General features: G+C 40.2%; 51 protein-coding genes and 1 other RNA gene (1 of these 52 running past the window's edge). 42 read left to right on the forward strand and 10 right to left on the reverse strand.

Translation table 11 applies throughout. From position 1 onward, the window contains the following. Positions 1 to 38 precede the first annotated feature (38 nt). Entirely contained in the window at positions 39 to 638 is a 600-nt protein-coding gene (locus JOC31_RS01265; protein WP_205016414.1) for a hypothetical protein, read from the reverse strand. A gap of 127 nt (positions 639 to 765) precedes the next feature. Continuing rightward, on the reverse strand, positions 766 to 3,024 hold the full coding sequence (gshAB, locus tag JOC31_RS01270) for a bifunctional glutamate--cysteine ligase GshA/glutathione synthetase GshB (protein WP_205016415.1): 2,259 nt from the start codon (positions 3,022 to 3,024) through the stop codon (positions 766 to 768). Between the two features lie 386 nt (positions 3,025 to 3,410). On the opposite strand from gshAB, the gene JOC31_RS01275 reads away from it, so the two are divergent. From JOC31_RS01275 to JOC31_RS01375, 21 genes are all read left to right on the forward strand, one after another. After that, positions 3,411 to 4,703, forward strand: a complete 1,293-nt coding sequence (locus JOC31_RS01275; RefSeq protein ID WP_205016416.1) for an adenylosuccinate synthase — start codon at positions 3,411 to 3,413, stop codon at positions 4,701 to 4,703. Positions 4,704 to 4,921: 218 nt separating this feature from the next. Next, the gene (locus JOC31_RS01280; protein WP_205016417.1) at positions 4,922 to 5,299 is read left to right on the forward strand and encodes an HIT family protein; all 378 of its coding nucleotides are present in this window, start codon (positions 4,922 to 4,924) and stop codon (positions 5,297 to 5,299) included. Positions 5,300 to 5,350: 51 nt separating this feature from the next. After that, complete coding sequence (locus JOC31_RS01285) at positions 5,351 to 6,289, forward strand: AEC family transporter (protein ID WP_205016418.1); 939 nt, start codon at positions 5,351 to 5,353, stop codon at positions 6,287 to 6,289. Between the two features lie 182 nt (positions 6,290 to 6,471). Beyond that, a complete protein-coding gene (locus JOC31_RS01290; protein WP_205016419.1) occupies positions 6,472 to 7,923 on the forward strand; it encodes a PTS ascorbate transporter subunit IIC in 1,452 nt (483 codons plus the stop codon). Positions 7,924 to 7,985: 62 nt separating this feature from the next. Further along, on the forward strand, positions 7,986 to 8,264 hold the full coding sequence (locus JOC31_RS01295; protein WP_205016420.1) for a PTS sugar transporter subunit IIB: 279 nt from the start codon (positions 7,986 to 7,988) through the stop codon (positions 8,262 to 8,264). A 102-nt stretch (positions 8,265 to 8,366) separates the two neighbouring features. Then, a complete protein-coding gene (locus JOC31_RS01300; RefSeq protein ID WP_205016421.1) occupies positions 8,367 to 8,852 on the forward strand; it encodes a PTS sugar transporter subunit IIA in 486 nt (161 codons plus the stop codon). Positions 8,853 to 8,906: 54 nt separating this feature from the next. Then, a complete protein-coding gene (locus JOC31_RS01305; RefSeq protein ID WP_205016422.1) occupies positions 8,907 to 9,572 on the forward strand; it encodes a 3-keto-L-gulonate-6-phosphate decarboxylase UlaD in 666 nt (221 codons plus the stop codon). A gap of 5 nt (positions 9,573 to 9,577) precedes the next feature. Beyond that, entirely contained in the window at positions 9,578 to 10,441 is an 864-nt protein-coding gene (locus JOC31_RS01310; protein ID WP_205016423.1) for an L-ribulose-5-phosphate 3-epimerase, read from the forward strand. A 1-nt stretch (position 10,442) separates the two neighbouring features. Further along, a complete protein-coding gene (locus JOC31_RS01315; RefSeq protein ID WP_205010149.1) occupies positions 10,443 to 11,159 on the forward strand; it encodes an L-ribulose-5-phosphate 4-epimerase in 717 nt (238 codons plus the stop codon). 274 nt (positions 11,160 to 11,433) lie between these two features. Beyond that, a complete protein-coding gene (locus JOC31_RS01320) occupies positions 11,434 to 12,417 on the forward strand; it encodes a LacI family DNA-binding transcriptional regulator (RefSeq protein WP_205016424.1) in 984 nt (327 codons plus the stop codon). Positions 12,418 to 12,597: 180 nt separating this feature from the next. Next, positions 12,598 to 13,620, forward strand: a complete 1,023-nt coding sequence (locus JOC31_RS01325) for a hypothetical protein (RefSeq protein WP_205016425.1) — start codon at positions 12,598 to 12,600, stop codon at positions 13,618 to 13,620. Between the two features lie 19 nt (positions 13,621 to 13,639). After that, a complete protein-coding gene (locus JOC31_RS01330) occupies positions 13,640 to 14,596 on the forward strand; it encodes an NAD(P)-dependent oxidoreductase (protein WP_205016426.1) in 957 nt (318 codons plus the stop codon). Positions 14,597 to 14,704: 108 nt separating this feature from the next. Continuing rightward, on the forward strand, positions 14,705 to 16,156 hold the full coding sequence (locus tag JOC31_RS01335) for a PTS transporter subunit IIC (protein ID WP_205016427.1): 1,452 nt from the start codon (positions 14,705 to 14,707) through the stop codon (positions 16,154 to 16,156). Positions 16,157 to 16,187: 31 nt separating this feature from the next. Next, a complete protein-coding gene (locus tag JOC31_RS01340) occupies positions 16,188 to 17,174 on the forward strand; it encodes an amidohydrolase family protein (RefSeq protein WP_205016428.1) in 987 nt (328 codons plus the stop codon). Between the two features lie 57 nt (positions 17,175 to 17,231). After that, complete coding sequence (locus JOC31_RS01345) at positions 17,232 to 18,749, forward strand: FGGY-family carbohydrate kinase (RefSeq protein WP_205016429.1); 1,518 nt, start codon at positions 17,232 to 17,234, stop codon at positions 18,747 to 18,749. A 9-nt stretch (positions 18,750 to 18,758) separates the two neighbouring features. After that, positions 18,759 to 19,496: a sugar phosphate isomerase/epimerase family protein gene (locus JOC31_RS01350; protein WP_205016430.1), complete on the forward strand. Its 738-nt coding sequence runs from the start codon at positions 18,759 to 18,761 to the stop codon at positions 19,494 to 19,496. Between the two features lie 157 nt (positions 19,497 to 19,653). Next, positions 19,654 to 21,339 carry a PRD domain-containing protein gene (locus tag JOC31_RS01355; protein ID WP_205016431.1) on the forward strand — a complete coding sequence of 562 codons (1,686 nt, stop codon included), beginning with the start codon at positions 19,654 to 19,656 and terminating at the stop codon, positions 21,337 to 21,339. 476 nt (positions 21,340 to 21,815) lie between these two features. Next, entirely contained in the window at positions 21,816 to 22,907 is a 1,092-nt protein-coding gene (ulaG, locus tag JOC31_RS01360; protein ID WP_205010140.1) for an L-ascorbate 6-phosphate lactonase, read from the forward strand. Between the two features lie 196 nt (positions 22,908 to 23,103). Further along, positions 23,104 to 25,077, forward strand: coding sequence for a transketolase (gene tkt, locus JOC31_RS01365; RefSeq protein WP_205016432.1), 1,974 nt, complete (start codon positions 23,104 to 23,106; stop codon positions 25,075 to 25,077). Between the two features lie 140 nt (positions 25,078 to 25,217). Beyond that, positions 25,218 to 27,596, forward strand: coding sequence for a phosphoketolase family protein (locus JOC31_RS01370; RefSeq protein WP_205016433.1), 2,379 nt, complete (start codon positions 25,218 to 25,220; stop codon positions 27,594 to 27,596). A gap of 333 nt (positions 27,597 to 27,929) precedes the next feature. Next, complete coding sequence (locus tag JOC31_RS01375; protein ID WP_205016434.1) at positions 27,930 to 28,667, forward strand: cyclase family protein; 738 nt, start codon at positions 27,930 to 27,932, stop codon at positions 28,665 to 28,667. 42 nt (positions 28,668 to 28,709) lie between these two features. Here JOC31_RS01375 and JOC31_RS01380 read toward each other — a convergent pair whose 3' ends face one another. From JOC31_RS01380 to JOC31_RS01395, 4 genes are all read right to left on the reverse strand, one after another. Then, positions 28,710 to 30,089 (reverse strand): MATE family efflux transporter, encoded by a 1,380-nt coding sequence (locus JOC31_RS01380; RefSeq protein WP_205016435.1) that lies wholly within the window; start codon positions 30,087 to 30,089, stop codon positions 28,710 to 28,712. Positions 30,090 to 30,096: 7 nt separating this feature from the next. Then, positions 30,097 to 30,384 carry a DUF2316 family protein gene (locus JOC31_RS01385; RefSeq protein ID WP_205016436.1) on the reverse strand — a complete coding sequence of 96 codons (288 nt, stop codon included), beginning with the start codon at positions 30,382 to 30,384 and terminating at the stop codon, positions 30,097 to 30,099. Then, the gene (locus JOC31_RS01390) at positions 30,378 to 30,803 is read right to left on the reverse strand and encodes a MarR family winged helix-turn-helix transcriptional regulator (protein WP_205016437.1); all 426 of its coding nucleotides are present in this window, start codon (positions 30,801 to 30,803) and stop codon (positions 30,378 to 30,380) included. Before JOC31_RS01390 ends, JOC31_RS01385 begins: the two co-directional genes overlap by 7 nt. A 109-nt stretch (positions 30,804 to 30,912) precedes the next feature. After that, complete coding sequence (locus JOC31_RS01395) at positions 30,913 to 31,173, reverse strand: YiaA/YiaB family inner membrane protein (RefSeq protein WP_338058824.1); 261 nt, start codon at positions 31,171 to 31,173, stop codon at positions 30,913 to 30,915. Positions 31,174 to 31,260: 87 nt separating this feature from the next. Between JOC31_RS01395 and polA the strand changes: the two genes are divergently transcribed. Both polA and JOC31_RS01405 read left to right on the forward strand, forming a co-directional pair. Then, on the forward strand, positions 31,261 to 33,900 hold the full coding sequence (gene polA / locus JOC31_RS01400; protein WP_205016439.1) for a DNA polymerase I: 2,640 nt from the start codon (positions 31,261 to 31,263) through the stop codon (positions 33,898 to 33,900). 240 nt (positions 33,901 to 34,140) lie between these two features. Continuing rightward, on the forward strand, positions 34,141 to 34,572 hold the full coding sequence (locus JOC31_RS01405; RefSeq protein WP_205009716.1) for a CoA-binding protein: 432 nt from the start codon (positions 34,141 to 34,143) through the stop codon (positions 34,570 to 34,572). A 145-nt stretch (positions 34,573 to 34,717) separates the two neighbouring features. Here JOC31_RS01405 and JOC31_RS01410 read toward each other — a convergent pair whose 3' ends face one another. Continuing rightward, positions 34,718 to 35,470 carry a DUF975 family protein gene (locus JOC31_RS01410; protein WP_205009715.1) on the reverse strand — a complete coding sequence of 251 codons (753 nt, stop codon included), beginning with the start codon at positions 35,468 to 35,470 and terminating at the stop codon, positions 34,718 to 34,720. A gap of 146 nt (positions 35,471 to 35,616) precedes the next feature. On the opposite strand from JOC31_RS01410, the gene tgt reads away from it, so the two are divergent. The 17 genes from tgt to JOC31_RS01495 all read left to right on the forward strand — a co-directional run bounded on the left by tgt (position 35,617) and on the right by JOC31_RS01495 (position 51,703). After that, the gene (gene tgt / locus JOC31_RS01415; protein WP_205016440.1) at positions 35,617 to 36,759 is read left to right on the forward strand and encodes a tRNA guanosine(34) transglycosylase Tgt; all 1,143 of its coding nucleotides are present in this window, start codon (positions 35,617 to 35,619) and stop codon (positions 36,757 to 36,759) included. 255 nt (positions 36,760 to 37,014) lie between these two features. Further along, a complete protein-coding gene (locus JOC31_RS01420) occupies positions 37,015 to 37,818 on the forward strand; it encodes a Cof-type HAD-IIB family hydrolase (protein ID WP_205016441.1) in 804 nt (267 codons plus the stop codon). 36 nt (positions 37,819 to 37,854) lie between these two features. Continuing rightward, positions 37,855 to 38,787, forward strand: coding sequence for a LacI family DNA-binding transcriptional regulator (locus JOC31_RS01425; protein ID WP_205016442.1), 933 nt, complete (start codon positions 37,855 to 37,857; stop codon positions 38,785 to 38,787). Between the two features lie 331 nt (positions 38,788 to 39,118). Continuing rightward, positions 39,119 to 39,937, forward strand: coding sequence for an oxidoreductase (locus JOC31_RS01430; RefSeq protein WP_205009711.1), 819 nt, complete (start codon positions 39,119 to 39,121; stop codon positions 39,935 to 39,937). Between the two features lie 28 nt (positions 39,938 to 39,965). After that, positions 39,966 to 40,943 (forward strand): AraC family transcriptional regulator, encoded by a 978-nt coding sequence (locus tag JOC31_RS01435; protein ID WP_205016443.1) that lies wholly within the window; start codon positions 39,966 to 39,968, stop codon positions 40,941 to 40,943. Positions 40,944 to 41,360: 417 nt separating this feature from the next. After that, positions 41,361 to 43,532, forward strand: coding sequence for a Cna B-type domain-containing protein (locus tag JOC31_RS01440; protein ID WP_205016444.1), 2,172 nt, complete (start codon positions 41,361 to 41,363; stop codon positions 43,530 to 43,532). A 75-nt stretch (positions 43,533 to 43,607) separates the two neighbouring features. Beyond that, a complete protein-coding gene (locus tag JOC31_RS01445; RefSeq protein WP_205016445.1) occupies positions 43,608 to 44,384 on the forward strand; it encodes an MBL fold metallo-hydrolase in 777 nt (258 codons plus the stop codon). Beyond that, positions 44,384 to 44,902 carry a tRNA adenosine(34) deaminase TadA gene (gene tadA, locus JOC31_RS01450; RefSeq protein ID WP_205016446.1) on the forward strand — a complete coding sequence of 173 codons (519 nt, stop codon included), beginning with the start codon at positions 44,384 to 44,386 and terminating at the stop codon, positions 44,900 to 44,902. The genes JOC31_RS01445 and tadA overlap by 1 nt, the downstream gene beginning before the upstream one ends. A gap of 14 nt (positions 44,903 to 44,916) precedes the next feature. After that, positions 44,917 to 45,013, forward strand: an RNA gene (gene ffs / locus JOC31_RS01455) — signal recognition particle sRNA small type. A 95-nt stretch (positions 45,014 to 45,108) separates the two neighbouring features. Then, the gene (locus tag JOC31_RS01460; RefSeq protein WP_205016447.1) at positions 45,109 to 45,621 is read left to right on the forward strand and encodes a hypothetical protein; all 513 of its coding nucleotides are present in this window, start codon (positions 45,109 to 45,111) and stop codon (positions 45,619 to 45,621) included. A gap of 73 nt (positions 45,622 to 45,694) precedes the next feature. Further along, on the forward strand, positions 45,695 to 46,312 hold the full coding sequence (locus JOC31_RS01465) for a hypothetical protein (RefSeq protein WP_205016448.1): 618 nt from the start codon (positions 45,695 to 45,697) through the stop codon (positions 46,310 to 46,312). Positions 46,313 to 46,464: 152 nt separating this feature from the next. After that, entirely contained in the window at positions 46,465 to 47,814 is a 1,350-nt protein-coding gene (locus tag JOC31_RS01470; protein WP_205016449.1) for a glucose-6-phosphate isomerase, read from the forward strand. Between the two features lie 138 nt (positions 47,815 to 47,952). Continuing rightward, positions 47,953 to 48,450, forward strand: a complete 498-nt coding sequence (locus JOC31_RS01475) for a hypothetical protein (RefSeq protein WP_205016450.1) — start codon at positions 47,953 to 47,955, stop codon at positions 48,448 to 48,450. A 108-nt stretch (positions 48,451 to 48,558) separates the two neighbouring features. Further along, positions 48,559 to 49,257, forward strand: a complete 699-nt coding sequence (dapD, locus tag JOC31_RS01480; RefSeq protein ID WP_205016451.1) for a 2,3,4,5-tetrahydropyridine-2,6-dicarboxylate N-acetyltransferase — start codon at positions 48,559 to 48,561, stop codon at positions 49,255 to 49,257. Between the two features lie 51 nt (positions 49,258 to 49,308). Then, on the forward strand, positions 49,309 to 50,439 hold the full coding sequence (locus JOC31_RS01485; protein ID WP_205016452.1) for an N-acetyldiaminopimelate deacetylase: 1,131 nt from the start codon (positions 49,309 to 49,311) through the stop codon (positions 50,437 to 50,439). Positions 50,440 to 50,508: 69 nt separating this feature from the next. Next, positions 50,509 to 51,048, forward strand: coding sequence for a 5-formyltetrahydrofolate cyclo-ligase (locus JOC31_RS01490; protein ID WP_205016453.1), 540 nt, complete (start codon positions 50,509 to 50,511; stop codon positions 51,046 to 51,048). Continuing rightward, positions 51,032 to 51,703, forward strand: coding sequence for a rhomboid family intramembrane serine protease (locus JOC31_RS01495; RefSeq protein ID WP_205016454.1), 672 nt, complete (start codon positions 51,032 to 51,034; stop codon positions 51,701 to 51,703). The genes JOC31_RS01490 and JOC31_RS01495 overlap by 17 nt, the downstream gene beginning before the upstream one ends. Before the next feature lie 100 nt (positions 51,704 to 51,803). On the opposite strand, the gene galU is transcribed toward JOC31_RS01495, so the two are convergent. Then, positions 51,804 to 52,706: a UTP--glucose-1-phosphate uridylyltransferase GalU gene (galU, locus tag JOC31_RS01500; RefSeq protein WP_205016455.1), complete on the reverse strand. Its 903-nt coding sequence runs from the start codon at positions 52,704 to 52,706 to the stop codon at positions 51,804 to 51,806. A gap of 50 nt (positions 52,707 to 52,756) precedes the next feature. Beyond that, positions 52,757 to 53,773, reverse strand: a complete 1,017-nt coding sequence (locus tag JOC31_RS01505) for an NAD(P)H-dependent glycerol-3-phosphate dehydrogenase (protein WP_205016456.1) — start codon at positions 53,771 to 53,773, stop codon at positions 52,757 to 52,759. A 250-nt stretch (positions 53,774 to 54,023) separates the two neighbouring features. Here JOC31_RS01505 and JOC31_RS01510 point away from each other — a divergent pair, with 250 nt between their 5' ends. After that, complete coding sequence (locus JOC31_RS01510; RefSeq protein WP_205016457.1) at positions 54,024 to 55,733, forward strand: ABC transporter ATP-binding protein; 1,710 nt, start codon at positions 54,024 to 54,026, stop codon at positions 55,731 to 55,733. 3 nt (positions 55,734 to 55,736) lie between these two features. Next, positions 55,737 to 57,500, forward strand: coding sequence for an ABC transporter ATP-binding protein (locus tag JOC31_RS01515; RefSeq protein WP_205016458.1), 1,764 nt, complete (start codon positions 55,737 to 55,739; stop codon positions 57,498 to 57,500). 24 nt (positions 57,501 to 57,524) lie between these two features. Here JOC31_RS01515 and JOC31_RS01520 read toward each other — a convergent pair whose 3' ends face one another. After that, on the reverse strand, positions 57,525 to 57,671 hold the final stretch of the coding sequence (locus JOC31_RS01520; RefSeq protein ID WP_205016459.1) for a formate/nitrite transporter family protein. It continues 642 nt past the right edge of the window; 147 of the gene's 789 nt are visible here — the last part of the coding sequence; the start codon falls outside the window, past its right edge — the gene reads right to left on this strand; its stop codon occupies positions 57,525 to 57,527.

A 57,671-nucleotide genomic window follows, 5' to 3' on the forward strand; every position in this document is an offset into this window, starting at 1 on the left:
TTTATCCTTTGACAAATATCTAAGCCGACTACTTTAGGTCAAAAAAGGTTCTGTCGTTCAGAAAATGAAATGGAGTATCTCATGCGTTTGTCGTGCAAGACAGCAGGTAAGGTTGATTTTTTGATAGAAATAGCAGCAATTAGAGTAATAAGGATGAGGTGAATAGCTATATTTGATAGAAGCTGCAGAAAGACAGCTTGACCAGTACCAGCTACCGCTAAGAAATGAGCATCCCCACCAAATTTAGGCAGAATGACAAGGTAGTAAGCTAGGATACTAACGATACAACTCAAACCTAAGTAGATGCCATAGACAGCAAAGAGACTGAGTAGTTTGGCATTAAAGATGGTTGAGCGTTTGATATCCTTGTAGAGGAACATGATACCTGATCTAATCTCATCGTGAAAGACAGATGAAACGATAAAGCCCAATATCAAACTTGGCAGAACAAGTTGAAACTGTGTCTCGATACCAGAATTAAAATAAGCCACTGCACTAGAGGTAAAGCTACCTGCTTGTTTACCTTCTTGAACATCTGATAAGGGACCAACTAAAAGTGGTAGGAGGCTGAAAGCTAAGAGGATATAGACATCTCGTCTTTTAAAGACGGATTTGAAAACTAAGCTAAGTAGATTCATTATTGGTTTTCCTTTTCTGTATTTACTTGTTATTGACAAGGTTTATTCTACAAGAAAAAAGACAAAAACCACCCATAATGTCATGAATGGTTTTGTATTTGTCATGAGTGGAATTATGGACAGGTTATTAGTCTCTTATTTCTGGAAATAACTTGGCTAAAATTTTTGGTGTGATGGCTTGTCCAGGGCCTTCGTGGCAGTAGGTGTGCATGTACATTGAAGGGTTGAAATTGAGTTCGATGCAGGTGCCATTTGGCTTGTCCTTGCTAGAAGGTTGGCTAGCATCTGGAATGATTAGGTCAACTCCACAAGCCCAAGCTCCCATAGCAGTTGCCATGTCTGCTGCAAGTTCCTTGTAAGATGGGTGCATTTTTTCAGTCACGTCGATGGAGTCACCACCAGTTGAAATGTTAGAATTGCCACGCAAATCTGCCTTTTGACCTTGATCAAGGACAGTTTCTGGTGTAAAGCCTTGTTGGTCTAGCATGAGCAATTCGATATCACCCAGATTAATGATTTCAAGTGGAGAACGGTGGTCACGTCCACGCAGAGGGTTTTGGTTTTTGAGGTCAACCAATTCAGCAATGGTGTGTTTGCCGTCTCCAACAACATTGGCTGCGACACGCAGGAGAACGGCTTCACATTTGCCGTCAAGAACAAAGAAGCGATACTCTGTTCCAGCGACAAATTCCTCAACCAAAAGGCTGCTATCTTCCTTGAAAGCAATATCGAGAGCTTTCTCATAGTCTTCCAGACTGGCTGCCTCTTGGAAGATAGAGATGCCTAGTCCAAAATTAGTGGATTTAGGTTTGACGACGATAGGTTTGTTCTGGATGAGAGGATAGTAAGCAAGTGCGGCTTCCTTATCATCAAATTCATCACCTGCTGGCACAGGGAATCCCGCTTGAGCCAGGATTTTCTTGGTAACCACCTTATTTGCCATGGCGAGAGGAATGATGTAGTTGTCTTTAGAGGTCATGTTGCCATTCTTGATATACTCGATATGCTCACCGTGCCATAGCTTGAGGAATTGGTCACTCTCATCTAAAATCTGGAAGTTAACCCCCTTTTGAATCACATCAAAGAGGAGCATTTGGGTTGATAGCTCCATAGTCTCATACCCCTTGAGGGCATAGTGGGCTGTCCAAGCATAATCTTTATAGGCTTGACCCTGCTTACGACCAAAACTTTCAAGAGACCTTTCATGAATTTCTTGGAAGAGTTGTCCACCGATGGTCAGGCTAGGATCAGCGACAGCAGCTTTCACCTTGTCAATTAAATTTAGGTAGTAGTCATTGAGCTGGAAATGCTGAGCCAGTTGATGCAGAGCCGTTAGGACATCATTGATTGGAGCTTCTTGTGGGAGTTTTTCCAAAGGATGAGACCTAGCAACAGCTTCGTTGATGTCTTTACCAAATTGTATCGCCTTATCAACGTCCTCAACCTTGTCAATCCAAAGGAGACTGAGAGCAAAGAGGTGGATGATATCCAAGGTTTCTTGTGTAATGCCACGGTTGTCAAAAGGATTGATGTCAAAGCAACGGAACTCTAGGTAGCTAACGCCTTTTTCAAGGTAGTCGCGGTTACGTTTGCTACCACGCAGACGAACAGCGGAGTAGAACTCTTTTTCTGCAATCAATTGACCAGAAGCGACATAGCCTTCGATGTCTGAGATGTATTGTTCCAGCGTTTGATAGGAAACCTTGATGTCTTCGTGATTGACATAGCCGTGGCTACTATTTCTTAGTGAGCGGACAGGTTCTGTCACCTCTTCGTCAAAAAATCCTTGCTCTGCAATTGGGCTTGCCCCAAAAAGATAGGTCAAGAAGAACTTATAACGCAAAAAGTTTTGAGCTAGCTTGAGGTGAAGGTCATTTTTAAAGTCCACGAGACTCCTGTAATGGCTGGTTTCAAAAAGGCTAGCAACCACGTCCTTTCCCAGCTCCATATTAAAGTGAATACCACTCATGGACTGGAGTTTTTTGCCGTAAACATCTGCTAAATGTTGGCGGTAATCACATTCAAACTGGCTTTCAAGTTGGGCGATAGTAATGTCATCTTCCTCGATTCGAGGAGGCATAGACAGGGGCCAGAGGTAGTCATCATCGTCTAGTGATCGCTCAGCAACATCAGTAATAGCACCTAAAAATCGTAAGGCTTCCTTGGTAGATTGGGCAATAGGTGTGATAAGCTCAATCTGCGGCTCACTGTAATCCGTCTGAATGTAGGGGTGGAAGCTACGTGATCCCAAAGTTTTAGGGTGTGGATGCTGAGAGACACGTCCAGTGGTTTGGGAGATACGTAGGCTCTCACGTTCCAAACCAAATGTGGCTTGAAGGATAGGTAGGGTCTGTGGAGACTCTTGAAGAATACGATTTAAGTGCATAGGATTCCTTTCTAACTGGATAAGGCTAAGTTCATTAAAATAAATGAACAGGTTTATTAGATTTCTTCTTATATGTTATTCTAGATAAATCGTTTTCAAAAATCAATTTTCTGCTACGAAGATTCGGAATTTTTAGAAAACAAGCAAATAACCGAACGATAACTGAATAATGTTCGTATTTTAGTTATAATAATATAATTTGCAATCTGCTGATAGACCTATTTGCTTAATATTGTCTTTTTATTGAAAAAACGTCTGTTATTTTGATATAATAGAGTGTAAGATAAACCAGCAGGTGAGATTCCTGCCCAGTGATATTCTGAAAGGATTTGAATGCTTGACAGACTCATGAGTAGGTGAGTGGGAGCATTCTTGGTATCTTAATTATGACATCAGTAGTAGTTGTTGGAACCCAATGGGGTGACGAAGGAAAAGGTAAGATTACAGACTTCCTCAGTCAGGATGCAGAAGTCATTGCTCGCTACCAAGGTGGGGATAATGCAGGACACACAATCGTAATTGATGGTAAAAAATTTAAACTTCACCTTATTCCATCAGGTATTTTCTTCCCAGAAAAAATTTCAGTGATTGGTAACGGTGTAGTTGTTAACCCTAAATCTTTGGTTAAAGAGTTAGCTTACCTTCATGAAGAAGGTGTCTCAACAGACAGTCTTCGTATCTCAGATCGTGCCCATGTGATTTTGCCATATCACATCAAACTTGACCAACTGCAAGAGGCTTCCAAGGGTGATAATAAGATTGGAACGACAAATAAAGGGATCGGTCCAGCTTACATGGACAAGGCTGCACGTGTTGGTATCCGTATCGCCGATCTTTTAGATAAAGACATCTTTGCAGAACGTCTTCGTATCAACCTAGAAGAAAAGAACCGTCAATTCACTAAACTCTACGATGACACTGCTATTGAATTTGATGAGATTTTTGAAGAATACTACGAGTATGGTCAACAAATCAAGAAATATGTAACAGATACGTCTGTTATCTTGAACGATGCCTTAGATGCTGGAAAACGTGTTCTCTTTGAAGGTGCTCAAGGTGTCATGCTCGATATTGACCAAGGAACTTATCCATTTGTAACGTCATCAAACCCAGTCGCAGGTGGTGTGACCATTGGTTCAGGTGTTGGACCATCTAAAATCAACAAGGTTGTTGGTGTATGTAAGGCTTATACCAGTCGCGTTGGTGATGGTCCATTCCCAACAGAGCTTTTTGACGAAGTGGGAGAGCGTATCCGTGAAATTGGTCACGAATATGGAACAACAACTGGACGTCCACGTCGTGTTGGTTGGTTTGATTCAGTGGTTATGCGTCATAGCCGTCGCGCATCTGGAATCACAAACCTTTCCCTTAACTCGATTGATGTTCTTTCAGGACTTGATACGGTTAAGATTTGTGTGGCTTATGACCTTGATGGTGAGCGTATTGATCACTACCCAGCAAGTTTGGAGCAGCTCAAACGTTGTAAACCAATTTACGAAGAACTACCAGGTTGGGAAGAGGATATTACAGGTGTGCGTAGCCTAGAAGATCTTCCAGAAAATGCTCGCAACTATGTTCGCCGTGTCGGTGAATTGGTTGGCGTTCGTATTTCAACCTTCTCAGTCGGCCCAGATCGTGACCAAACTAATATTTTAGAGTCTGTTTGGGCAAATATTTAATAGGAAATGGTGGAAGAGAGTGGGGCAGTAAAACCATTTGAGAGATGTTTTTAGAAAGTTAATGAAGGGATTCGATTTTGTCGGCAAGTCTTAATTTTTAGTTGCCGACCTGAAACAGTCCATTCCCATACTGTCTCACTCCCAACCAATGTTTAACTGAAAAAATTAAGGGGTTAGGACTTTTGTTCTAGCCTTTCTTTTTGTACTAAGGAGTCGATATGTCCTGTATTTTTTGTGACTTGTCCCACGAGGATAACCTTTATGAGTCAGATTATTTTTATGCGATTTGGGATATTGATCCCATTCAAGAAGGGCATCTCTTATTAATTTCAAAAGCACACCGTATGGCTTTTCAGGAATTAAGCATAGAAGAAAGATATGATTTGTTATGTTGTCAAGAAAAGCTACTGGATCATCTCGAAAAAGAGCCGCTCAAGGGCGTAACGATGGCTATCAATAACGGTAACCTAATGGATGAAGGAACGCATTTTCACCAGCATTTTATTCCTAGATATGAAGGGGATGGTTTTTGGGAAGCTATTAGTCTGGAAAAGAGAGCATTTGATCAGTCGCTATTTAAGAAAGGCATTAAGTAATTCTTTTTTGTGCTATACTGTTATTATTATATGTAGAAAGTTGGGATTGGAGTGCAGGTTTTCTTTAATAGCTTATCAGGAATAGTAATTATCTTAATCATGGTGTTACTTGGCTACGCTTTAGCGGAGAAAGGGTGGTTTGATGATAAGTCTTCTCATTTGATAGCTCGTCTGGTGACTCAGGTTGCTTTGCCTTGCTATATGGTACATACCATCACCGAGCGTTTTACAGCGCAGGAACTCCTTCGCATGATTCCTAATCTTCGTTTTCCTGCAGTATCAATGTTACTCTTGTTAGCCTTAGCCATGGTAATAGCGCAGCTATTTGCTGTGGATAAAAGTCATCGTGGACTCTTTGTTTCGATGTTCTTTAACTCCAATACTGTTTTTGTTGGTCTCCCTATCAATCAAGCGATTTTTGGAGATGAGAGTATCCCTTATGTCCTCATATACTACATGTGTAATACGACATTCTTCTGGACAATTGGTACTTATCTTATTCAGAGAGATGGAAATCAGACGGTTCAGTTTAGTATAAAAGATAGTATTACTAAGATTTTTTCGCCACCGCTTTTAGGATTTCTCTTAGGTTTGTTACTCGTTCTATTAAACATCAAATTACCAGGCTTTTTAGTTAGTGATTTGACCTACTTGGGTAACCTAACGATTCCACTGTCGATGCTTTTTATTGGTTTATCGGTGTCTAAAGCAGGATTTAGCCAGATGAGATTTCAAAAGGATAATTTGTTGATCTTATTAGGGCGATTTGTGATATCTCCTCTTTTTATGGTTTTGATTTTATCTGTGACAGATTTACCAGATTTAATGAAAAAAGTTTTTATCCTCCAGTCTGCTATGCCAGTAATGACTAATGCACCAGTAGTTGCCAAGTTGTATGGGGCAGATAGTGACTATGCAGCTGTTATGGTTACTGAGACGACACTTTTTACAGTAGTTGTCATTCCCCTTTTGATGACGATAGTTTCTTAATCTTGAGAGGTTAAAAAGCTGTAATCATAAATAACCAATTAAAGTCGAGCCTATCTCGGCTTTTTTTATATTGAGAGTTTCAGTACAGTTTTGAACACAAAAGTGTGTAAAGGTTGGTCTTTTATAAAAACGCTTTCAAAACTATAATAAGAGTGTAAAGAAAACAAAGGAGGAGAAAAAAGATGGGAATCTTACAGTTTTTCTCACAGAACATTCTACAAAAACCAGCATTCTTTGTAGGTTTGATTGTATTAATTGGTTACATCCTGCTTAAGAAAAAACCACAAGACATATTTGCAGGATTCATCAAAGCAACCGTAGGGTATATGATTTTGGATGTCGGTGCAGGTGGTTTGGTTACCACTTTCCGTCCAATCTTGGCAGCCTTGAACACTAAGTTCAATATCGGTGCCGCAGTTATCGACCCTTACTTTGGTTTGACAGCAGCCAACACTAAAATTGAAGCGGAGTGGCCATCATTTGCGGCAGCAGCTGCAACAGCACTCTTGGTCGGATTCTTCTTCAATATCCTACTTGTAGCGTTTCGTAAAGTAACTAAGATTCGTACCTTATTTATTACAGGACACATCATGGTTCAACAAGCTGCAACAGTTGCCCTTATTCTTTTAGTAACTATTCCAGCTTTCAAAAATCTTGGTGGTCTAGGAACAATTATTATCGGTCTCCTATGCGGTACTTACTGGGCAGTTAGCTCAAATATGACTGTTGAGGCGACGCAACGTTTGACAGGTGGTGGTGGATTTGCCATTGGTCACCAACAACAGTTTGCTATTTGGTTTGTTGATAAAGTTGCTCCTAAATTTGGTAAAAAAGAAGAAAACCTTGATAACTTAAAACTACCAGGTTTCCTTAACATCTTCCACGATACAGTTGTTGCTTCAGCAACATTGATGCTCTTCTTCTTCGGAGCGATTCTATTTGTCCTTGGTCCAGACATCATGTCAGATCCAAAAGTCATCACAACGGGAACACTTTATGCTCCAGAAAAACAAGCGTTCTTCATGTATGTTCTTCAAACAGCATTTACCTTCTCAGTTTATATCTTCATCTTGATGCAAGGTGTACGCATGTTCGTTGCAGAATTAACGAATGCCTTCCAAGGTATCTCAGCTAAATTGCTTCCAGGTTCATTCCCAGCGGTTGACGTTGCAGCATCATTTGGTTTTGGGTCTGCAGCTGCTCCACTATTTGGATTTGCGACTGGTTTGATTGGTCAGTTGATCACAATCGTTCTCTTGATTGTCTTCGGTAGCCCAGTTCTTATCATCACTGGTTTCGTTCCAGTATTCTTCGATAACGCGGCAATCGCCGTTTACGCTGATAAACGTGGTGGTTGGAAAGCAGCAGTTATTCTTTCATTCCTATCAGGTGTCCTACAAGTAGCTCTTGGAGCAGTAGCTGTATCACTTCTTGGTTTGGCACAGTTTGGTGGTTACCACGGAAATATCGACTTCGACATTCCTTGGGTTCCATTTGCCTATATCTTCCAATACGGTGGTTATATTGGTCTTGCTCTTGTCTTCATCTTCTTGCTTGCTATCCCACAAATTCAATTTGCTAAAGCAAAAGATAAAGAAGCTTACTATGCAGGTCAATTACAACCTGAAGAATAATAGCATTTGAAAAAGAAAAGTTAGATTATAGTTAAACAAAACATAAAACGGAGGAAATAATTATGGTTAAAGTTCTTACAGCATGTGGTAACGGTATGGGTTCATCAATGGTTATCAAAATGAAAGTTGAAAACGCACTTCGTCAACTCGGTGTATCAGATATTGAATCTGCATCATGTTCAGTAGGTGAAGCAAAAGGTTTGGCATCAGGATATGATATTGTAGTTGCTTCAAATCATTTGATTCATGAGCTTGATGGTCGTACAAATGGTCATCTAGTAGGTCTTGATAACCTTATGGATGACAACGAAATCAAAACAAAATTGGAAGCAATTTTGTAATTAGTAAGTAAATGACTAGGGTGCTTTCAAGAAAATTGAAAGCATTCAGTCTTTAGGGAAAATTGTTTAACGATACTCAAGTATAGAGAAAGGAATTTTACTATGAACTTAACACAAGCTTTTACAGAAAATAAATCAATTCGTTTAGGACTATCTGCTAAAGATTGGAAAGAGGCAGTATATCTTTCAGTAGAACCTTTGATTGAGTCAGGAGCGGTCACTGAAGAGTACTATCATGCCATCATTGAATCTACAGAACAACATGGTCCTTATTATATCTTGATGCCTGGTATGGCAATGCCTCACGCACGTCCTGAAGCAGGTGTTCAACGTGATGCTTTCTCATTAATTACTCTAAAAGAACCAGTTCAATTTTCAGATGGTAAAGATGTTCAAGTGCTCTTGGCTCTTGCAGCGACTAGCTCAAAAATTCATACATCTGTTGCAATTCCGCAAATTATTGCGCTATTCGAACTAGAAAATTCAATCGAACGCCTATCAAATGCTAAAACTCCAGAAGAAGTTTTAGCAATGGTTGAAGAATCTAAAAATAGCCCATATCTTGAAGGACTTGATTTAGAATCATAATAGAGATAGTTGTTATACAGTTAAAGATAATAATGAAAGTATGAGGTATTAGAAATGACAAAACGTATTCCAAATTTACAAGTTGCTCTTGATCACTCAGATTTAAAAGGAGCTATCACAGCTGCGGTTTCAGTTGGTGCTGAAGTTGATGTTATCGAAGCTGGTACTGTTTGCTTGCTTCAAGTAGGTAGCGAATTGGTTGAAGTATTGCGTAGCCTTTTCCCAGATAAAATTATCGTTGCTGATACAAAATGTGCGGATGCTGGTGGTACAATCGCTAAAAACAATGCTGTTCGTGGAGCAGACTGGATGACATGTATCTGTTCAGCTACTATTCCAACAATGAAAGCAGCCCTTAAAGCTATCCAAGAAGTTAATGGCGACAAAGGTGAAATCCAAGTAGAACTTTATGGTGATTGGACTTATGAGCAAGCACAACAATGGCTTGATGCTGGTATTTCTCAAGCTATCTATCACCAATCACGTGATGCTCTTCTTGCAGGCGAAACTTGGGGTGAAAAAGACCTTAATAAGGTTAAAAAATTAGTTGAAATGGGATTCCGTGTTTCTGTAACAGGAGGTCTAGATGTTGATACATTGAAACTTTTTGAAGGTGTTGATGTCTTCACATTTATCGCAGGTCGTGGTATCACAGAGGCAGAAAATCCAGCAGCAGCAGCTCGTGAATTTAAAGACGAAATCCGTCGTATTTGGGGGTAAGACCTATGGCACGTCCAATTGGTATTTATGAAAAAGCAACGCCAAAACACTTTACATGGTTGGAACGTTTGAACTTTGCTAAAGAGCTTGGATTTGACTTTGTTGAACTGTCAATTGATGAAAGTGATGAGCGATTAGCACGTTTGGAATGGACTAAGGAAGAGCGCCTTGAAGTTGTTAAGGCTATCTTTGAAACAGGTGTTCGTATTCCGACTATTACTTTCAGCGGTCACCGCCGTTTCCCTCTTGGATCAAATGATCCTGAAAAAGAAGCTCGTGCTCTTGATATGATGGAAAAATGTATTGAGTTTGCTCAAGACATCGGTGTTCGTAACATTCAATTGGCTGGTTATGACGTGTACTATGAAGAAAAATCTCCAGAAACACGTGCTCGTTTCATTAAAAATCTTCGCCAAGCATGTACTTGGGCAGAAGAAGCACAAGTTATTTTGTCAATTGAAATCATGGATGACCCATTTATCAACTCAATCGAAAAATATCTCGCTATTGAAAAAGAAATTGATTCTCCATATCTCTTCGTTTATCCAGATACAGGGAATCTTTCAGCATGGCATAATGATATTTACAGTGAATTCGTAGTTGGTCACCGTTCAATTGCAGCCCTTCACTTGAAAGATACTTATCCGGTAACACATGAATCAAAAGGTCAGTTCCGTGATGTACCATTTGGTCAAGGATGTGTTGATTGGGAAAATATGTTTGATGTTATCAAACGTACAAACTATAATGGTCCATTCTTAATTGAAATGTGGTCAGAAAATTGTGAGACAGTCGAAGAAACAAAAGCAGCTATTAAAGAAGCTCAAGACTTCCTCTATCCACTTATTGAGAAAGCAGGTCTAAGATAATATGGCAAAATCATTGCAAGAAATGCGTGAACGCGTTTGTGAAGCTAACAAATCACTCCCAGTTCACGGTTTGGTAAAATTTACATGGGGTAACGTGTCAGAAGTTGACCGTGAAGCAGGTTTAATCGTCATTAAACCTTCGGGAGTTGACTATGACTTGTTGACACCTGAAAATATGGTTGTGACAGACCTTGATGGAAATGTAGTAGAGGGAGATCTCAATCCATCATCAGACCTTCCTACTCACGTGCAACTTTATAAAGCATGGCCAGAAGTTGGTGGTATCGTTCACACACACTCAACAGAAGCTGTTGGTTGGGCGCAAGCTGGACGCGATATTCCTTTCTATGGTACGACACATGCTGACTACTTCTATGGTCCAGTACCATGTGCACGTTCATTGACAGCAGATGAAGTGAATACAGCTTACGAAAAAGAAACTGGTTCAGTTATTATTGAAGAGTTTGAACGTCGTGGCTTGGATCCAATCGCTGTTCCAGGTATCGTTGTTCGTAACCATGGTCCATTTACATGGGGTAAAGATCCAGCACAAGCGGTTTACCATTCAGTTGTTCTTGAAGAAGTGGCTAAAATGAACCGTTTCACTGAACAAATCAATCCACGTGTTGAGCCAGCACCAAAATACATCATGGATAAGCATTACTTGCGTAAACACGGTCCTAATGCTTACTATGGTCAAAAAGGTGACGCTCATTAAGAGATTGCTCAAAGGTGACATGACATTATTAGACTCTCCGACAATTTAACAGCACCTTAGAGACTTCCTTCCTAAAATTTAATTCAGTATTGATAAGCAGTCTATCAAGTACTTGATACAATAATAATTAATAAAAGAACGGCTAACCACCGTTCTTTTTGATATTATCAATCTTTTTAGAAAATTCTGTGGAAATAACTATAAAATGCTATACTAGAAATAGAGTTTTTTGAGCGAATGGCGCTTTTTAAAAATAGGCAAGAAAGGAGTTTATATGGCTAAAAAAGTGACGATAAATGATATTGCTGAGCTAGTTGGCGTTTCAAAGGCGACAGTATCCTATTACCTGAATGGTAATTACAAAAAAATGTCTCTTGAGACCAAGGAAAAAATTCAGCGGGTTATTGAATCAACTGGCTATCGCCCCAGTAAGATTGCACAGAGTCTAGTGACTAACGATACTCACACCATAGGAGTGGTTATTGCGGATATCACTAATCCCTTTATTTCCTCAGTGATCAAAGGTGTCCATGATACTTGCAAACAGAGTGGTTATTCGGTTAACTTTGCTAATTCGGACAATGATGTAGTAACCGAACTTGATAATATCAATCGGCTTCATCAACAGAATATTTCAGGTATCATCTTAGACTCTGTTGATGCTAATAACCCTTTTATCAAAACCTTAGACAATCAAACGATGGTTATGGTCGATAGGCAAGCAGAGGAATTGACAATAGACACAGTGGTCTCTGACAATAAGGCGTCAACAGAAAGATTTTTACAAAGAATGCGTGCATCTGGTTATACAGATTTTTACTTTGTGACTTATCCAATAAAGAATATTTCAACACGTCAAAAACGTTACGAGGGTTTTCAAGCTGTTTGTGGTAGTGATCCTGACAAGCTTATCTCCGTTTTGGACCCGAAAGGACCAGATAAGGTCCTGGATATTATCAAAAATAATGAGCAAAAATCAGCCTTTTTCACGATGAATGGTCCTACTCTGTTAGCTTTCATGAAGTGGCTTCAGGAAACTAATTATTCGTATCCAAAGGATTTTGGGTTGGGATCTTATGAGGATTTGGAATGGATGGATATCCTGAACCCCAAGGTGTCTTGTATTCGTCAAGATTCTTATCAGATTGGTTGTGTGGCTGCTGAGAGGTTGATTAAAAAACTTCAGAATCAGGGGACTCAGTTTGAACCTGAAATTATTGAAGTGGTCAATGAAATAGTGGAACGGGAATCATATTAAAAAACTTAATTTTAAATATGAAAACGCTTGCTTTTTATATTCCGAGATGCTATAATAATTAGTGTAGAAAAGGTTAAACGATTAACCAATGGAAAATCAGATGATCTAAGAACAAAATTATGGTTTAGGTCATCCTATTTTTTGGAAAGTTAGTTAACCGTTTAACACGAAGGAGTCCGTATGAAGTTTGAAAAAATCTTATCTGATTCTCTAGAGTCTTGCTATTCGGTAGCCCGTTTACAACATGAAGCTGAGGATTTCCTCCTTGTTGCATCGGAAGTTGAACAGTCTTGTTTTGCTTATAATTTGAATAAAGATCTTGAACGAACAACTGTCTGGGATCAAGTTGGTGGAACGATGAGTATCATCCAGATTCCTGGAAGTCTTGATTTCTTGGCTACTCAGAAGTTTTATCCTGGTTTTGATGCTAAGGAATGTCAGATTGTTCAAGGTACTTATAAAGGTGACGGTAGTTGGGAAATCTCAAAGGTAACTGATTTTCCTTACTTGCACCGCTTTGATTTGATTCAAGAAAAATCAGGTCGCATCCTTTTTGTTGGTTGTACGATTGCCAACTCTAAGACCTTTGTTGAAGACTGGTCTGATAAAGGGAAGATTGTGGTTGGTGAGTTTAATCATCAAGAATCAAATCTTTTCAACTTGAGAGAGCTTGCTCTTCGTCTATTAAAGAACCATGGTTACTACGACGTCAAAGAAGAGGGATATTCTCTCATCACTGGTGTCGAGGGTATTCTAAAATTGACTTATCCAGAGTATTCTGATAGTGGAGATTGGCGATTGGATCTGATTTTTAACGAGGAAACAAGTGATATTGTTCAGGTTGATTTGGATGGAGATGGGCAAAAAGAAAATATCATCATTCAAGGTTTCCACGGTGATAGGCTTCGCGTCTTTAATCAAGACTTTAGTCAGGAAATCTTCCACCATCCAGAAGCGACTCCATTTGGTCACGCTATTTGGTCAGGAAGTCTTTTAGGTGATGATGTCTTTGTCTTTGGTTGGCGATCAGGTAAAGCTGATTTGATGCTCTATCGTTATCAAGGTCAATCTATTGAACCGATTATGGTAGAAGCTGATTCAGCGTCAAGTAACTGCTTGGCATTTGAAAAAGATGGTAGAGCTTATATCTTCTCAGCTAATAACGGACGCCACCACGTCGCATTGTATGAGTTAACGAAGTAATTAATAAAGGAGGCTTTAAATGGCTAAAAAGAAAATTTTGGTAACAGGTATTGTACCTAAAGAAGGTTTGACAAAGTTGATGGCTGAATATGACGTCACTTATTCAGATGGTGAACCTTTTTCACGTGAGTATGTCCTTGAACATTTGTCAGAATATGATGGCTGGCTCTTGATGGGACAAAAAGGTGACAAAGAGATGATTGATGCTGGTAAAAACCTAGAAATCATTTCTTTAAATGCCGTTGGTTTTGACCATGTGGACATCGATTATGCTAAAGAAAAAGGTATCGTTGTTTCTAATTCTCCACAAGCTGTTCGTGTTCCTACAGCTGAGATGACGTTTGCTCTTCTCCTTGCTGCAACAAAACGCCTTGCTTTCTATGATAAAATTGTTCGTAATGGTGATTGGATTGATCCTAGTGAACGTCGCTACCAAGGTTTAGCGTTAGAGGGTGCCACACTTGGAATCTACGGATTTGGTCGTATCGGATCTACCGTGGCAGGTTTTGCGCAAGCATTTGGCATGAAAGTGCTCTACCATGATGCCTTCCGTCTACCAGAAGACAAGGAAAAAGAGCTTGGTGTTACTTATGTTGAGTTCGATGAATTAGTAGAGACAGCTGATGTTATCACAATTCACGCACCATCTCTACCATCAACACGTCATAAATTCAATAAAGAAGTCTTTAAGAAAATGAAAAACCGTAGCTACCTCATTAACGCCGCTCGTGGTCCAATCGTTTCTGAAGAAGATCTTGTTGAAGCTCTTAAAACAGGTGAAATTGCAGGTGCAGGTCTTGATGTCTTTGAGTTTGAACCAGAGGTATCTGAAGCCCTTCGTGCTCTTGATAATGTGATTATGGCACCACATGCGGGTACTGGTACTATTGAAGCCCGTCGTATTCTAGCAGAAGAAGCAGCTGAAAATATCATCTCATTCTACGCTGGAAACCCAGTCAATGTGGTGAATAAATAAGATGTTTGGGTTGAGATTTCCTATCAATCGGGAATCTCTTCTCTTTAAGATTAAAATGTAAACGCTTAACTTTTAATGTAAGGTCCTTTTTAGGAAATAGGTATTCGTATGCTAGAAGCTTTGAAAAACTTTTTTGATGTTTTTGGTGCGGCGACAGTTGTGCCATTCATGATTTTTATCGTTAGTGTTTTCTTGAAAGTAAGCCCCAAAAAAGCTTTCTTTAGTGCCCTTCGTGCAGGTGTTGGTTTGACAGGGTTTGGCTGGATTATCAATGCTTTCTCACCAATGGTAACCACTTATATTCAACAAATGGTTGATACAACTGGTCTTAACCTTCCAATCGTTGATATCGGTTGGCAGACAGGTTCATTGACAGCTTTCTCATCAACTATCGGTTTGTCATTCTTTGTTATTGGTCTTGTTATTGAATTGATCCTTTTCTTGATTGGTGTGACTCGCGTCTTTACACCTGCTAACCTTTGGAATAACTTTGGTTACATGATTTGGGGTACCTTGGCTTACCAAGTGACGAATAATTTTGCTTTGTCATTTGCCTTTATGGTGTTTGTTCTTCTTTACTCACTTATCTTATCAGAAGTGGTTGCAGACCGTTGGTCAGAATACTTCGGTGTTAAAAATGCCACAGTTAACTCAATCCACAATATCGAAACCCTTGTTCCAGCTTTGATTTTGGACCCTGTTTGGAATCTCTTTGGCTTGAACAAAGTAAAATTGAATCCAGATTCACTTAAAGCAAAACTTGGTATCTTTGGTGAACCAATGACATTAGGTTTCATTCTAGGTCTTTTAATTGGTATCTTGGGAAGTCTTTCAAAACTTGGAAGTATCGAGGCTTGGGGTGGTATCCTTGGATTTGCAGTAGCCCTTGCAGCAGTTATGACAATCTTCCCATTGATCACTGGTGTCTTTGCACAAGCCTTCGCACCACTTGCTGCGGCTGTTGAAAGTAACCGTAAATCAGAATCAGAAAGTGAATCTGATGCAGCAGATAAAAAACGTTGGTTTATCGCCGTTGATGATGGGGTTGGTTATGGTGAACCTGCAACAATCATCGCAGGTTTGATTCTTGTGCCAATCATGGTTGTTATCTCACTTGTCTTGCCAGGGAACCGAGCTCTTCCAGTGGTTGACTTGATTGCGATTCCATTCATGGTAGAAGCGATGGTTGCTATTACGAAAGGAAATATCCTTAAGACTATTTTAAATGGTGTGATTTGGTTCTCACTAGGTCTTTACGCAGCTAGCTACCTTGGTCCTATCTATACTCATGCTGTCATGCAGTATGGATCTGTTCTTCCAGCAGGCGTTGCTGTTATCATGAGTTTTAACCTTTTGGCTCACCCATTGACAGCACTTATCTTTATTGCTTGGGTGTCAGGTAACCCACTCTGGATTGGTGTTACAGTTGTTGTTTACCTTGTTGCACTCTTTATTCTTCGTACACGTCGTGAAGACATCTATGCTTACCTTAGAAAAATGTCAGATAAAAATAGTGGTTTTGAAGGAAGTTCTGAAAAAATCATTATCAGTGAAGATTAATCTCATTTAATCATTATCGGAGGAAATTATCATGAAAAAAATTGATGGACACGCTCATATTTTACAAGAAGTTGCAGGTTTTAACGGAAAAGGACGTCATACAGCCCTAGGTAATGGCTACAGTATTTGGGATGATGGTGATCTCTTGAAATTGATTCCAGATGGATATGGTGACAAAGACTTTACAGCAGAATCATTTATGAAACTCATGGATGAAAATGGTGTTGAAAAAGCTGTTATCCTTCAAGGTCATTTGAATGGTTACCAAAATTACTATACTTACTTATCGATTAAACGTTATCCAGAACGCTTCATCGGAGCTTTCTCAGTGGACCCCTATGCTGATAATGCAATGAAGATTGTCGAACGTTATGTCGATGTCCTTGGTTTCCGTGCTATCAAGTTTGAAATCAGCCAAGGTGGTGGTATCCATGGTTACCGTAGTAATGCACCGTTCCGTTTGGATACAGATCCTTACGTATCTCGAATCCTAAATTACCTATCTGATTATCCAGGTTTTGTTGTGACAGTGGACTATGGTAATTATGACCAAATTAGCCACCAACCACAAGCCTTCCCTAACCTTGCAAAAGCTTATCCAGAGTTGGATTTTGTTGTTTGTCACTTGTCATTCCCACATGCTGCGACACCAAATCGTTTGCGTAATGACCTTAGAATGTGGCAAGATTATGATAATATCTACACAGACATTTCAGCAATTCAAGATATCGATTCTCCAGAGTCATTCCCATTCCCTAACTCACAAAAGAATATCCAAATAGCAAAAGAAGTTCTAGGAGCAAAACGTCTTATTTGGGGAACTGATTCACCATGGTCATCGACCTTCAATACCTATGAAGAATTGGCAACTTGGTTGGAAGCAGTTGATATCTTTAGCCAAGAAGAGCTAGAAGATATCTTCTACAATAATGCGCAGCGTGTTTACTTCAAACCAGAAAATGTTGAAGCTATTAGAAATGCAGAAGATCCTGTCACAAAAGACTTGAATCTATACTAAGATGATTAAGGTGCAGGTTTCGTTGAAACTTGCATCTTTTTGTATAAGGAGATTGAGATGACGTATTTTTTGAGTATTGATTATGGGGGAACAAACACTAAGGCCATCATATTTGATGATAAAGGAAATCAAATCGCCGTTTCTGCCTTTGCAACTCTAAAAATTGAAGAAGTTAGCGGTCAGCGTGAGGTTGACCTTGCAGAGACTTGGAGAGCGATTAGCCAGGCCATTCGTTCTGTAATTGGTAAGGCAGCAATTGCTCCTGAAGAGATTGCTGGGGTAGCTTGTATTGGGCATGGTAAGGGGCTTTACCTATTGGATAAGAATGGACGAGAATTTACTAGAGGTATTTTGTCGACAGATGGTAGGGCACAGGAGTTAGCTAAGCATTTTGAAGAAAATATAGCTCAAATTTGGCCTCTAACACAGCAACATGTGGTTGGTGTCCAAAATCCAGTTCTCCTAGCTTGGCTAAAAGAAAATAAACCTGAAATTTACCAAGAGATTGGTGCGGTACTATCTGCTAAAGACTACGTTCGATTTAAATTAACCGGACGTATTAACCAAGAATTTGGGGATGCTTCGGGTAATCACTGGATCAATTTTCGAACGGGAACTTATGACGATAGGATATTTGATTTCTTTGGTATCCCAGAAATGCGTGCGGCCCTTCCTGACTTAGTTGACTACGCTGAAATTGTAGGAGGAGTCTCTGAGGAAGCAGCCCATCAGACTGGTTTAGCGGTAGGAACTCCAGTTGTAGGTGGTCTGTTTGATATTGATGCCTGTGCTATTGGTTCAGGGGTTTTAGACGACCAGACCTTTAGTGTGATTGCGGGGACTTGGAATATCAATACCTATCCTAGTAAGACTGCAGCTGGAAAAGCTAGTGGTCAAATGAACTCATACTTTCCCAATCGAGATTTCCTTGTAGAGGCAAGTAGTCCAACATCTGCAGGCAATTTAGATGCCATGCTTAGGATGTTAATGTCCGAAGAGATGAGAAATGCGAAAGAAGCAGGTCAGTCTATTTATGATAGTTTGGAAATTTTTCTAGAAGAGACAGACGCATCCTATCAACCTTTGATTTTCTTTCCATTCTTATATGGTTCAACAACAGGTCAGGATGCTAGCGCGTGCTTCTTTGGTTTGAAGACAAGTTCAAGCAAGTCTCAAATGATTAGAGCTGTCTATGAAGGAATTGCCTTTGCACACAGACAACACATTGAGGATTTGATTGAGACACGTGGTCAAAAACCAAGTACGATTCGTTTAACAGGTGGAGCAACTAATTCTAGGGCTTGGATGCAGATTTTTGCAGATATTCTTCAGACCCCAATCGAGGTAGTTGAGGGGACAGAGCTAGGTGGATTAGGAGGAGCGATTGCTAGTCTTCAAGCGCAGTCAGGATTGGGCCTAGAGGATGCTGTTGATAAGATGGTCAGAGTCAAAGAGCGTTTTGAACCTAACAATTCAGAAATGACCGTGTATAATAAGAAGTACCAGGTTTATAAAGAATTGCTTGCTGCGATGAGTCCTGTTTGGCAGTCGTTGCAAGAGCTTGAACATGTATAAGGAGAAGATATGGTAAACAGAAGTGATTTAATCATTAATAGTATTGCCTTTTTGGATGACGTAAATAAAGGTCATCGTCAGATTGAGTTTTTAGATAAGGTTTCAGAACTCGGTCTTCATGCATTTGAGGTGAGACGTGAGTTTCTAAAAAATGGTGAAACGGAACTTACAGAAATTCGTCAAGAAGCTGACCAAAAGCAGATTAAGCTCTATTTTAGTGTCAATGAGGATCTTATTGTGAACAATAAGATCAATCCAAATCTTGCGACTCTTTTTGAAGAGGCAGAGATTCTAGGTGCCCCTTTTATTAAGTTAAATATCGGTGATGCTAGTCAAGTCAGTTTGGTGGAGCTAGAAAGCCTCAAAGATATTCTTGATGGTCCGATTGGTCTTCGTCTTGAAAATAATCAGACGCCTGGTCATGCCAGTCTTGCCAACTGTAAGCATATCATGAAATTGGTTGAACAAGCAGGCTTACCTATCCGCTTTGTGTTTGATACGGCAAATTGGATTTGGGTGAGTGAATCTATTGAGGAAGCAAGAGAGCAGCTTGAGCCTGTCACAAGCTACTTACATTGTAAAAACTATCAGTTGGAAGACGGTCAGCCTAAGATTGCTAGCTACTATGACGGCTTGATTGATATTGAAGCCCTAGAAGAGCAATTCTCACATCTAGATGCGGTAGCTTTTGAATACCCAGCATCATTTGAACAATTAAAAGCAGACGTAGCCCGTTATCTTGGTTAGATTAAGAACATCGAAAGTCGAGACTATTTCATCAGCTAGATTATCCTAGTGGGATTAGCCTCGGCTTTTTGATTTCCTAACCTTAGGAGTATTTGAATTCATTTAAAAAAATGATATACTGATTAAATGGAAACCTTTTCAGATTAGGAGAGATAATGTGATTTTACTTGATAATAAAAGCTATGATCTACTGGCTTATTTGATAAAATTAGAAGAACCAGAGACCATAATGGCTATCTCTAAGCACTTGAATCAATCTCGACGTAAAATCTATTATCATCTGGATAAAATTAATGAAGCTTTACCGTCTGATATAGACCCGATTATTTCCTTTCCAAGGATTGGTATCGTACTGACGGAAGTGCAAAAACAGGCTTGTCAAGCGATACTAGATGATCTGCATGATGATAGTTATGTGATGAGTATTGAAGAAAGGCTACAACTGATAGAAATCTTTATTGCCATTTCAATGGAGCGCGTGACTATTGAGCGTCTGATGCAGCTGACTTTTTTATCACGTAATACGGTTCTGAATGACTTGAATACTATTCGTAATAAATTAAGTTTAGAAGAGTACAGTATTCGACTTCAAGTAACAAAGGCTAGAGGATACTTTCTGGATTGTCACCCTTTATCTAAGATTCAGTATATTTATCGTTTACTTTTTGAGATTTACACCAAAGGGAGTCGTAATTTTATTGATATCGTTGAGGAACGATTAAGTGATTCTGTCGGCTATGAGCAGTATTTTTCAGAACAGTTGCTCCAGTACCTAAAAGAGAGTCTAGCTTCTGCTAACCAAAAATTAGGTAAAAAGTTGAATCCGCAAGACAAACGCTTTATGTTACAGATTTTACCCTATCTGCTTGCCTCTTATCATAATACCGTCATGACCGATCAAGAAAGAGAGGAAGTGGAGAGAGACTTTGCCTTGACGCGTCAAAAGAAAGAGTATCAGTTAGCTGAAGAAATTGCGAAAGGGGTCCATGACCAATTTGGTCTTAAAATGGATGATATTGAAATCAGTTTAATTGCAATGCTGTTATTATCCTATCGAAAAGATAGTGATGACCATTTGGATAGTCAAGAATATGATCGTATGCGTGAGGTTCTCACCCAATTTTTAGAAACGCTGAAGAGTCGCTATCAATTACATTTCAAGCACCAAGATGAGCTATTGAAGCAATTGATGACACATAGTAAAGCGCTCTTGTATCGCAAGACATACGGTATTCTCTCTGGGAATCCACTGACAGATCATATTAAAGAAAAATATGAAAACCTTTTTCTAATGGTGTCGTCCTGTGTTGATATTTTGGAGAATGCCTGGTTCATCAGCTTATCAGATGATGATGTTGCTTATTTTGTTATCCATATTGGCGGTGAGATTAAACAGTCTCAAAATCAAACTCAGGATAAGGCTCACGTTGTCATCGTTTGTGATGAAGGGATTGCTATTAAGAAGCTCTTACTTAGTCAATGTCATCGTTATCTTCCCAATTGTAATATTGATGCTGTTTTTACAACAGAACAGTATCAAAGTGTTCTGGATTTGATGGAGGTGGATTTTATTATCTCTACAGGAGATTTGATTCAAGCTGATTTTCCCGTGATTACGGTATCACCTATTTTGACAGATGATGATGTGGTTCGCCTGATTCGATTCGCCAAGAAGCAAGGCCAAGAAGCAGGTCAAGATTTTGAGCAATCTTTGGAGAAATTACTGACACAGTATGTTGATGATGACAGAGATAGATATGCCTTGAAATCGCAAATTGAAAAGCTTATTAACCGTGAGTTGTTAGAAGATATCCTAAGTACTAGATTGTATAAATTGGATTAAGCATTTTTGATAATGTATTAGTTTTAGTCGAACTACTGACTATATGAACACTGAATAAGAGAGTCTGGAAGAGTTTCCAGGCTTTTCTTTTTGGAGGCCTAGGTTAGTCATCAGTTTGTGCCGTTGAAGCCAGTGATAGAGGCTGTTAAAGTGGTCAAAAAGTCATAGATAAAGGATTGAGTCTCTAAGCGATTTATGCCGTAAAAGTTAGTTGACAAAAAGCTAGGTCAAGTTAGACTGGAAGAAGGCGGTTAGTCAGAATGAAGTTCAGCCAAGCACTTCTGATATTATATCGAATGCTGAAGCAAAACCTTTTGCAAGTACTTTTGTTTTAGTGTTCAGTAACAACTTGGTAGTCTAACTCAGTACAATTTTGAACACAAAAGTGTGTATTTCTTGGTCTTTTGTGAAAGCGTTTTTAGAGTTATACTAATAGTGTAGAAAAAATAAAGAAACAAAATTTGGAGGAAAAACAAATGGGCAAAGTACAAGAAATAACACGCGAATCATGGATCTTAAGCACATTCCCAGAATGGGGAACTTGGCTTAATGAAGAAATCGAAGAAGAAGTTGTCCCAGAAGGAAACTTCGCCATGTGGTGGCTAGGTAACTGTGGTGTTTGGATTAAAACACCTGGTGGAGCAAATGTTGTTATGGACCTTTGGGCTAACCGTGGTAAAGCAACTAAGAAAGTTAAGGATATGATTTGGGGTCACCAAATGGCTAACATGGCTGGTGTTCGCAAATTGCAACCAAACCTTCGTGTACAACCAATGGTTATCGATCCATTTGCTATCAACGAACTTGACTACTACCTTGTATCACACGTTCACTCAGACCACATGGATATCTCAACTTCAGCAGCTATCCTTAACAATCCAAAACTTGACCATGTTAAGTTTGTAGGTCCAAGTGGCTGTGCTGATATTTGGAAAGGTTGGGGTGTTCCAGAAGAACGTATCCAAGTTGTTAAACCAGGTGATACTTTCGAATTCAAAGATATCAAAGTAACAGCAGTTGAGTCATTTGACCGTACATGTCTTGTAACACTTCCAATTGATGGTTACGAAGAAAATGGCAACAGCCTTAAAGGACTTCCAGTAAGCGATGACCTTATGGCAAGTAAAGCCGTTAACTACATTTTTGAAACACCAGGTGGAACAATTTACCACGGTGCAGACTCACACTTCTCAAACTACTTTGCAAAACACGGTCGCGACTTCAAGATTGATGTTGCTATCAATAACTACGGTGATAACCCAATCGGTATCCAAGATAAAATGACTTCAATTGACCTTCTTCGTATGGCTGAAAATCTTGGTGCAGAAGTTATCATCCCAGTTCACTACGATATCTGGTCAAACTTTATGGCTTCAACAGATGAAATCATCGAACTTTGGAAAATGCGTAAAGAACGCTTGCAATACAAATTCCATCCATTTATCTGGGAAGTTGGCGGCAAATACACTTATCCACAAGATAAAGATAGAATTGAATACCACCACCCACGTGGATTTGATGACTACTTCTTGGAAGATTCAGATATCCAATTCAAAGCTCTTCTATAATAAAACTAGTCATATTAAATACTCCCTTAATTTTAAATTCAAGTCCGCATGTCGCACGAGATGTGCGGATATTTTAGCAAAATGAGTATCTGATACTTATTACGATAGCAGTAGTCACATTTTTATTACGCTTTCATTATTGATTACTGGTATTGTAGTATTATTGGAAACTTATTGTTACTGGAAAGGAAAAATTATGTCAGATCTATCAGTTAATGCTATTCGATTCCTTGGTGTAGATGCCATTGAAAAATCAAAATCTGGTCACCCAGGTGTTGTTATGGGCGCTGCACCTATGGCATATAGCCTTTATACTAACCATGTGCGTGTAACGCCACAAGTTCCAAACTGGATTAACCGTGACCGCTTTGTTTTATCAGCAGGTCACGGATCAATGTTACTTTACGCTCTTCTTCATCTTATCGGTTATGAAGATGTTTCTATTGAGGAAATTAAAAACTTCCGTCAATGGGGTTCAAAAACACCAGGTCACCCAGAGTTCGGACATACTCAAGGTGTTGATGCGACATCTGGTCCTCTTGGACAAGGAATTTCAACAGCAGTTGGTTTTGCTCAAGCTGAACGTTTCCTTGCTGCAAAATACAATAAAGATGGTTTCCCCATCTTTGATCACTACACTTATGTAATTGCCGGTGACGGTGACTTTATGGAAGGTGTATCTGGTGAAGCATCATCATACGCTGCTAAACAGAACCTGGATAAATTGATTGTTCTTTATGATTCAAACGATATCTGTTTGGATGGTGAAACAAATGATGCCTTTACAGAAAATATCCGCGCTCGCTACGAAGCTTATGGTTGGTACACAGCCCTTGTTGAAGATGGTACAGATGTTGCTGCAATTAGCAAAGCTATTGAAAAAGCAAAAGCAGCTGCTAAACCAAGCTTGATTGAAGTGAAAACAGTTATCGGTCATGGTGCCCCAACTAAAGGTGGTACTAATGCTGTTCACGGTGCTCCTCTAGGTGCTGAAGAAACAGCAGCAACTCGTGAAAATCTTGGATGGAACTATGCTCCGTTTGAAGTACCAGAAGAAGTTTATGCTGACTTCAAAGAAAATGTGGCTGATCGTGGTCAAGCGGCATATGAAGCTTGGAGCGCTTTGGTAGATGAGTACCGTCAAGCGTATCCAGAAGAAGCTGCACAGGTTGATGCCATCATTGCAGGAAAAGACCCAGTGACAATCACTGAAGCAGATTTCCCAGTTTACGAAAATGGCTTCTCACAAGCCACTCGTAACTCTTCACAAGATGCTATTAATGCAGCAGCTGCTGTTCTTCCAACCTTCCTCGGTGGTTCAGCTGACCTTGCTCACTCAAACATGACTTACATCAAAGAAGATGGACTTCAAGATGCAGAGAACCCACTTAACCGTAATATTCAATTTGGTGTGCGTGAATTTGCTATGGGTACTGTTTTGAATGGTATGGCATTGCATGGTGGACTTCGTGTTTACGGTGGTACATTCTTCGTATTCTCTGACTATGTTAAAGCTGCTATCCGTCTATCAGCTCTTCAAGGTCTTCCAGTGACTTATGTCTTTACTCACGATTCTATTGCTGTCGGTGAGGATGGTCCAACCCACGAACCAATCGAACACCTTTCAGGTCTTCGTGCGATTCCTAACTTGACAGTCCTTCGTCCAGCAGATGCTCGTGAAACACAGGCTTCATGGCATTATGCGCTTACAAATGCGTCAACTCCAACAGCTCTTGTCTTGACACGTCAAAACTTAGAAGTTGAAGAAGGCTCAAGTTTCACATCTGTTGCTAAAGGAGCTTATGTCACTTATGAATCAGGACCAGACTTCGACACTATCATCTTGGCATCTGGTTCTGAAGTCAACTTGGCTGTCAAGGCAGCTAAAGAATTGGTTGCTCAAGGTGAAAAAGTACGTGTTGTATCTGTACCATCAACTGACCTCTTTGATGCTCAATCTGATGAGTACAAAGAAGCAATCTTACCAAACAATGTTCGTCGCCGTGTAGCTGTTGAAATGGCAGCAACCCAACCTTGGTACAAATATGTAGGCTTGGATGGAAAAGTTCTCGGTATCGATACTTTCGGAGCATCAGCACCAGCTAATGAAGTTATTGAGAAATATGGCTTCACAGTTGACAATCTTGTCAACCTTGTCAAGAGTCTGTAAACTCACCTGTAAAAATTGAATGATTAACGTTTCCCAGTGGCATTGATTACATTGACTTTTGTCGCTATTGATGGCACTGGGTATTTTTTAAAAATAAAAGTGATAAAAATCTCAAACGATAATTGAGGAGAATTAATAAAATGGTAAATTTTGATAGTCAAGAATATCTAAATAAAGTTGATGCTTGGTGGCGTGCAGCTAACTATATCTCAGCGGCTCAAATGTATTTAAAAGACAATCCTTTGCTACGTCGTGAAGTAGTAGAAAGCGATTTAAAAGTACACCCAATCGGTCACTGGGGAACTGTTCCAGGACAAAACTTTATTTATGCTCATCTTAACCGTGCGATTAATAAATATGATCTTGATATGTTTTACATTGAAGGACCAGGTCACGGTGGGCAAGTCATGGTTTCCAACTCTTACCTAGATGGATCATATACTGAGTTGAATCCAGGTATTCCACAAACAGAAGAAGGTTTTAAACAACTTTGTAAAATTTTCTCATTCCCAGGAGGAATTGCTTCACACGCTGCTCCTGAGACGCCAGGCTCTATCCACGAAGGTGGAGAACTAGGCTACGCTTTATCTCACGCAACTGGTGCTATTTTGGATAACCCTAATGTTATCGCTGCAACAGTTATCGGTGATGGGGAAGGTGAAACTGGACCTTTGATGGCAGGTTGGTTATCAAATACTTTTATCAACCCAGTTAATGATGGGGCAGTTCTTCCAATCTTCTATCTTAACGGTGGTAAAATTCACAACCCAACAATTTTTGAACGTAAAACAGATGAAGAATTAACCCTCTTCTTTGAAGGTCTTGGCTGGAAACCAATTTTTGCAGATATTACGGCTGTAGCTGAAGTACACGAAGCAGCTCATGCTCTCTTTGCCGCAAAATTGGATGAGGCTGTTGAAGAAATTCGTCGCATTCAAGAGGATGCACGTCAAGGTAAGGCAGAAGATGCACGTCAAGGTAAATTCCCTGTCTTGATTGCGCGTATTCCAAAAGGATGGACAGGACCAAAATCATGGGAAGGTACACCAATTGAAGGTGGTTTCCGTGCTCACCAAGTGCCAATTCCAGTTGATGCACATCATATGGAACATTTAGATGCTTTGCTTAATTGGTTGACTTCTTATCGTCCCGAAGAACTGTTTGACGAACAAGGTAAATTCCGTGATGAGTATGCAGCTATCTCACCTAAGGGTGAACGTCGTATGGCCATGAACCCAATCACTAATGCTGGTGTCATTAAACCGCTTGATACAGCAGATTGGAAGAAATTTGCGTTTGATATTGAGACTCCAGGTGCCTTCCAAGCTCAAGATATGATTGAGTTTGGTAAATATGCAGCTGATTTGGTAGATGCCAACCCAGATAATTTCCGTATCTTTGGTCCAGATGAAACAAAATCAAACCGTTTGCAAGAAGTATTTACTCGTACAGATCGTCAGTGGTTAGGTCGTCGTGAACCAGGCTATGATGAATCATTAAGCCCAGTTGGTCGTGTGATTGATTCACAGTTGTCTGAGCATCAAGCAGAAGGTTTCCTTGAAGGTTATGTTTTGACAGGACGTCACGGTTTCTTTGCTTCTTATGAATCATTCTTGCGTGTGGTAGACTCAATGGTGACACAACACTTCAAATGGTTGCGTAAATCAAAAACACATACTACATGGCGTAAAAATTACCCAGCTCTTAACTTGATTGCAGCATCAACAGTGTTCCAACAAGACCACAACGGCTACACTCACCAAGATCCAGGAATTTTGACTCACCTAGCAGAAAAAACTCCAGAGTATATCCGTGAGTATTTACCAGCAGATACTAACACACTCTTGGCAGTCATGGATAAGGCCTTTAAAGCAGAAGATAAGATCAACTTGATTGTCACTTCAAAACATCCTCGCCCACAGTTCTACTCAGTAGATGAAGCAGAGGAGCTAGTCAAAGAAGGTTATAAAGTGATTGATTGGGCATCAAATGTTGGTCCAGATCAAGAACCAGATGTTGTCTTTGCAGCAGCAGGAACTGAACCAAACTTAGAAGCTTTGGCAGCTATTTCAATCCTACATAAGGCTTTCCCTGAACTTAAGATTCGCTTTGTCAACGTTCTAGATATCTTGAAACTACGTCATCCATCAGTTGATGCTCGAGGTCTCTCAGATGAAGAGTTTAATCAAGTCTTTACATCAGATAAACCAGTCATCTTTGCCTTCCATGGTTATGAAGATATGATTCGTGATATCTTCTTCTTACGTCGTAATCATAACCTACGTGCACATGGTTATCGTGAAAACGGTGATATCACAACACCATTTGATATGCGTGTTATGTCTGAGTTGGACCGATTCCACTTGGCACAAGATGCAGCACAGGCTGTTCTTGGAGACAAAGCTTCAGATTTTGTTGCTGAAATGGATGAAAAAGTAGCTTACCATAAAGCTTACATCCGTGAGCATGGTGATGATATTCCAGAAGTTAATGATTGGAAATGGGAAAATATTAATTAAGGTAAGTCTCGCTGACTCCTTTCATTTTGAGAGAGATCAGGTTTCTTAATCAATTGTAAAGCACGTCAATCTCCTAAGAGGAGATTGACGTGCTTTTTTGTTGTCCTATAAGGTTGGTTTATAGCTAGTTATAAGAAAGTTCAATAGCGATAAAGCTTGATAGCAGAGCTTTTCTTGGCTATAATCGTAAGTAATCCTCAAAGATTAATTGGCTGTGCCTTAAGTATAGTAGTGAGATTACTTTGGTGTTTAGTCGAACTATTATTAGGTCATGCAAACTGTTGAGCAAAACTCTCTCTTAGAAGAGTAAAAAAGAAAGTAAGGAGAACTCAGATGACAACTTTAACACATGTATATCAAACCTTGCAAGCGGCTAAATGGGTAGATTTGACCCATCAAATTAATGAGTCTAGTCCACATTTTCCTGCTTTACCAGCCTTGGAGAAAAAAGATCTTTTCACTTTGAAAGATGGTTTTCATGTTCAGCAAATTTCAGTTGTTGGTCAATATGGAACGCATATTGATGCTCCTATCCATTTTGTAGAAGGTGGTCGTTGGCTGGATGAGATTGCTCTCAAAGATCTTCTTTTACCACTCTATGTCGTTGACTTGTCTGAGCAAGTAGCGGCTAATCCAGACTATGAAATCAGTAAGTCAGATTTGTTAGCTTTTGAGTCAGAACATGGAAAAATCCAAGCTGGAAGTTTCGTCGCTTTTCGAAGTGATTGGCATAAGCGTTGGCCAAGCCAAGATGCAATTCGTAATCTAGATGATCAGGGTGTTCAACATACTCCAGGATGGTCCCACGAGGCTCTCCAGTTCCTGATTGAAGAGCGTCAGATTAAAGCAGTAGGTCATGAGACATTGGACACTGATAGTGGGGTTAGAGCTGCTAAAAATGGTGCTTTGTTAGAGGAGTACTATCTATTGGAGCAGGATCTTTTCCAAGTGGAAGTTCTAGCTAATCTTGATCAAGTACCAGCTACAGGAAGTTTGATTAGTATTGCCTTTCCACATTGGGAAAAGGTAACAGGTTCACCAGTTCGTGCCATTGCTATCTTACCAGAGTAATAAAAAGAGAGTTTGATGATTTTGAATCAAACTCTCTTTGTGTTATTGCAGGGTAAGCCATTCTTTTTGCATCTTTTTAAGTGTTTGTGTAATGAGTGCAAAAGAAATTAAGAAGGCGATAAGGTCAGCGACAGGGGCAGCAAACATGATGTTGTCAACCCCAAAACTGATGACAAATAGGACTGAGAAAGGAACCAGAAGCAAAAGTTGCTTGGTAATGGCCAGAAATGCTCCAATCTGTGCTTGACCAATGGAGGTGTAGAAGGTTGTGGTTGAAATCTGCATACCATTTAGAAAGACAAGTGCCATAAAGACACGAAGGTATTTAACACCGTAAGTCATGTAAAGTTCGCTTGAATTACCAAATAGCGAGAGAATTTGAGGTGCAAAAACTTCAAATAAGATAAAGGCAGTAATGGCGATGTAGGTCGCTACTCGAATGATGAGGAAGTAAGACTGGTGGACACGGTCCAGTTTTTTAGCACCAAAGTTATAGCCAACAATGGGTTGAGAACCTTGGGTTAGACCGATAACGATGGCTGAAAAAATCATGTTGACTTTGGCAACAATACCAGCCACAGCGATTGGAATATCGCTGCCATAGATAGACTGACTTCCGTAGGCTTTCAAGAGGTTATTAGTCACAATCTGAACGATGGTTGAAGATAGGTTGTTGAACATAGCTGTTAGACCGAGGGCAGAAAGCGCAAGGAGTACTTTGTGGTTGAGCAGAAAATCGCTCTTTTCAAGTTGTACAGTCTTAAAACGCTTAAGGTAGATAGCTACCGCGCAACCAGAGATAATCTGACTGATAACGGTTGCCCAGGCAGATCCTGCGATTCCCCATCCAAATCCAAAAATAAAGATAGGATTTAAAATAGTATTGAGGACAGCTCCGATGACAACAGATGTCATTGAATATTTGGCAGAGCCATCTGAACGGATAAGAGGACTACCACCAGAAGAGACGAGAAGAAAAGGAATCCCAAGTGATGTGATAGAAGTGTAGGTCATGGCATAGCTAAGGATATCATCAGTAGCGCCAAAGCTAATCATGAGCGGCTTAAGAAAGAGTCGGATGATGATTAAGAGGGTAACTCCGATCAAAAGGAGGGAAGAAAAGGCGTTTCCGACTGTCTTTTTAGCAAGTGTTTTGTTGCCACGTCCTATTTCAATATTGAATCGTGAGGCAGCCCCAACTCCAATCAGAAGGGCTAGAGCGGTGCAGATAGTTGTGATCGGAAAAGCGATATTGGTCGCAGCATTTCCTAAGTAACCAACGCCTTGACCAATAAAAATTTGATCGACAATATTATAGAGGGCATTGACGATATTAGCGATAATAGCAGGAATGGCGAATTTTTTCAGTAGGCTTGATAGTTTTTCTGTTCCAAGTGGGTTTTTGTCAATGTTTTTTGCCATAATGGTATTAAGATCTCCAAGGTGTGTCGTAGCTAAACCAACGGTTAGCAGAGTGGTCAGCTAGTCGGCTGAAGGGATAGAGAGGAATGCCTTCTTTTTCTAACATATCCTCTAGGTAATCACGCAAGCACCATACTTGACCTGGTGCGGCTTGGTATGACATGACTAGGATGTTTTCAATTTCTTGAGTAGTCATATGGGTATCCTCAGCGATTTGCTCTATAGGGTAGGCGAGTCTTTTGAAATTTTCTTGTAGTTCTTTGGCAGTATTGATGGTCTCTTGTTTGGTTAGCATGGGGAATCTCCTAATAGTTGTTGTAATAAGTGTTTTAGGTTTTCTTTGTCAGATGAGCTGAGGTTTTTGGTTAATTCTTGGTCAATGGCTGCACCTAAGGCTAGCAGCTCATCGGTCATATCAAGTGTTTTTTGACTTAGCCCGATAACCTTACTTCTAGCATCCTTAGGGTTGGTTTGACGGTATATAAAGTCATTCTTTTCCAAATTTTGGAGAATGCCAGTCACTGTTGGGTTGCTCATGTCAAAATGTTGCTCGATCATACGCTGTGTCACAGATAAACTAGGTTGTCGATAGAGGAATTTTAGAATTTTATATTGGCTATTGGTTAGTCCGATGCGGACGAGTTGTTCATTAGCCTGCTTATCAAAAGCTAGGCTGGCACGCTTTATTAAGATTGAAATAGCTGTTTCTGTCATAAGGGTCTCCTTTTGTATAGGTTCCTATATATCTTAGCATAGCTTCTTGTAGGAATCAATCAAAAATAAAAATAACTTGCTTTTTTGAAAAACAAGTTATTGACAGGCTCTATTTCTCTATGTCCTGTTGAGAAAGGAGACGATTGTAGCTATCTTCATCTTCCTGATTATCTCGAACAACTTTTGATACTGTAAATGATGAGGAAATCAAACCAACACAACCTATGAGATAATATCCCTTAACCATCAAAGGTTCTTTCAAAGTGTAGAGACCAATTAAGAGAAGTCCTACAAAGAAGATAAAGTAACCCCAAGCCATCATAGTGAAGGCAGGTGTATTACGGTAAACTTTTTTCTTAACTTTATTTATAGTTTTCTCTTTTTTTGTTTCTAAGAACCTATTGACTTTGAAGTTTGAGAAGATAGGAGCTAGCGCTTCTTGTGTTATAATAGACCTATGGAAAACAAGAATAAATTACTACTAATTGACGGTTCTTCCGTCGCTTTTCGTGCTTTTTTTGCCCTCTACAATCAAATTGATCGTTTCAAAAATGCTAGTGGTCTGCATACCAATGCCATTTATGGTTTTCATCTCATGTTGGATCACCTGATGGAGCGTGTGCAGCCGACCCATGTCCTAGTAGCTTTTGATGCGGGGAAGACGACTTTCCGTACGGAGATGTTCTCAGAGTATAAGGCGGGGCGTGCCAAGACGCCTGAGGAATTTCGCGAGCAGTTTCCTTACATTCGTGAGATGTTGGCAGCTCGTGGGATTGCCTATTACGACCTTGCCAACTACGAAGCTGATGATATTATCGGGACTTTGGATAAAATGGCAGAGCGTACAGAGACTCCTTTTGATGTGACCATTGTCTCTGGAGATAAGGACTTGATCCAGCTGACTGATGCCAATACCGTCGTTGAAATTTCTAAAAAAGGGGTAGCAGAGTTTGAAGAGTTTACCCCTGCTTATCTGATGGAAAAAATGGGCTTGACACCAGAACAGTTTATTGACCTTAAGGCTCTTATGGGAGATAAGTCTGATAATATCCCAGGTGTCACTAAAATTGGTGAAAAAACTGGTCTCAAGCTCCTTCACGAATACGGTAGTCTAGAGGGAATCTACGACAATATCGATAGCATGAAGGCGTCTAAGATGAAGGAAAACCTAATCAATGACAAGGAGCAAGCCTTCCTATCAAAAACCTTGGCGACAATCAACACCCAGTCTCCAATTACAGTTGGTTTGGAAGATACTGTATTTTCTGGACCAGACCTTGATAAGCTGACGGCTTTTTACGAGGAGATGGGCTTCAGTCAATTCTTGAAAGGTTTATCAGGCGATCAGCCTCAGGCTAGCTTTGAAGTGGACTATGAAGAAGTGAAGGAAGTAAGGGATGACCACTTCAGCTCAGAGGATTTCTTCTATTTTGAGATTTTGCGTGATAACTATCATGTGGAGGACGTGATTGCCTTTGCTTGGGGAAATAGCAGCGCTATCTATGCTTCAACGGACTTAGAGCTTCTCAAAGAGCCGGCTTTCCAGAAAGCTCTCTCTCAACCTATCAATACCTACGATTTTAAACGTAGTAAGGTCTTGCTCAGTCATCAGGGTATTGATTTGCCGACAGCAGCCTATGATGCTAGACTGGCTAAGTACCTTCTATCAACAGTTGAGGACAATGAGTTATCGACCATTGCTAGACTCTATACCGATTTGCCTTTGGAGACTGATGAGGAAGTCTATGGTAAGGGAGCTAAGCTAGCTATTCCAGAGAAAGAAGTCTTGCTCAGCCATTTGGCTAAAAAAATCCAAGTTTTGGTGCAATCCAAGGAAGTGATCTTGGACAAGCTAGCCCAGCAGGAGCAAACCGCTTTGCTCTTTGACATGGAGTTGCCACTGGCAAACGTGCTAGCTAAGATGGAAATCGCAGGGATTACTGTTAAGAAAGAAACCTTGCAGGAGATGGAAGTCAGCAATCAAGCTGTTATCGATAAACTAACACAAGACATCTACGACCTAGCTGGTCAGGAATTCAATATCAATTCGCCTAAGCAGTTGGGGACAATTCTTTTTGAAGAAATGGGCTTGCCGCTTGAGATGACTAAGAAGACCAAGACAGGTTATTCGACAGCAGTTGATGTCTTGGAGCGTCTGGCACCGATTGCACCGATTGTGGCTAAGATTTTGGATTATCGTCAGATTACCAAGCTGCAGTCGACTTATATCGTGGGCTTGCAGGATTACATCTTGGCAGATGGTAAGATTCACACCCGTTATGTGCAGGATTTGACCCAGACAGGGCGTCTGTCATCAGTTGATCCTAACTTGCAAAATATCCCTGTCCGCTTGGAGCAAGGGCGTCTCATTCGTAAGGCTTTTGTCCCTTCATCGGAAAATGCCGTGCTACTAAGCTCAGACTACTCTCAGATTGAATTACGTGTCTTGGCTCATATCTCTGGAGATGAGCATCTGATTACGGCCTTCAAGGAGGGGGCAGATATTCACACGGCGACAGCTATGCGTGTCTTTGGGATTGAAAAGCCAGAGGATGTGACAGCCAACGACCGTCGAAATGCCAAAGCGGTTAACTTTGGTATCGTCTATGGTATTTCAGACTTCGGTCTGTCAAATAACCTCGGTATTACACGTAAGCAGGCTAAGAACTATATCGACACTTATTTTGAACGCTACCCTGGTATCAAAAATTATATGGAGTCAGTGGTGCGTGAGGCACGTGATAAAGGCTATGTAGAAACCCTCTTCAAACGTCGTCGTGAATTGCCAGATATCAATTCTCGTAACTTTAATGTGCGTGGCTTTGCAGAGCGTACTGCTATCAATTCACCTATCCAAGGAAGTGCAGCTGACATTCTCAAGATTGCTATGATTAACTTGGACAAGGCTCTAGAAGATGGTGGCTATGCGACTAAGATGCTTTTGCAGGTGCATGATGAGATTGTACTGGAAGTGCCAAATGATGAACTGACAGTCATAAAACAGTTGGTGACAGATACCATGCAGGCAGCCGTAGAGCTTGCTGTACCACTTTTGGCTGATGAAAATGACGGCAAGACTTGGTATGAAGCTAAGTAGGGAGAAGGTATGAAAGAGAATTTTCCGTTTACTTATTTTTTATTACGTTATATGCTAGGTTTTTTAGCAGTAGTACTCTTGATTGTAGCCCTTATGTTTCTCTATGCCTGGCTAGTCAATTAAGATATAATTGAGACTAGAACAGTGGTTCTGGTCTCTTTTTTAAGCTATGGTGGCAAAAAAACAGTTTGGTATGTGACTTTATGATATACTAAAGAAAACACTTACAAGGAGATGCCTATGACTTATCATTTTCAAAATCCTTCCCAAGGTACGATTGAAGCATATATCAGGTCTGCTAAAACGATTGCGATTGTTGGTTTGTCAAATCGTCAAGAGACTGCTGCTTATATGGTTGCCAAGGTCATGCAGGATGCAGGCTATCAGATTATACCTGTTAATCCTAAATTAGCTGGTCAGGAGATTTTAGGTGAGAAAGCCTATGCCAATTTACAAGAAGTGCCAGTACATATTGATATTGTTGATGTGTTCAGACGTTCGGAGTTTTTAGCTGATGTTGCCAAGGATTTTCTGGAAACAGACGCCACTGTCTTCTGGGCACAACTAGGTTTAGAGAGCCAAGAAGCAGAAGAAGTCTTAAGAGCAGCAGGACGACAGGATATCGTCATGAATCGCTGCCTTAAGGTTGACTACCTAAATGTAAAGGGCTAGATCTCACCGTGCTAGGCTAGTCATACTGGTGTAAAGACTTAGTGACAGCGTCAAAAATAAGAGACCAGACGTGATTGAATCATCCTTTACTTGTCAGATTGTAAAGGATGATTCATTTTTGTCTAGCCTCTTGCGAGTGTGTTTTTTATTGTGATGTGTCCTGTGTTTTCGGCAGTTGATTGTAAAAGAGTGCGCGGCTGGTATAGAGGTATGGCAGCAAGTAGATAAAGATGAGTCCTAATGTAAAAGGAATCAAAAGATACCAACCGATGAAGCTGAACTCAAGCGCAAAGAGTTTAAATTTTTGTCCTTTCATAAGACGAGTGCTTTCCTTGAGAATTTTAAGACTTGATTGGTTTTGTCCTGCCTCTAGGAGGTCGTAAAGGACGAACTCGGCCTGACTATATGAGTAGGTTTTGATAATGGAAAGGACAAGTCCTACAAGATAGAGAATGACTCCAATCAAGATAAGCCAAACTTCCTGATTGGTGATGGTAGATGTGCTAGGAACATTTAGGACAACTAGCAGCATACCGATACCAATTGGTAAAGACCAGAGTGTTATCATTAGGAAGCGAACAATAAAGAGAAAAATCAACTTTTTAAACCAAAGAGTTGAGAAGGTTCTGGTGCTATCAGCCATCTCGACCTGACGTTTTTTGAAACGAACAACGTCTAACATTGTTATGCTGGCTGAGACGCTAAAGAAGGCTAGAATGAGTTGAATCACCCAAGGGAAGGCTGTAGCTGAGACTACCTTGTCATCCATAAAGGCTTGTTGAATGCTAAGACCTCCAGAGAATAGCGTCAATAAGATAGGGATGAGAAAGAGTTGGTATTTTCCATCTAAACTTTTGAGCAGCTGTTTAGCGGTTTGTTTGAGTTCTTTTCTATTCATAAATCTCTCCTTTATTGCTTAATCTTATAGTGTTATTATAACATATTCAAGCTGACAAGCGTCTCTAATTCTGATAAAATAGAGACTATTGGCTTTGCCATAATCAAGAAAACGCAGGACTGTTTTTCCTGCTGTAAGGAGTGCACATGACGGATTATCCAATCAAATATCGTCTGATTAAAAAAGAAAAACACACGGGAGCTCGTTTGGGTGAGATTATCACACCACACGGGACTTTCCCAACGCCTATGTTCATGCCTGTTGGGACACAGGCAACCGTTAAAACACAGTCGCCCGAAGAGCTCAAGGAAATGGGTTCAGGTATTATCTTGGCAAATACCTACCACCTCTGGTTGCGACCTGGAGATGACTTGGTGGCTAAGGCAGGCGGACTGCATAAGTTCATGAACTGGGATCAACCCATTTTGACAGACTCTGGCGGTTTCCAAGTTTATTCATTGGCTGATAGCCGTAATATTTCAGAAGAGGGCGTGACCTTTAAAAACCACCTCAATGGCTCTAAGATGTTCTTGTCACCAGAAAAAGCTATCTCGATTCAGAACAATCTCGGTTCTGACATCATGATGTCCTTTGATGAGTGTCCTCAGTTCTACCAGCCTTATGATTATGTTAAAAAATCAATCGAACGCACTAGCCGCTGGGCAGAGCGTGGTCTTAAGGCTCACCGCCGTCCACACGACCAAGGTCTTTTTGGAATTGTGCAAGGAGCAGGATTTGAGGACCTCCGTCGTCAGTCTGCCCAAGATTTGGTCTCAATGGACTTCCCTGGCTACTCAATCGGTGGTTTGGCAGTCGGTGAGACTCACGAAGAAATGAATGCCGTGCTGGATTTCACGACACAGTTGCTCCCTGAAAATAAACCTCGCTATCTGATGGGTGTTGGTGCTCCTGATAGTCTTATTGACGGCGTTATCCGTGGGATTGATATGTTTGACTGCGTGCTTCCAACGCGTATCGCCCGTAATGGAACGTGTATGACGTCACGAGGGCGTTTAGTTGTTAAAAATGCTGTTTTCGCAGAAGATTTCACTCCGCTCGATCCAGAGTGTGATTGCTACACATGTCAGAATTATACGCGTGCCTATATCCGTCATTTGCTCAAAGCTGATGAGACTTTCGGTATCCGTTTGACAAGTTACCACAACCTTTATTTCCTTGTTAATTTGATGAAAAAAGTTCGTCAGGCGATTATGGATGACAATCTCTTGGAATTCCGACAAGATTTCGTTGAAAAATATGGTTATAACAATTCAAACCGTAATTTCTAAAATAGTTTAAGACGATAATGATGACACAAATGTCAATACAACACTAAACATGACTATCATATTTTTGTGAATATGAAAACGGTATTTGACGAGAGTCGTCTTTTAAAATCGATAACTTATTAGATAAGAACCAAAGGCTATTTTGAAGTCATTGGTTCTTTTTGTCTTAACTTTTTTGAAAAAGCTCTTGACATGGAACGCGTTCCACACTTTATACTCTTTCTATAGACAGGACATCAAGAAGGAGAACTCAAAATGATTAAACGTATTTTTTCAGATATGGACGGGACTTTATTAAATAGTAAGGGGCGTGTCTCAGACAAAACAGCTCAGGCAATCAGAGAGGCTGCTATTCCAGTAACCTTAGTATCTGCTCGTGCTCCTATGGAAATGAAAGAAGCCATTGATGCTCTTGGTTTGACAGGTATTCAAGTTGGTTTTAACGGTGGTTTGGTTTATTGTTACCTTGATCATAAAGTCAGTGTCATCAAATCCTGTCCACTAGCTGATGAAGATGCTCACCTCTTATTAGCTCACATCAAACAAGCCTTTCCTAATCTAAGTCAATCTTACTATGATCAAAATAAGTGGTACAGTTACAAAGTAGATGCTGGTATTGATTACGAAAGTCAGTTGACCTTGCAAGAACCTTGTATCCTTGACGAAGCGACTTATTTAGCACCTAAAATATCTGTTTACAAAATCATGCTAATCACTTTTGATTCTGAAGAAATGGCACGCTTAAAAGCTAACTTGGAAGCCTTGAGCTTGGATGGTGTAAGTATTCAACAGTCAGGAGCTTTTTATCTGGAAATCACCCATGTGGCAGCTAAAAAATCAGCAGGGATAGACTTTGTTTTGGCAAAGGAAAACTTGAGCAAGTCAGAAGTTGCTGGACTAGGTGATGGGCATAATGACCTACCTATGTTTGACCGTGTCGGCTTGGCGATTGCCATGGGGAACGCAGGACAGGAGATTAAAGATAGAGCTGATGCTGTAACTTTGACTAATGATGAAGATGGGATTGCTTATGCATTGGAGAACTATTTGGTACAATAAGATGGAGCAATCTTGCATTTTTAAAAGGAGGTCTCAATGGTATCTATCAGTCAAATTGCTAAGGTATCTGGTTACGCTAAGTCAACTGTCTCTCGCTACATCAACCAATCAGGTTATGTTTCAGAAGAAGCAGGGCGTGTCATTCAAGAGGTTATCGAACAACTAGACTACATTCCCAACCAACAGGCTAGAGATTTGAGTTTAGGTAAGACACATCGTATTGCGGTTGTCGTACCGCATACCAAACACCCCTACTTTATCGAACTCTTGCGAGGCTTGATGGATTCTGCCTTGGAAGGTTCAGACCAGCTTGTTTTCTTGCCCTCTGATTATCAGTCTGATTTGGAATTGGCCTATTTGGAGCAGCTGCGAGCCAAGGCTTCTGATGCTTTGGTATTTACTTCGAGAGCGATTTCTATGAAAAAGATAGCCGAATATAGCTCCTACGGTAGGATTGTTGTCCTTGAAGAAACGACTTTAAAAGGGTTGTCCTCCGTCTATATCAAGAGAGGACCAGCTTATGATGCCTTGTTTTCCAAATTACAACAAGCGTCTAAGACAAAGTTGGCTCTTCTCTTTTCGAGAAATGATGAGACCAGTGCAACTTATCGTGAAACCATGCGCCATGCAGAGCAGTATTTTGAGACAGCGGCTGTTAAAACCTTTGGTGGGTTGTCCACTTACGATGATGCTTTTCAGATTTTTGAGATATTAAAAGCAGAGCCGTTTGATGCTATTGTTGCCAATAGCGATGATTTAGCCAGTGCTTTGATTCAGTGTTTTAGTGACCTACCTACTCCTCCTTTGATTGTCAGTCAAGAAAGGCAGGTCTCTGGGAATATTTTAGGTATTCCAAGTATTGACCACAAGGCTTATCAATTAGGTCACGAAGTTTTTAAGGCAGCTGTAGCATCTGATATTCAAGTCTCTTGTATCCAGTCAGAACTGGTTAATCACGATAGTTTATAGCTAGGTATAGTAAACTGAAACAAGAATAGGACAATAGTACCTCAAGAAAAGTATCACAATTTGGTAATACTTTTCTGAGGTGTTTTTGATGTGAGCCAATGTTTTCTCGAAAGTATTATAGCTAAGCGTACTATTTCTGTTTCATTAAACTATAGAGTTGTTGATAAGCCTGTAACATTGCTTTAGAGGCCCCTTTTTCTAGGCACTAGAAGATAAGTCTTTGGCATAAAATGTCAATACGATGGCGTGAATTGTTATTGAGTCTTGAGGCTATTTCTCTTATAATAAATGCATCAGTTAAATAAAAAAATCAAAAAAAGAGGTATATAACATGTCAAACAAAAAAGTAATCTTAATCACAGGTGCATCATCAGGTATGGGTAAAATTTCTGCTCAAGATTTGATCAAAGCCGGTCACATCGTTTACTGCGTGGCTCGTAGTGTCGATAAAATGCAAGATTTGGCTCAACTTGGCGGACATGTCATGAAAATGGACGTGACCAACGAAGCTGACATCGAAAGCGTTGTGGCAAAAGTCATGGCTGAGCAAGGACGTATCGATGTTCTTTGGAACAATGCTGGCTATGGTCTTTACGGTCCAGTTGAGGAATTGAGCATGGAACAAGTACAAGCTCAGTTTGAAGTCAATGTTTATGGTGTGGCTCGTTTGACAAAAGCCGTTCTTCCACACATGCGTGCTAAAAAAGCAGGGCTTATCATCAATACCACATCAATGGGTGGTAAAATCTACACACCACTTGGAGCTTGGTACCACGCCAGCAAACACGCTATGGAAGGTTACAGCGACTGTCTCCGCCTAGAAGTGGCTGAATTTGGCATCAAGGTGGTTGTCCTTGAACCAGGTATGATTGCGACTGGCTTTAACCAAGGGGTTAATGATAATTTCTCTCACGCTTCAAAAAATGGTCCTTACAAACGTTTGGTTAATGCTTACCTCCGTGCCATGGAAAAAGGGATGGACGGTGGTTCAAACCCAAGTGTCATCTCAAACACTATCCTTAAAATCATAGACGCTAAAAATCCTAAAACACGCTACCTTGTTGGTCAAAACGGAAAACTTTTGGTTTACATGCGTCGTATTTTGGGAGACAAAGCTTTTGACCGTATCTTGATGAGTCAATTCAAATAAGATATTATCTTGCAAAGAAGGAAACACCATGAAATTAACCCTAACCAATCAGTTTCAAGACTTTTTAAAAAACATCGGTGCTGACATGACCAGCCTCTTACAACATGCTGAAGTTCCTAATAAACTTTGGCAGGAAGAGGTGGAGTTGACGGTCTTAGAATACCACAGGCTCCTGCTAGAATTTGATAAGGTCATGTCAGAGGGCAACATTCGTGCCCTCAGTCAGATAGAAAATATTCAGATGTTCGTGCCTGCCTTCTTTGCGGCTCTCTCTTCGCCAAACGGTTTAGAGGCTCTCGCTCGCTTTGCCCGTTTTAAAAAACTGGTGGGTCCTATCCAGGTAGACATTATCGAGGCAGAGACGACTATTTCTGTGACTTATAAGTTTGCTCATGCCAACATGGACTTACCCAAGTTTTCAATCTTAAATGAACAATTATTAGTCTTGAACATGATTCGAACAGGGACTGGTGAGCGCATCATTCCTCTTGTTGTTGAAACTCCGTTTGACTACGATGAGGAAACAGTGTCGGAATTTAGTGTGCCTATTCAAAAATCTGATAGCAATCGTCTGATTTTTGATAAGAGCGATTTGCAAAAGCCTTTTCTGACACAGAATAATATCATGTGGCAGTATCTAGAACCAGAGCTTAATCAACATTTAGCCCAACAAAGTGCTAAAGAAAGTTTTGCCAGCTATGTGCAGCAGGAACTCTACTCAGCTATCCCAAGTGGTCAGTTTTTGGTGGAGGATATTGCTCATCGCTTGGGGGTCAGTGTGCGAACTCTACAGCGACAGCTCTCAGCTGAAAATACTAGCTTTAAGCAGGAATTGCAAGCCGTTCAAAAAGCCATGACCTTCTCTTATCTCAAAATGCAGCTGCCATTAGAGGAGATTTCAACCTTGATTGGTTACAGCGAGGTTAATGCCTTCAGCCGGGCCTTTAAAAAGTGGACGGGGATGACGGTGACGGAGTACAAAAAGCGAGCAGAATTGATAGATTAACCCTTATTTATAGTGTCTTTTTGAAAAAGTACAACGATTACAAAACGAGTAACGATAGTGAGCTTACTATTGTTACTCGTTTTTCATTGTTTTAAAGCGAAGATACAAGGATTTCTGCAAAGGAGAAAGTGTATAATATTAATGGTATGAATAGTTAGACAATAATAGAAAATCCCCATTTTATTAGGGATTAAAATTTACGGACAAGTTAAATGATATTTTTTTAACAAACCCTTATTTGTGAACATTTATGAATATTATTTTTATTTAGTTGCTAAAAAAACGTATAATTTTATATTAAGAAAAGAGAATAATTCTTATTTTGAAAAAATAGGATAAAAATTAAAAAATAGAATGGTTATTTTGTAGATAAAATGATAAAATGATGTAAGAAAAATTAATTAAGGGAGAGAGTTTATGAAATCACAATTATTTCATTTATACCGTATAATTTCAATTGCAGTCCTTTTAGGGTTTGGAGCGGTATTGGCGTTTGGTAGCCAAACAGTCAGTGCTGATACAGTTGATGTCAACACTAATATGACCTTGAAAAAAACTGACGGTACAGAGGTTACTACTGCTGATACAATCAATCAATACACGGTATTGTATTTGGATGTCACATTTGATTTACCAAATAATATTGTGCATGAGAGAGATACGACAGCTATCACCATACCATCTGAATTGGAGTTAATTCACGATGCTAAGTTTGAAGTTAAAGATTCAGAAGATAATGTCGTAGCTGACGCTGTTGCAGATAAAGACAAGAATATCATTACATTGACTTATCGAAAATACGTTGAAGAACACTCGGATGTTTCTTTTGAATTATCAGCCTCAACAAATGTTAATATGTCTGTCGTGAAGGAAGAAAAGACATATCCGATTAGCTTTGATGTGAATGGTAAAACGGTTTACAATACTGAAGTGACTTATAAAGAATCTGTCGGTCATGATAGCAAGGATGAAGTTTTCCACAAATATAGCTATTTATCTGATGACAGTAAAACTATGAATTATGTCATTCGAGTAAATGCAGCAGGTAATACTTACTCAGATGCAGTGATTAATGATACGTTGAAAACAGCAGGTCTTTATTACAATCCCTCAAGTTTCAAAATTTCAAAAGGTGATTGGCAGATCAATGATAACGGAGAGTTATCATTATCAGATGCCAGTGATGTGACTTCTGAGTACTCTGTCAATGTTAATGACAGCAAGACAGCTTTCTCTATTAATCTAGGAGATATTTCAGAAGGCTTTGAAATCACTTACTCAGTTGATATTAGTTACACACCGGTTCATAACGAAGAATTATCTAACTATGCTAATCTTTCGGCTAAACAGAAAGTGGTAGCTGAAAAAACAAATACCTTTGTTTATCAATCACTCGATGGATCGGCAAATGGTTATAATTACACTTTAAATCTTCAAAAAACAGATGAAGATGGAAATCCACTTCCAGGTGCAGAATTTACCGTTGTACGTAAAGCAACTGGACAAGTGGTAGCTGATGTTACAACAGACGACAAAGGACAGATTCAAGTCAATAACTTGTTGCGTGATGATTATGTCGTTACAGAGGTCAATGCACCAGAAGGTTACCTTAAAGCAGATCCAGTGACTATTAGTGGTGAAGACTTTGATCATACAAGTCTAGCAACTAGCTTAACAGTGTCAGATAAAAAGATTCAAAAAACATCGGTTTCAGGTACTAAAACATGGGACGATAGCGATAATATTGATGGTATTCGTCCAGAAAGTATCACTGTAAACTTGTTAGCTAATGGTAAACTTGTAGATACACAGAAGGTAAGTGAATCAGATAATTGGAAATATCAGTTTTCTGATTTACCAAAAACCGATAGTGATGGTAAAGAGATTGCCTACACTATCTCTGAGGAAGATGTTGCAGGTTATGTAGCAACAGTTGATGGTTATGACCTCAAAAATAGTCATACTCCAGAAACGACAACAACTGCGTCAACGACAAGTACCACGACGACAGAAGAGCCAACAACTGAGTCAACGACAAGTACAACGACAACAGAAGAGCCAACGACTGAGTCAACAACAAGTACCACGACAACAGAAGAGCCAACAACAAGTACCACGACGACAGAAGAGCCAACAACTGCGTCAACGACAAGTACAACGACAACAGAAGAGCCAACGACTGAGTCAACAACAAGTACCACGACAACAGAAGAGCCAACAACTGCGTCAACGACAAGTACCACGACGACAGAAGAATCAACAACTGCGTCAACAACAAGTACCACGACAACAGAAGAGCCAACAACTGAGTCAACAACAAGTACCACGACGACAGAAGAGCCAACAACTGAGTCAACAACAAATACCACGACGACAGAAGAGCCAACAACTGCGTCAACAACAAGTACCACGACGACAGTAGTTCCACCGAAAGGCGGATCTAACAATGGTGGAAATAGTGGTTCAGGAGTGAAACAAGCACTTAAATCAGTACTTCCAAATACAGGTGAAAAAGCGACAGCTTGGATCTCTATTTTGGGTCTGCTTATCATTGCAGCCAGTATCTATGTTTATCGTCGTAAATCATAAGATTAAGTAAAAATCACGGGAGACCGTGATTTTTCTGTTATAATAAAGCTAGTAAAATCAAAGAAGGTAATACGTATGAAATTAACAACACTTGGTTGCTGGGGAGCCTATCCTTATAAAGATGGTGGAACAACGTCCTATCTTTTGACAGGTCACGACGGTTTCCAGCTCTTGATTGACTGCGGTAGCCGTGCAGTCAATGAATTGGAAAAGGAAATCAGTCCTCTGGACTTGGACGCTGTCCTTATCAGCCATTATCACCCAGACCATGTAGCAGACTTGGGTGTTTTGCGTCATTATTTCCAACTTTATCCCAAACATCTCTGGGAACCAAAGGAGCTTCCGACCTATGGTCATGATGAGGATAGCTATGAGTTTGCTAAGCTGACTCTCCCAGGTGTTTCCAAAGGAATTGCCTACGATGTCAATGGTATCGAGACGATTGGTCCTTTTGAGATTAGCTTTATCAAGACCGTGCACCCTGTGGTTTGCTATGCCTTTCGTATCGTGGAGCCAGCGACTGGTCAGATTTTTGTCTTTACAGGAGATACAGGTTATTTTGACGGTTTGGCTGACTTTGCGGCAGGAGCTGACCTCTTCTTGGCAGACGTTTACCTTTATGAAGGCAACGAAAACCACATCGCTCATTTGACGACTAAGGAGGCTGGGGAAATTGCTGCGCAGGCAGGCGTGAAAAAACTGGTCTTGACACACATGCCACCAGTCCCACCAGCAGGTATTGACCCAGACCGTCACTTAGACATTCTCAGAGAGCAGACAGAAAAGTATTCCAACGGCATTCCAGTAGAATTGGCAGAGCCTCATAAGGCTTGGGAAATCGGTGACTGCTGATGGCAGACTTTAGTCAGGAAGAAAAAGTCTATTTTATGACAGAGGCTCTAAAAGAAGCTCATAAGTCCTTAGATAAGGCAGAAATTCCTATCGGCTGTGTTATCGTTAAAGACGGACAAATTATCGGACGGGGGCATAATGCGCGTGAGGAGCTCAACCAAGCTATCATGCATGCCGAGATCATGGCAATCAATGAAGCCAATGCGACCGAAGGAAACTGGCGTTTGCTAGATAGCACCCTTTTTGTGACCATTGAGCCTTGTGTCATGTGCAGCGGAGCCATTGGGCTTGCCCGAATACCACAAGTTATCTATGGAGCAACCAATGCCAAGTTTGGTGGGGCAGGTAGTCTTTACGACATTTTGACAGATGAACGTCTCAATCATCGTGTTGAGGTCGAAACAGGTATTCTAGCGGAGGACTGTGCTAGTATCATGCAGACTTTTTTCAGACAAAACCGTGAACGTCAAAAAGAAGCTAAGCGTTTAGCCAAGGAAAATTCAGAATTTGCAAATTGAGAGATTTATGTTATAATAATTAGTGGAGCAACACTTATGCGTGAAGCGGGTCAGGGGAGGAATCCAGCAGCCCTAAGCGATGTTAGGTGTGTGCTCTTTTTGTTTTTGTCTGACCAACTGTGGCAATTTTGTGGCAGTTGTTTTCTTTTACCCTAGATTTAGTATTTTTTGATAGACTGGTAGTAGATAGGGATAGGGGGATGAAGATGATTATATTTGCTTTTCCAGGTATTGGAAAGACAAGTCTAGCAAAGAAGTACGATGCTGTTGTGGATTTGGAACTATCAGAGATAAAGTACGACAACTCTGGTGTCAGGCATTTAACTAAGGAAGAACGCAAGTCCTTGAAACGCCCCTTGAAGTCTAAGGACTACAAGGAGGTATATGTAGCCAAGGCTCTTGATCTTCATAAGGAAGGTTATCTTGTTTTGGTTGCTCTTAATTTTTTACCTCGGCTGTTATGGCACATGGGTAAAGGAGCTCAGAAAAACTGTCATATTTTTATTCCTAAACTATCATTGAGGAAAGAATATCGGTCACGTTACCAAAAGAGAGGCAATAATCGCCGTTTCATCTTTGAGGTGATGAGCATCTGGTATCCGACCTTAGTTTTTTTGAGCTTATTGTCCTATGTTATTCCTGGACTGATTACTATTTTGGAGTCAAATGAGTTTTTAGAAGATTTTTTTGATTCTGATAGGATGACATTTAAGAGCTAATACTAGGACAATTAGTCACCTTTTAGGATTAGGGTATGCTATAATGGAGCTGACTATCACTTTTGGAGGGATTATGCGCAAATTTTTACAAACATTTTTGTACGAGCTATCTTTTTATATTGAAATTATTATTTCGATTATTTTATCAGCTATTTTGTTTTTATTGACCGTTCGATTACTATCTGAGATTACAGGTTTCTTTTCAGGAACTGATGGAATCGAGTCTTTCTTGCAAGAATTTTTAAACGAAGCCATGAGCATAGCTATCGGGGTCGAGTTGATTAAGATGTTGACCAAGCATACGTCGACTACTATTATTGAGGTTTTGCTCTTTGCTATTGCTCGTCAAATCGTGGTGTCACATGGTTCAGCCTTGAATTCTTTGCTTAGCGTTGTATCTCTTGTTTTGCTTTTTGTTGCTCGAAAATACCTATTGACTAGTTTTGATGATACAAGTCGCATCACTCTCCGGGGTAGCCAAAAAGTGAAGATGGTCAATGTCTTGGCTCGTATCAATTTGCCTTCAGAACCTCATGAATTATTGAGAGATTGGATGGTCAAACGTATCCTCAAGGAAGGCAAACACGTTTCCATCGGCACTAGCGTCTATGATAAGGATGTCGCTTTGCGTATTGAGAGTATGAAAGATGGCGTTATTACACGTGTTGATATTATTAAGTCTATTATTTAGGTGAAAATTGGTGTATTTTCAGAAAATGTCAAGGAAATTTTCGTGAAAATGGCACCGTTTTCTTTTTTTTGAAAATTTATCGTAAAATCATTGAAAAATAAGGGTTAAAAGAGTATGATAGAGGGGAAACCGATTTTAAAAGGGAGTATGTTATGTCACACATTACATTTGATTATTCAAAGGTCTTGGAAAAATTTGCAGGACAACATGAAATTGACTATTTGCAAGGTCAAGTCACAGAAGCAGATAAATTATTGCGTGAGGGAACTGGACCTGGTTCAGATTTCCTAGGTTGGATGGATCTTCCAGAAAACTATGACAAAGAAGAATTTGCTCGTATCCAAAAAGCTGCTGAAAAGATTAAATCAGACAGCGAAGTCCTTGTTGTTATTGGTATCGGTGGATCATACCTCGGAGCTAAGGCAGCTATCGACTTCTTGAGCAACCACTTTGTCAACCTTCAATCAGCTGAAGACCGCAAAGCGCCACAAATTCTTTACGCAGGAAACTCAATCTCATCTACCTACCTTGCTGATTTGGTAGAGTATGTTCAAGATAAAGAGTTCTCAGTTAACGTGATTTCAAAATCAGGAACGACAACTGAGCCAGCGATTGCTTTCCGTGTTTTCAAAGAACTGTTGGTCAAAAAATACGGTCAAGAAGAAGCTAATAAACGTATCTATGCGACAACTGATAAGGTCAAAGGTGCCGTTAAGGTTGAAGCTGACGCTAACAACTGGGAAACTTTCGTTGTTCCAGATAACGTTGGTGGACGTTTCTCAGTCCTTACAGCTGTAGGACTTTTACCAATCGCAGCATCAGGAGCAGATATCACAGCTCTTATGCAAGGTGCGGCAGACGCTCGTAAAGAATACGCATCAGACAAACTGTCTGAAAACCAAGCTTACCAGTACGCAGCTGTTCGTAACGTTCTTTACCGTAAAGGTTACTCAACAGAAATCCTTGTTAACTACGAACCATCACTTCAATACTTCTCAGAGTGGTGGAAACAATTGGCAGGAGAGTCAGAAGGAAAAGACCAAAAAGGGATTTTCCCATCATCAGCTAACTTCTCAGCTGACCTTCACTCACTTGGACAATACATCCAAGAAGGTGCTCGTATCATCTTTGAAACAGCTATCCGTGTTGACAAACCACGTAAGAACGTGATTATCCCAGAATTGGCTGAAGATCTTGACGGACTTGGCTACCTCCAAGGTAAAGATGTTGACTTCGTTAACAAAAAAGCAACAGATGGTGTTCTTCTTGCCCACACAGATGGTGACGTGCCAAACATGTTCATCACACTTCCAGAGCAAGATGAGTACACACTCGGTTACATCATCTACTTCTTTGAGATTGCCATTGCCCTTTCAGGTTACCTCAATGCCGTTAACCCATTTGACCAACCAGGTGTAGAAGCTTACAAACGCAACATGTTTGCCCTTCTTGGAAAACCAGGATTCGAAGAATTATCAGCAGAATTAAATGCACGTCTATAAAAAAAGAAAAAATGGCTTCCAAACGGAAGCCATTTTTGCATGCCGTAAATCTCTTAAAACCTTGTCATAAAAGGGTTGACAAAATATATATATATATATATATATAATTATAGCTAGATAAAATTTTAGGAGATTATAATGAAGCAATCATTTATTACATCATATTTGACTTTTTATTTGAAAGCCTCAGTGGCACTAGAAGGAGATTTTATCAAAATTTCTAATCCAAACACTATTTTGAAGATTATTCCCTTAGGAGCTCAAAACAAGACTATCCCAGTTAACCAAGTTACAAGTGTTGATGATTCATTTAAATTAGATTTCAAATCATTTGTATGGGGAGTTATTTTTACTCTGATCGGTTTTGGAATGATGGGAGACTCTTTTATTGGGGGCTTAATTCTAGCAGCTTATGGTATTCTGACTGTTTTGAGTTCTTTTCAAACTCTATTGTCTCTTAATTTGGCATCAGGTACATCTGAAACTATCAGTGTTGTAGTATTTGAAAAATCTAACTTATTGATGTGTAAAGAAACAATCGAATCTTTGATTCAAAAACGTTATAATGACACGAATGTAGCCTTACATACGCAAACACAAACGGAAGCATTAGTTAATGCTATTAAAGATAAATAGTACCGTTTTGAGAGCTTTTGCTCTCTTTTTTACATCAAAAATCTACCAAATATTCTGACTATTTGATATAATAGAAGTCACTAATCTAATGTAAATAGGAGAAAATACATGACTGCACAAAAAATGTCTGCACAAGAAATCATTGCTTTTATCGGTAATGCGGAAAAGAAAACGAATGTTAAGGTAACTTTCGAAGGGACTTTGGCTACTGAAGTGCCTACTTCAGTTGTTAAACTTGGCAATGTTCTTTTTGGTGACTGGAAAGATGTTGAGCCACTCTTGGCTGGTTTGACTGAAAATAAAGACTATGTGGTTGAGCAAGACGGTCGTAATTCAGCTGTGCCATTGCTTGACAAACGCCACCTCAATGCTCGTATCGAGCCAGGTGCCATTATCCGTGATCAAGTGACGATTGAAGATAATGCTGTTGTCATGATGGGTGCTGTGATCAATATCGGTGCTGAAATCGGTAGCGGTACGATGATTGATATGGGTGCTATCCTTGGTGGTCGTGCAACAGTTGGTAAAAACAGCCACATCGGTGCAGGTGCTGTTCTTGCGGGCGTGATTGAGCCGGCTTCAGCTGAGCCAGTTCGTGTCGGTGATAATGTCCTTGTTGGGGCAAACGCTGTTGTTATCGAAGGCGTTCAAATCGGTAACGGTTCTGTTGTTGCAGCGGGTGCTATCGTTACTCAAGATGTTCCAGAAAATGTTGTGGTAGCAGGTGTTCCAGCTCGTATCATTAAAGAAATCGACGAACAAACGCAACAAAAAACAGCACTCGAAGACGCTTTGCGTAATTTGTAATCACTTAGAAAAGCTTGTGGTGACACAGGCTTTTCTTCGAAAGGATAGAAAATGACACTAGATTTAATTAAAATCCGTCGTGATTTGCACCAAATTCCTGAGATTGGTTTGGAGGAGTTTAAGACCCAAGCCTATCTTTTAGAGCGTATTGCTGAAATCACGGCTGGTAAAGATTTTGTAGAACAAAAAACATGGCGAACAGGTATCCTTGTCTTTTTGAAAGGCTCTGCTCCAGAGAAAACGATCGGTTGGCGTACAGATATTGATGCTCTGCCGATTGTTGAAGAGACTGGACTGGATTTTGCCAGCACACATGAAGGGCGTATGCACGCCTGCGGTCATGACATGCACATGACAACGGCTCTCGGTCTTTTGAATGAGTTGGTGCAGGTGCAGCCGAAGAATAACCTGCTTTTCCTCTTCCAACCTGCTGAGGAGAATTTTGCAGGTGGCATGCTCATGTACGAAGATGGTGCTTTTGGTGACTGGTTGCCAGATGAGTTTTACGGTCTTCATGTGCGTCCTGATTTCAAGGTTGGCGATATTGCGACCAATACCTCAACTCTCTTTGCAGGGACTTGCGAAGTTTTGATCACTTTCAAAGGACGTGGTGGTCACGCAGCATTTCCTCACGATGCCAATGATGCCTTGGTAGCGGCTTCTTATTTTGTCACTCAGGTGCAGACGGTTGTTAGCCGTAACGTTGACCCTATCCAAGGCGGTGTGGTGACTTTTGGCTCGATGCACGCTGGGACAACTAATAATGTCATTGCAGAAACAGCTCAGCTTCATGGAACCATTCGTACATTGACTCAAGAAATGAGCCTTTTAATTCAAAATCGTGTCAAAACCATTGCTGAGGGTGTGGCGGCTAGTTTTGGAATGGAAGTTGAGGTCAAGCTGACTCAAGGTGGTTACTTGCCAGTTGAAAACAACCCTGACTTAGCGCGTAATTTGATGACTTTCTTTGACAATAGCCCTGCGGTTAATTTGATTGACTGTCCACCAGCCATGACAGGGGAGGACTTTGGCTACCTTCTTAATAAGGTTCCTGGTGTCATGTTTTGGCTAGGTATCGATACACCTTACCCCCTTCATCATGCCAAGATGAGTCCAGATGAAAAAGCTCTGCCATTTGCCGTAGCAGAAATCTCAAAATTCCTAAAAATGAAAGTGCAATAGATTAGAGCAGCCAATGAACCTTGGCTGTTTTTGATTAACAAAGCCTAGAAAAAGGTGTATGATAGAGATATGTTAAAAAAAGACTTACGACAGGCAGCGATTGGCGCCTTAAAAGACCAAGACAAAACCTTTAAAGAGCAGATTGATGCTGAGCTTCTGGCTAGATTAAGAGCTAGTGAGAGCTATCAAAAAGCAGAAACGATTGCAACCTATCTTTCCATGGGATTTGAGTACAATACGGCACCTTTGATAGAAGCTGCCTTGGCAGATGGCAAGCAGGTGGTCATTCCAAAGACTTATCCAAAGGGACGTATGATTTTTGTGGCTTATGATCCAGACGATTTGCAGAAAACGTCCTTTGGTTTGCTGGAGCCACGGTCGGACAAAGCAGTTGCCAAAGAGGACATTGACCTTATTCATGTACCAGGTGTGGTTTTCAATGAAGAAGGTTATCGTATTGGCTATGGTGCTGGGTATTACGACCGTTACCTAGAGGATTATACTGGTAAGACGATTAGTTTGATTTATACTTGTCAGCAAGCTGATTTTACACCGGAGACCCATGACATTGCAGTTAAGGAGGTTCTGATTGATGCTAGCAGACTTTAAAAAGACACCGATAACCTTGTTGTTGGTGATTTTGACCAGCCTTATTTTCCTTACCATGCAGTTATTCTATTTTGGAAATGCTAGTTCTAGTCAAGCTGTCTTTCAATTTGGTGGTATGTATGGTGATTTTGTTCGCTATGCTCCCAGCCAAATTTGGCGTTTAGTCACACCAATCTTCGTTCATATTGGTTGGGAACATTTCATTATGAATAGTTTAACCTTGTATTTTGTAGGGTCAATGGCTGAGAGGGTTTGGGGCTCACTTCGATTCTTATTACTCTATCTCCTGTCGGGTATTATGGGAAATCTCTTTACCCTGCTATTGACTCCAGGCGTTGTATCTGCAGGGGCTTCAACTTCCTTGTTTGGCTTATTTGCTGCTTTTGCAGTAGTTGGTTACTATGGGCGTAGCCCATATTTGCAACAAGTGGGAAAATCCTACCTAGCTCTTATTATAATGAATCTTTTTGTTAATTTATTTATGACTAATGTTGGTATGGCAGGTCATATTGGAGGAGCTATTGGTGGTTTGTTAGCTAGCTTATTTTTACCTACTCAAGTAGAACCTTTGTTATTTGATAAGTCTAAAAAACTATTGGGGCTTCTTGGGTATATCGTCATTGCTTGTTTGATTCTGATTTTTGTTTTTCGATAGGCATGACATCGTTTTGAGATGGATTAGGAAAGGATCTAGGTCTACTTGCTAAAAATAAAAAACCACTAATAAGATTATTGGTGGTTTTTGAGATGGGTGATTAATCTTGAGAACTTTGGTCAAGTTCTTTACCGAGATCAATGATATATTGTTTTAAGTCGTCTTTAACTTGAGGGTGTTTGAGGGCGTAATCAATAGATGTCTTCATGAAGCCGAATTTATCACCAACATCATATCGGTCGCCAGTGAATTCACGAGCAAAAACACGTTGTGTTTTGTTAAGTGTGTCGATAGCGTCTGTTAGTTGGATTTCATTTCCAGCACCAGGTTTTTGTGTTTCAAGAATTTGGAAAATCTCAGGTGTCAAGAGGTAGCGTCCGATGATAGCAAGGTCACTCGGTGCCTCTTCTGGAGCTGGTTTTTCAACGAAGGTTTCAACACTGTAAAGACCATTGACACCTTCACCTTGAGGTGCAATCACACCATAAGCTGAAACTTCTTCGTGAGGAACTGGCATAACAGCGATTGTAGAAGCATGTGTTTCTTCGTAGTCGTTCATCAGTTGCTTCGTTAGAGGAACGGCTGTTTCATTAGTGATATCCATGAGGTCATCACCGAGCATGACAACGAATGGCTCATTTCCGACAAATGCTTTGGCTTGAAGAACAGCGTCACCTAGACCACGTGGGTGGCTTTGGCGGATGAAATGAAGGTTGATACCAGTTGTTTCATCAACTAGCTTCAAGAGGTCATTTTTCCCTTTTTCTTTAAGATTGTATTCCAATTCGAAATTTGAGTCAAAGTGATCTTCGATAGAACGTTTTGACTTACCAGTGACCACAAGGATATCTTCGATACCTGATTTGAGGGCTTCTTCAACGATAAATTGAATGGTTGGTTTGTCAACAATAGGAAGCATTTCTTTAGCGAGTGCTTTAGTTGCTGGAAGGAAACGTGTTCCAAGTCCAGCAGCTGGGATGACAGCCTTTCTTACTTTTTGCATAGATAACTCCTGTATAATTTGCTTTATTAAATTATATCACAATTATAATATTAGTGCCACTCATTTTCTGAGCGTAATTCGTTAGACATCATGTTAAGAATACTTTCTTTGATGTCCATACCTTCATAAATTGAGCGGTAAATGGCGGATGTGATTGGCATGTAGACGCCTAATTCTTGAGCAATTTCATAGGCAACTTTTGTTGTGGAAATCCCTTCGATGACCATGCCCATGTTGCGTTCGACATCTTCTAGTTTTTCCCCACGTCCAAGGGCATCACCAGCACGCCAGTTACGTGAGTGGATAGATGTTCCAGTAACAATCAAGTCGCCGACACCAGAAAGTCCACTATAGGTGAGTGGGTCTGCTCCGAGTTTAACGCCGAGTCGGGTAATTTCTGCAAGACCACGAGTAATAACAGCTGCTTTAGCATTATCACCATAACCAAGACCATGTAGGGCACCAGCGCCGACAGCGATGATATTTTTGAGCGCTCCCGCAGTTTCCACTCCAATAACATCGGTGTTAGTGTAGAGACGGAAATAGTGATTGCTGAAGAGTTTTTGGACGTATTTAGCTGTTTCTAGATCTTTAGAAGCAGCAGTGATCAAAGTTAAGTCGCGGACAATAGTTTCTTCAGCGTGACTTGGACCAGATACAACAACAACTTCACTACGCAATTCAGTTGGAATCTCTTCTTCGAGGATAGTTGATAGGCGCTCATGTGTTCCAGGCTCAAGACCTTTGGAAGCGTGCATAACGACAACCTTATGGTCAAGGGCTTTAGCAACTTGTTTGGCAACAAGACGCGTTACCTTAGTAGGGACAACAAAAAGAACAGCGTCAACATCAGCTAAGGTTTCGTTGAGATCTTTGTAGCCTACGATGTTTTCGTCTAGAACAATATCTTTGAAATAAAGACTATTAGTATGATGTTGGTTGATTTCATCAATCTGTTCAGGGATATTTCCCCAAATACGGACCTCATGTCCATTGTCATTTAGGACTTGAGCAAGGGCAGTTCCCCAGGAGCCAGGTCCTAGGACAGCAATTTTTTGTTTTGTCATAAGTTATTCTCCTCTTTTGTTATAGAAGGGTAATTCAGTTCATTATATCATAAGGGATAGGGCTTTGTCTGTTATCTCATGCTTTAAAAATTAAACAAACTAATAAATTTGACTTTTATAATAAATTCAGTAAAATAGGAAAGTCGGTAAAAATAAAGAATGGCAAATCTACTATAATAATATCATTTCAGATAGTAGCTAGAGTGTCATATTTTTATGAATAAAAATTAATTTTATATTAGGAGGATATATGCTTTTAAAAGTTCTGAAACCGTATAAGTGGTATGCTCTGGCATCATTTCTTTTGGTAGTGGGCTATGTATCGAGTATGCTTTTGCAACCTCGCTATCTGACCAATGTGCTTAGTGCTGTTCTGAACAATGATCAAGAACAGATTTATTCTATTGGAATCTTATTATTGATTATTGCAGGAATTGGTTTACTTTGTGGAGGAATTAATACGATCATTTCTGCTCATATCGCACAGAGTGTTTCAGCAGATATTCGTGAGGAGACCTTTAAGAAGATACAAACCTTTTCTTATGCCAATGTTGAGGAATTTAACGCGGGTAACTTGGTTGTTCGTATGACGAACGATGTCAATCAAATTCAAAACTTAGTGATGATGCTCTTTCAGGTTTTGTTGCGTCTGCCTCTATTGTTTATTGGTTCCTTTATTCTTGCAGTGCAAACTCTTCCAAGTTTATGGTGGGTTATTGTCGTGATGGTCATTCTAGTAGGTGTGGTTTCCTTTGGTGTGACAGGAACGATGTCAGCAAAATTTGGACCATTTCAAGCCTTTATGGATAAGTTAAATGGTATTGCGAAAGAGAATCTACGTGGCGTTCGTGTTGTGAAGTCTTTTGTTCAAGAGCGTCAGCAATATGCAAAGTTCCGTCAGACGTCAGACGAACTCTTTGAACTCAGTCTTTTTATCGGTAATGGTTTTGCTGTTTTGCAACCTATCTTGATGCTTGTTTCTTACATGGCAATTTTTGTATCAGTTTGGTTTGTGTCAACATTGATCAAAACAGATACTGATGCGGTGAGCTCGATCACATCATTTGTAACTTACTTAATGCAAATTATGTTTGCGCTTATTATGGTTAGCTTTATGGGAATGCAGGTCAGCCGCGCCTTAATCTCATTGAAACGTATTCAGGAAGTGCTAAATACAGATCCTGCTATGGCCTTTAAAACGACTGAAACTGAGGACTTAGAAGGAACTTTGTCCTTTGAGCATGTGACCTTTACTTACCCTAACGATGATTCACCAATGCTAAAAGACATTACTTTTGAAGCTGCGGCTGGTCAAACAATCGGTGTAGTTGGTGCTACTGGTGCTGGTAAATCTACTTTGGCCCAGATGATTCCCCGCCTTTTTGACCCACAGGAGGGTTCTATTAAAATTGGTGGTAAAGATTTGCGTGACTTGAGTCAAGAAACTATGCGACAAACAGTCTCTATTGTTTTGCAAAAAGCTATTCTTTTCTCTGGTACAGTCGCAGATAATTTACGTCAAGGAAGAGCAGATGCGGATCAACTAACCTTGGAGCGTGCAGCAGGTATTGCACAGGCAGCTGAGTTTATTGAACGCATGGATGATACCTACCACAGCCATGTTGAAGAACGAGGCAATAACTTCTCTGGTGGTCAAAAGCAACGGATGTCAATCGCTCGTGGTGTCATCGGAAATCCTAAAATTTTGGTTTTAGATGACTCAACATCAGCTCTTGATGCTAAGTCTGAGAAATTAGTTCAAGAGGCTCTTAACAATGAGCTTAAGGACACAACGACCATTATTATTGCGCAAAAGATTTCATCAGTGGTCAAAGCAGACAAGATTTTAGTTTTGGATGATGGTCGCTTGATTGGGCAAGGAACTCATAAAGAGTTGGTTCAAACAAATGATGTCTATCGTGAAATTTATGAAACTCAAAAAGGAAAGGAGTTAGAGTAGAAGATGAAGACACTTCGTTTTTTCTGGTTTTATTTTAAGAAGTATCGACTCTCTATGACGATTATTCTTACTTCTATCATCGTATCGACCTTGTTACAGGTTATCGCACCTGTCTTTATGGGGCAAGCGATAGCTAACTTGGCGACTGTAGCACAGGCATATGTTGCTGGTTCTAGCATCGACCTTTCTCTTTTCTGGGACATTATGATAAAGCTTTTTTGGGCTTATGTATTTACATCGGTCTCTATGGCGATTTACTCGATTCTATTTGCTAGAATCGTAGCCCATTCGACGCACCGTATGCGTAAGGGGCTCTTTGGTAAATTGGGTCGTTTGTCGGTTGCCTTCTTTGACCGTCATCAAGATGGTGATATCCTGTCACGTTTTACCAGTGACTTGGACAATATCCAAAACTCTCTCAATCAGTCACTAGCTTCTGTGATTCAAAATGTCATTCTATATATTGGTCTAGTGATCGTAATGTTTGTTCAGGATGTGCGTTTGGCCTTGATTACAGTGGCGACGACGCCAATTGCTCTTCTGATTTTGATTGTCATCATTAAGACGGCTCGTAAGTACACTGATATTCAACAACAAGAAGTTGGTGCCCTAAATGCCTATATGGATGAGAAGATTTCTGGTCAGAAGGTTATTATCGTTCAGGGTTTACAAGAGGATGCTATTCAAGGTTTCATGGAAAGAAATGACCGTGTTCGCAAGGCAACCTTCCGTGGTCGCCTCTTCTCGGGTCTACTCTTCCCGATCATGAATGGAATGAGCCTCATCAATACCGCCATTGTTATCTTTGCGGGGTCTGCTATTTTGCTCAATGACAAAACCATGACAACTGCTGCTGCACTTGGTTTGGTGGTTACCTTTGTTCAGTTTTCACAGCAATACTATCAGCCAATCATGCAGGTGGCCGCTAGCTGGGGTGAACTTCAACTTGCCTTTACGGGTGCAGAGCGTATTCAAGAAATGTTTGACGAAAAAGAAGAAGTTCGTCCAGAAAATGGTCCAAAATTTACAGAGCTTAAAGAAGGTGTGGAAATCAAAGACATCACTTTTGGTTATCTACCTGGTCAAAAGGTCCTTCAAAATGTTTCTATCTCAGCTCCAAAAGGAAAAATGGTTGCCGTTGTCGGTCCGACTGGGTCTGGTAAAACAACTATCATGAATCTCATCAACCGTTTCTACGATGTTGATGGTGGTGCTATTGAGTTTGATGGGATTGATATTCGTGACTATGACCTAGATAGCCTGCGTGAGAATGTCGGTATCGTTCTTCAAGAGTCAGTTCTCTTCTCAGGGACGATTGCTGATAATATCCGATTTGGTAACGATAAGATTTCAGACGAGATGGTTGAAACAGCAGCGCGTGCTACTCATATTCATGACTTTATCATGACGCTACCTGAGGGATATGATACCTACGTTACAGATGATGAGAATGTCTTCTCAACTGGTCAAAAACAGTTGATTTCCATTGCTCGTACCTTGTTGACAGACCCACAAGTGCTTATCTTGGATGAAGCAACATCAAACGTGGATACTGTGACAGAGGCTAAAATTCAAAAAGCTATGGAAGCTATTGTGGCTGGACGTACCAGCTTTGTTATCGCTCACCGTTTGAAAACTATCTTGAACGCTGATGAAATCATCGTCTTGAAAGATGGCAAGGTTCTAGAGCAAGGAAACCATTTTGAATTGCTTGAACAAAATGGCTTCTATGCGGAACTTTACCATAACCAGTTTGTATTTGAATAAGCAAAAAGCGCCAATGGCGCTTTTTTAGTCAATGTGTTTTGTTTTAGTTTTGTTAAGCCATGCGTAAGCGATTCCGATGAAGAGACCGCCACCAATCCAGTTACCGAAAAAGACGACAATCCATTGGCGAAGGACATTGACAATATCTAAGCCTTTGATACCTTGAACATG

This window comes from Streptococcus saliviloxodontae (assembly GCF_016908655.1).
Lineage (GTDB): Bacteria > Bacillota > Bacilli > Lactobacillales > Streptococcaceae > Streptococcus > Streptococcus saliviloxodontae.

Bases quoted from the DNA above. Each gene is read 5' to 3' on its own strand.
- JOC31_RS01265 (WP_205016414.1), bottom strand. From the start codon at position 638: ATGAATCTACTTAGCTTAGTTTTCAAATCCGTCTTTAAAAGACGAGAT.
- gshAB (WP_205016415.1), bottom strand. From the start codon at position 3,024: ATGCACTTAAATCGTATTCTTCAAGAGTCTCCACAGACCCTACCTATC.
- JOC31_RS01275 (WP_205016416.1), top strand. From the start codon at position 3,411: ATGACATCAGTAGTAGTTGTTGGAACCCAATGGGGTGACGAAGGAAAA.
- JOC31_RS01280 (WP_205016417.1), top strand. From the start codon at position 4,922: ATGTCCTGTATTTTTTGTGACTTGTCCCACGAGGATAACCTTTATGAG.
- JOC31_RS01290 (WP_205016419.1), top strand. From the start codon at position 6,472: ATGGGAATCTTACAGTTTTTCTCACAGAACATTCTACAAAAACCAGCA.
- JOC31_RS01295 (WP_205016420.1), top strand. From the start codon at position 7,986: ATGGTTAAAGTTCTTACAGCATGTGGTAACGGTATGGGTTCATCAATG.
- JOC31_RS01300 (WP_205016421.1), top strand. From the start codon at position 8,367: ATGAACTTAACACAAGCTTTTACAGAAAATAAATCAATTCGTTTAGGA.
- JOC31_RS01305 (WP_205016422.1), top strand. From the start codon at position 8,907: ATGACAAAACGTATTCCAAATTTACAAGTTGCTCTTGATCACTCAGAT.
- JOC31_RS01310 (WP_205016423.1), top strand. From the start codon at position 9,578: ATGGCACGTCCAATTGGTATTTATGAAAAAGCAACGCCAAAACACTTT.
- JOC31_RS01315 (WP_205010149.1), top strand. From the start codon at position 10,443: ATGGCAAAATCATTGCAAGAAATGCGTGAACGCGTTTGTGAAGCTAAC.
- JOC31_RS01320 (WP_205016424.1), top strand. From the start codon at position 11,434: ATGGCTAAAAAAGTGACGATAAATGATATTGCTGAGCTAGTTGGCGTT.
- JOC31_RS01325 (WP_205016425.1), top strand. From the start codon at position 12,598: ATGAAGTTTGAAAAAATCTTATCTGATTCTCTAGAGTCTTGCTATTCG.
- JOC31_RS01330 (WP_205016426.1), top strand. From the start codon at position 13,640: ATGGCTAAAAAGAAAATTTTGGTAACAGGTATTGTACCTAAAGAAGGT.
- JOC31_RS01335 (WP_205016427.1), top strand. From the start codon at position 14,705: ATGCTAGAAGCTTTGAAAAACTTTTTTGATGTTTTTGGTGCGGCGACA.
- JOC31_RS01340 (WP_205016428.1), top strand. From the start codon at position 16,188: ATGAAAAAAATTGATGGACACGCTCATATTTTACAAGAAGTTGCAGGT.
- JOC31_RS01345 (WP_205016429.1), top strand. From the start codon at position 17,232: ATGACGTATTTTTTGAGTATTGATTATGGGGGAACAAACACTAAGGCC.
- JOC31_RS01350 (WP_205016430.1), top strand. From the start codon at position 18,759: ATGGTAAACAGAAGTGATTTAATCATTAATAGTATTGCCTTTTTGGAT.
- ulaG (WP_205010140.1), top strand. From the start codon at position 21,816: ATGGGCAAAGTACAAGAAATAACACGCGAATCATGGATCTTAAGCACA.
- tkt (WP_205016432.1), top strand. From the start codon at position 23,104: ATGTCAGATCTATCAGTTAATGCTATTCGATTCCTTGGTGTAGATGCC.
- JOC31_RS01370 (WP_205016433.1), top strand. From the start codon at position 25,218: ATGGTAAATTTTGATAGTCAAGAATATCTAAATAAAGTTGATGCTTGG.
- JOC31_RS01375 (WP_205016434.1), top strand. From the start codon at position 27,930: ATGACAACTTTAACACATGTATATCAAACCTTGCAAGCGGCTAAATGG.
- JOC31_RS01380 (WP_205016435.1), bottom strand. From the start codon at position 30,089: ATGGCAAAAAACATTGACAAAAACCCACTTGGAACAGAAAAACTATCA.
- JOC31_RS01385 (WP_205016436.1), bottom strand. From the start codon at position 30,384: ATGCTAACCAAACAAGAGACCATCAATACTGCCAAAGAACTACAAGAA.
- JOC31_RS01390 (WP_205016437.1), bottom strand. From the start codon at position 30,803: ATGACAGAAACAGCTATTTCAATCTTAATAAAGCGTGCCAGCCTAGCT.
- polA (WP_205016439.1), top strand. From the start codon at position 31,261: ATGGAAAACAAGAATAAATTACTACTAATTGACGGTTCTTCCGTCGCT.
- JOC31_RS01405 (WP_205009716.1), top strand. From the start codon at position 34,141: ATGACTTATCATTTTCAAAATCCTTCCCAAGGTACGATTGAAGCATAT.
- JOC31_RS01410 (WP_205009715.1), bottom strand. From the start codon at position 35,470: ATGAATAGAAAAGAACTCAAACAAACCGCTAAACAGCTGCTCAAAAGT.
- tgt (WP_205016440.1), top strand. From the start codon at position 35,617: ATGACGGATTATCCAATCAAATATCGTCTGATTAAAAAAGAAAAACAC.
- JOC31_RS01420 (WP_205016441.1), top strand. From the start codon at position 37,015: ATGATTAAACGTATTTTTTCAGATATGGACGGGACTTTATTAAATAGT.
- JOC31_RS01425 (WP_205016442.1), top strand. From the start codon at position 37,855: ATGGTATCTATCAGTCAAATTGCTAAGGTATCTGGTTACGCTAAGTCA.
- JOC31_RS01430 (WP_205009711.1), top strand. From the start codon at position 39,119: ATGTCAAACAAAAAAGTAATCTTAATCACAGGTGCATCATCAGGTATG.
- JOC31_RS01435 (WP_205016443.1), top strand. From the start codon at position 39,966: ATGAAATTAACCCTAACCAATCAGTTTCAAGACTTTTTAAAAAACATC.
- JOC31_RS01440 (WP_205016444.1), top strand. From the start codon at position 41,361: ATGAAATCACAATTATTTCATTTATACCGTATAATTTCAATTGCAGTC.
- JOC31_RS01445 (WP_205016445.1), top strand. From the start codon at position 43,608: ATGAAATTAACAACACTTGGTTGCTGGGGAGCCTATCCTTATAAAGAT.
- tadA (WP_205016446.1), top strand. From the start codon at position 44,384: ATGGCAGACTTTAGTCAGGAAGAAAAAGTCTATTTTATGACAGAGGCT.
- JOC31_RS01460 (WP_205016447.1), top strand. From the start codon at position 45,109: ATGATTATATTTGCTTTTCCAGGTATTGGAAAGACAAGTCTAGCAAAG.
- JOC31_RS01465 (WP_205016448.1), top strand. From the start codon at position 45,695: ATGCGCAAATTTTTACAAACATTTTTGTACGAGCTATCTTTTTATATT.
- JOC31_RS01470 (WP_205016449.1), top strand. From the start codon at position 46,465: ATGTCACACATTACATTTGATTATTCAAAGGTCTTGGAAAAATTTGCA.
- JOC31_RS01475 (WP_205016450.1), top strand. From the start codon at position 47,953: ATGAAGCAATCATTTATTACATCATATTTGACTTTTTATTTGAAAGCC.
- dapD (WP_205016451.1), top strand. From the start codon at position 48,559: ATGACTGCACAAAAAATGTCTGCACAAGAAATCATTGCTTTTATCGGT.
- JOC31_RS01485 (WP_205016452.1), top strand. From the start codon at position 49,309: ATGACACTAGATTTAATTAAAATCCGTCGTGATTTGCACCAAATTCCT.
- JOC31_RS01490 (WP_205016453.1), top strand. From the start codon at position 50,509: ATGTTAAAAAAAGACTTACGACAGGCAGCGATTGGCGCCTTAAAAGAC.
- JOC31_RS01495 (WP_205016454.1), top strand. From the start codon at position 51,032: ATGCTAGCAGACTTTAAAAAGACACCGATAACCTTGTTGTTGGTGATT.
- galU (WP_205016455.1), bottom strand. From the start codon at position 52,706: ATGCAAAAAGTAAGAAAGGCTGTCATCCCAGCTGCTGGACTTGGAACA.
- JOC31_RS01505 (WP_205016456.1), bottom strand. From the start codon at position 53,773: ATGACAAAACAAAAAATTGCTGTCCTAGGACCTGGCTCCTGGGGAACT.
- JOC31_RS01510 (WP_205016457.1), top strand. From the start codon at position 54,024: ATGCTTTTAAAAGTTCTGAAACCGTATAAGTGGTATGCTCTGGCATCA.
- JOC31_RS01515 (WP_205016458.1), top strand. From the start codon at position 55,737: ATGAAGACACTTCGTTTTTTCTGGTTTTATTTTAAGAAGTATCGACTC.